Below are 49,806 nucleotides of genomic sequence, written 5' to 3'. Positions count from 1 at the left end.
AAGGATGCCGATGAGTTGGCGTCCGAGGCCGGTATCGCGATGCCGGCTCTGCCGCCGGTGCCGTTGCAGTTGGAGACCTCTGATGGTCGTGAACGTCGTGGTCAGCGGGCGCCGGGCGCGTGGTGCCGCGAGAACGGCGTCACCCCACCACCAGGATCCTTCGCGCCGACTGACGTGGCGCTCGCCGCAGCTGGTGTGACGGCGTGATCGAGCGTCAAGGAACCGAGGTAGCGGCGTGAGTGCAAGCGTCATCACCGGCCCCGCGAGGGTTGCCGGCGGGCTGTTCGCGTTCATGCTCGACGTCGTCGTCGCGCTGTTCCGTCGTCCGTTCCAGCTCAAGGAGTTCTTGCTCCAGTCGTGGTTCATCGTCAAGGTCACGATCATCCCGACGGCGTTCGTCGCGATCCCGTTCGGTGCCGTCATCGCGCTCCAGGTCGGCGGGCTGATCAAACAGTTCGGTGCCCAGTCGTTCACGGGCTCGGCCGCAGTGCTCGCGGTGGTCCGTGAGGCGGGCCCGATCGCGTGCGCGCTGCTGATCGCCGGAGCGGCCGGATCGGCCATCGCCGCCGACTTCGGCGCCCGGCGGATCCGTGAGGAGCTCGACGCCATGATGGTGCTGGGCATCGATCCGATCCAGCGACTCGTGGTGCCCAGGGTGCTGGCCTGCATGCTGGTCGCGGTGTTCCTCAACGGCATGGTCACCGTCGTCGGTGTCGCCGGTGGCTACGTGTTCAATGTCGTGTTGCAAGACGGCACGCCAGGTGCCTACCTGGCCTCGTTCACGGCGCTGGCGCAACTACCAGACATGTATCAAGGCATGGTCAAGGCGCTGATCTTCGGCTTCCTCGCCGCGATCGTCGCCTCCTACAAGGGTATGAACGCCAAAGGTGGACCCAAGGGCGTCGGCGATGCGGTCAATGAAGCCGTCGTGATCACCTTCACGCTGCTGTTCATCGTCAACTTCTTCATCTCGGCGATCTACATCCAACTTGTTCCGCCCAAGGGGATGTGACGATGTCAGACACAAGAGCTCTGTCCGCGATCACCCGATTCCCCGGCAAGATCGGGGCCTTCCTCGATGGCCTCGGCCACCAGATGTTGTTCTACTTCCGGGTCATCCGGTCGATCCCGCGCACGATTGCCAATTACGGCAAAGAGATCGTGCGGCTACTCGCCGAGGTGACACTCGGCTCGGGCTCGCTCGCGGTCATCGGCGGGACGGTCGGTGTCATCACCGCGATGTGCTTCTTCACCGGCACCGAAGTCGGCATCCAGGGCTATGCGGCCCTCGACCAGCTCGGCACCGCAGCACTGACCGGCTTCGTCTCGGCCTACTTCAACACCCGTGAGATCGCCCCTATCGTCGCCGGCATCGCACTGGCCGCGACCGTGGGTTGCGGATTCACCGCCCAGCTCGGTGCGATGCGTATCAGCGAAGAGGTCGACGCGCTGGAGACCATGGCGATCCCGTCACTGCCGTTCCTCGTCACGACCCGCGTCATCGCCGGCCTGATTGCCGTGGTCCCGCTCTACATCGTGGGTCTGCTGTCGTCGTACTTCGCGACCCGATTAACCATCACCAAGATCAACGGGCAGAGTGCGGGTACGTACGATCACTACTTCACGACGTTCTTACCACCGCAAGACGTGCTGTGGTCCTTCGCCAAAGTGCTGATCTTCGCCGTCGTGGTGATTTTGATCCACTGCTACTACGGCTACTACGCCAGCGGTGGTCCGGCAGGTGTGGGCGTCGCGGTGGGACTGGCCGTCCGTACCTCGATCGTGGCCATCAACGTTGTCGACCTACTCGCCTCCATGGCGATCTGGGGCACCAACGTGACCGTCAGATTGGCGGGTTGACCCCATGGCTCGTATACCTGTTCTCGAACGTCCCGCATCGCTCAAGCTGTTGGGCACCGCCTTTCTTGCCCTGCTCCTGTTCTTCCTGTGGATCACCTATGCCTTCTTCACCAAGGCATTCGTCGACTACGACACCGTGACGCTCAAGACGACCACGACCGGCGTCAACCTCCCGCAGAATGCCGACATCAAGCTGCGCGGCATGATCGTCGGCGAGGTGCGCAAGGTCGAACCTGACGGAGACGGCGTCAAGCTGGAACTGGGCATGAACCCCAAGCTCATCAAGGACGTCCCCAAGGGCGTCACGGCTCAACTCATACCCAAGACACTGTTCGGCGAGAAGTACGTCGCCCTGATCCCGCCGGCCGATGCGGTCGCCGGGGGGCCGTCGCTGCAGGCCGGTGACACGATCACCAAGGCCGATGTGCCGATCGAGGTCGAGACGCTGCTCAACGATCTGTATCCCTTGCTCGATGCGGTCGACCCGGCCAATCTCTCCTACACTCTGAGCGCGGTGTCCACGGCCCTGGAAGGTCGCGGAACCCAGCTGGGCGAGACCCTGGTGACGCTGAATGAGTATCTGGTCAAGACCAATCCCGACGTCCCGCAGCTCGTCACCGACCTGACGAAGCTAGGAACCGTCGCTGACGGCTATTCCGAAGCCATGCCCGATCTCGGCCGCCTGCTTCGCAATGCCGTGGTGACCGGCAACACCGTCGTGGCCAAGAAGGCGCAGCTCGCCGCATTCTTCGACGAGGGAACCCAACTGGCCGACACCCTCAACGCATTCGTCACCGAGAGCGGTGAGGACATCGTGCAGCTCGCCAAGGACAGTCGCCCGATCCTGGAGATGGTCGACGACTATTCGGTGACATTCCCGTGCTTCCTCAAGTCGATGGCGGGCATCATCCCGCGACTCGACAGCGCGTTCCGCGATGGCATGCTGCACATCAACGTCGAGCTGATCGAGCAGACCAACGCCTACAGCGCCAACGAGAACGTCGAAGCGTCCAAAGACAAGTTCGATGCCGCCTCACGTGACCCCGGGGCCAAGAACGGTAAATCGATCACTGCCCGCAATGCGGCTTCGCCGTCGTGTATCGACCTCAATGAGATCAACAAGGGCCGGGCCCAGCAGGAGGCGATCTCCTCGCAGGACAATCCGTTCACAGTTCCGGCCGAGGTCTACAAGCTCGTCGGCGTCAAGCGCGCACACAGCAAGTTCGGAACCGTCGGACCTGATGGTGATTTCGCCCAGAACCGTACCGCCGCGGCAAACTCCGACCTGGAAGGACTCGTGCAGCCCAGCATTAACGGCGCCGACACGGCACGTGAACGAGGAGAACTCAACGTCTTCCTCGGGGCGATGCTCGGTACCAAGGCAACAGAGGTTCCCGACATCGGATCGCTGCTGGTCAGCCCCCTGCTGCGCGGAACGGCGGTGAGCCCACGATGAAGCAGATCGACTCGGAGTCCATCTCCGCTGCCATCAAGCTCGGCTTCTTCTTCGCCTTCACGGGCATCTCCACGCTGATCCTGGCGATCACCTTGAGCAATGGATCATTCGGTGACCGTGATCAGTACAAGGCGGTCTTCACCGACGTCACGGGGATGGCCAAGGGAGATGACATCCGGATCGCCGGCGTCGCGGTCGGCTCGGTCAGCAAAGTCGAGATCATCGACCGCGACAAGGCACTTGTCACCTTCGGCGTCGACTCGGACGTCCCGCTGACGGCCAACACGAATGCGACGATCAAGTTCCGCAATCTCGTCGGGCAGCGTTACATCGCCTTGACCCAGGGGGCGGACGGCGCCAAGACTGCGCTCAAGCCCGGCAGCACGATCCCGGAGGACAGGACCAAGGAGGCACTGGACCTCAACGTCCTGCTCAATGGTTTCAAGCCGGTGTTCCAGGCGCTGTCGCCGGCGGACACCAATAAGTTCGCCTACGAGATCGTGCAGACGCTGCAGGGGGAGAGCGGCAATGTCGAGAACCTCCTGGCGCGAACCTCCTCGCTGACCAACACCCTTGCCGGTCGCGATCAGCTGATCGGTGATGTCATCACGAACCTCAGCGATGTGCTCGATATGGTCGGTGACCGCGACAAGGAGCTGACCGACACGATCGACACGCTCCAGCAGTTCGTCACGGGGCTCAAGGACGACCGCAATGCGATTTTGGACTCGGTCGATTCGATCTCCGATCTGACTGACGAGACCTCGGACCTCCTGGTCCAGGGACGTCCGGCGCTGACCGAGGACATCAGCCAGTTGCGTGCTTTGACCAAGAATCTGTCGTCGAAGCGCAATCTGAAGACCGTTTCGGACGCCTTGCAGATCCTGCCGATCAAGTTGACCAAGCTGGGCAATGTGGCCTCTTCGGGCAGCGAGTTCAACTTCTACCTGTGCCAGGTCAAGGGAGCCATCACGATTCCGGAGATCAAGGTGGGCAACGTCGTTCTGGTGCCTGAGACGACGCTCGACCTGACCGGTGACCAGGGACTCAAGGTCGGCGGCCAACGATGCGAGCAGCCGGGGTATGAGAAATGAAGCCGTTCCGCGAGCGTAATCCCGTCATCATCGGGCTCATCGGTATCGCCCTCATCGCGTTGATGATGGTGGGGGCCTTCCGTGCCGATCGTCTTCCGATCATCGGTGGCGGCGACACATATCACGCAGAGTTCGCCGAGATCGGCGCGCTGAAGGCCGGTAACGAGGTCCGCATCGCGGGTGTCTCGGTGGGCAAGGTCAGGGGTATCGAGCTGGCCGGTAACAAGGTCAAAGTGACGTTCAAGATCGACAAAGGCACCAAGTTCGGCACCAAGACGGGCGCTGACATCCGTCTTCGTACCCTGCTCGGTGCGGAGTTCTTGGCGTTGACGCCCGACGGTCCCGGCCAATTGGAGAAGGGCGGCACGATTCCGTTGGAGCGGACCGTCGCTCCGTACGACGTCGTCCAGGCGTTCTCCGACCTCAGCCGCACCACCGACCAGATCAAGATCCCCGAACTTGCCGAGGCGCTTGACACCTTGTCGGAGATCTCGAACCAGACGCCCGAGGAGTTCCGCGGAGCGATCCGCGGCGTCTCAGACCTGTCACGCAATCTGGCCGCCCGCGACAACGAGATCAACACGCTCCTGATCAATCTCAAGCGGGTTTCGGGTGTGCTCAACTCGCGCAATGACGAACTCGTGACCTTGTTCAAGGACTCCGACACCTTGTTCTCGGCGATCAGCGCGCGCCGGGAGTCGATCCACCGCCTGCTCGTGTCGACCCAGACGATCTCAGGCGAGCTGCGCGGCCTCGTCAAGGACACCCGTGCAGATCTGAAACCTGCCCTGGATCAGCTCGACGTCGTCACGACGATGCTGCGCAAGAACGAGGCGAGCCTCGATGAGGCATTGCGGGTCTACCCGGCGTTCACGCGGGTCTTCTCCAATGCGCTGGGAACCGGCCCGTGGTTCGACACCTACTTGGGCGGCCTGACCTCGGCAGCCGGACTCGGCGAGCAGCTCTCCGACGTCTTGAAGGGGCTCACCCCCAAGAAGGAGGTGGCACCATGACCGAGCGCCAGCGAGGGAACGATGTGGCAGTCATTGTGCTGCCTCCGTACTGTGCCTTTCCCACGGAGGTGGCACCATGACCGAGCGCCAGCGAGGGAACGATGTGGCAGTCATTGTGCTGCCTCCGTACTGTGCCTTTCCCACGGAGGTGGCACCATGACCGGGATTGCCCAGCGGTTCGCAGGATTCTCCAAGGTGCTGGTGGCCGTCGTCGTTCTGCTTCTCGTGGCCGCGGCGTTGCTGTTCCTCAACAACGGTGACGACAAGAGGTATCTGACCGTCGACTTCGAGCAGACCAATTCGGTCTACAAGGGGTCCGACGTCAAGATCCTCGGGGTTCCGGTCGGCACGGTCGAGAGCCTGCGTCCGCGCGGGAATGTCGTGCGGGTCAAGATCGCGTATGACGGCAAGCAGAAACTGCCCGCAGACGTCAAGGCTGTCGTGGTCTCGCCGTCGATCGTCGGCGATCGCTTCGTCCAGTTGAGTCCTGCCTACAACGGCGGACCGACGCTGGCGGACAACGCCGTGCTCTCGGTCGAACGCACGGCGGTTCCGATCGAGCTCGACGCGGTGTATCAGTCGCTCGACGATCTGTCGGTCGCGCTCGGTCCCAAGGGTGCCAACAAGGAAGGCTCGCTGAGCGAACTCCTCGACGGCACGGCCAAACAGCTCGACGGCCAAGGTGCCCAGCTCAATGAGACGATCAAGAACTTCGGAAAGCTCAGTACGACATTGTCGAACAACAAAGAGGAACTGTTCGGCGGGCTCCGCGAGGTCGAACAGTTCGTGTCGCTGCTGAAGACCAACGACTCGGCTGTCCGGTCGTTCAACGACAGTACGGCCAAGGTCTCGACAGTGCTCGAAGGTGAACGCGATGACCTCAAAGCGACGCTCGAGGCGCTCAGCGTCGCCTTGGTCGACGTCAATACGCTCGTCAAGGAGAATCGTGGCGCGCTGCGCGGAAACGTCGACAACATCGCCTCTTTGGCCAAGGTCCTGGCCAAGCACAAGGATGATCTGGCCGACATCACGACCAACGCTCCGACGGCGCTGACCAATATCTCATTGGCCTACAACAGCCGCTCTGGCACGCTCGATACTCGTGCCGACATTCCCGAGTTGGTGTTCGGCGTGCTCGACAATCCGGCCTCGCTCGTGTGCAATCTCTTGGGGGAGACGCTCAACGACGACGGCCTGTGTTCGACACTTTCGGGTCTGCTGCCTTCCTTGCTGCCGCGGGCATCGGTCGCATCACAAGGAGTCGCCGAACCCGCACCGTCCAATCGCACGCTCGCAGAGATGTTGGCGGTGAACTGATGAGAGCCAAGAACATGAAGTGGGTTGCCGGTGCGGCGAGCCTCGCGATGTTGGGCGGGTGCGGCTTCTCGCCCTATGACCTGCCATTGCCTGGCGGCGCCGATCTCGGCAGTGAGCCGTATTCGGTCAAGATCCAGTTCCGTGACGTCCTCGACCTGGTGCCGCAAAGCGCCGTCAGGGTCAACGACATCGCGGTCGGCAAGGTCACCGATATCGAGCTGCGGGGCTGGACGGCGCAAGTGACCGTCAAGGTCAACAATGACGTCAAGCTCCCGGACAACGCTGTGGCCACGATCCGCCAGACCAGTCTGCTCGGCGAGAAGTTCGTGTCGCTGGCGCCGCCGGCGAACGGAGCGGACGGACAGTTGGGCAATGGCGACACGATCCCGATCGAGCGAGCCGGTCGAAACCCCGAGATCGAAGAGGTTCTCGGCGCGGCGTCGTTGCTGTTCAACGGTGGCGGTCTGGAGAAGACCAACACGATCGTCAAGGAGCTCAACAACGCTCTGGGCGGCAATGAGCCCGAGGTGCGCGAGCTCATCCAGTCGACCTCGACGTTCATCTCTCAGCTCGACCAGAACAAGGAAGCCCTCCTGACCTCGTTGGAGAAGGTCAACCGCCTCGCGGTGGCGACCAACGATCAGGAGGACGCCATCACCGGAGCGCTCGACGATCTGCCGGCGGCTCTCAAGGTCGTCAATCAGCAGCGCGATGATCTGGTTGGTCTCCTGCAGTCGCTCGACCGGCTCAGTGATGTCGCGACCGGAGTGATCAGGAAGTCGAAGGACGACACGATCGCCGATCTCAAGGCACTCGCACCGACGTTGAAGAATCTTGCCGCGGCCGGGGACGATCTGGCCACTGCGACCCAAGGACTGTTGACGTACCCGTTCACGGACGGATTCGTCGGCGGTTCGGTCGCCGCAGCGACGGCCCGTTGCCAGGACGCGCCCGAGATCAAGGAAGGCGCGTGCTTCGGTGACTTCGCCAACTTGTCATTGCGTCTCGACATCAGCGCGACCCAGTTGACCAATCTGCTCGGTGGATTCGACCTGACCAAGGGGTTGTCGGGCGACCCCGCAGGCACCCCCAAAGCACCGGCGGCACCGGCCGGTGGAGCGGGTCAGGCGACCGACCCGGCGCTGTCGGGCGGCGACCTCGCCGACCTGATCGCGGGACTTCTCCCCGGCGGTAAGAAGAGTTCGCCTGACCCGGCCGCGACGACCGCGCCACCGGCCTCCGGCGGAGGCAGCGGCGCCACCCCCGGTGCTGCGACACCCTCACCCAAACCACCGTCTGGCGGCCTGCTCTGCGGCCTGTTCGGTACGTGCCGAACAGCAGTGGCCAATTCGCCGGCGGCTGACGCCGGCATGATCCTTCTCGAACCGGCGGTGGCTCCGTGATCACCAGACTGACCAAGATCCAACTCGTCATCTTCGCGATCGTCACGTTGTTGGGCGGAGCGTTCGTCGGGGGCCGCTACGCGCAGATCGACCGCCTGGTTGTCGATCGCAGTTTCCCCGTCACAGCGCAGTTCGCCGACTCCGGAGGTATTTTCGCCGGGGCACAGGTGACCTATCGGGGTATCCCAGTCGGCAAAGTCGGCAAGTTGACGTTCAAGGACGCCGGAGTGTTGGCGACCCTCGACATCGAGAACAGTGCGCCGAACATCCCGGCTGACACCTTGGCCGTCGTGGCCAACAAGTCGGCGATCGGAGAGCAGTACGTCGACCTGCAGCCGCGGACCAACACGGGTCCCTACCTCACCAAGGGTGCCAAGATCTCCCTGCGTGACACCAAGATCCCGATCGACACCACGACGCTGCTGGTCGATGTCAACGACCTGGTCACATCGGTCAACACCGACAGCCTGCGTACCGTCGTCAGCGAACTGGGTCAAGCCTTCGAAGGCACCGGCGAAGATCTGTCGACGATCCTCGACACTTCGTCGGAGTTCATCAGGACCGCCGACGACAATATCGACGTCACGCGTGCGCTGATCCGCAATTCCGATTCAGTCCTGCAGACTCAGATCGACAAACAAGGCGAACTCGGGACTTTCTCGAAGAACCTGGCGCTCCTCTCGGACACCCTCGTGGATGCGGACCCCGATCTGCGCCGTCTGATCGACAAGGGCAGCGACAGCGCCCGCACGGTGCGCAAGGTTGTCGATGAGAATGCGACCGATCTCAGCAGCGCGATCCGCGATCTCGTGACGGCCAACAAGCCGTTGTCGGAGAATGTGCTGGGCCTGCAGGCGATATTCATTTTGTACCCGTACCTGTTGCAGGGCTCGTTCTCGGTCACGGACCCCGAGGTCATCAACGGCAAGGAGACCGGCGAGTACAACGCCACATTCGGTCTCGTTCTGACTGATCTGACCCCGACCTGCTCGTATGCTCAAAACGGCGGATCCGGCTCCGGCTACCGTGAGCGGCGGCCCGAGGGTTCCATCGGCGACGACCTGGCCTTCGATACGAATGTCGACTGTAAGGTCAAGGACAACCACATCTCACGGCAGGCATCCAAGACGGTGCTCAAGCGATCTGCTGCCGGAACCGTCACGCACGACGGTCCGACGGCAACTGGAAAGGACTCCTGGAAGTGGCTGTTGAGCGACCCAGTGAATCAGTGACCACCCGGTCCGCTCGCCCCCTCGTCCTCGTCCTCGCCGGCCTCATCGTGCTTGGTGTGGTGCTGGGTGCGACGGGGTTGTTCGTCAAGGCGTCCGCCGACGGTGACGGCAACACCGCTGACCGTAATCAGGTCATCGCCCGGGCCAACGACTTCGCAATTGCCTACAACACCTACGATGTCGCGGACCTCGCCGATTACCAGAAAAGGCTGAAGGGTCTCCTCACGCCCAAATACGATGCCCAGTTCGTCGAAGTGACCGACGCGATCTTCGGTGCGCTCAAGGACAAGAAGCAGATCAGCGGCGAAGCGAAGGTCCTCGGTGCCGCGGTCGAGAGCATCGACGATGACTCGGCGGTGGCGATCGTGGCCGTGGACGCGGCGATCAGCAACACCGACAACACTGCTGCTGTGCCACGGCACTTCCGTTGGAAGGTCTCGTTCACCAAGTCCAAGGGTGAATGGCTGGTGTCCGACTTCGAGAGCGTCGCGTCCGTCGAGGCGAGCGTCGGCACTCCGACACCGTCGCCCGGCACGCAGGAAGGTGGCGACAAATGAGCGATGACAACAAGCCCGTGAGGCGCCGACGTATCGCGGGGGAGAAGCCCGTGGCTGCACCCGTGCCGAAGCCGGTCGTGCGCAAGACCCCGATCAAGCGCGGCACCCCCAAGGCGCCGGCCGCGACCCCCACACCGGCGACTCCCAAGGTCAGCACGGCGGTCCGGCCGACGCCCGTCACCGTCGAGACTCCCGTGCCGAGTCAGCCCACTCCGCGCCGCAGCAGGCGAGACCTGTTGCCGGTCGTGGTGCTCGCCCTGTTCGCCGCGGCGTCGATCGCGGTGGGAGCCTTCCTGTTGATCGACGGGCTGAAGGAATCGGGCGGCAAGGGTGACGTCGAGACGGCGCACACCCGCGCGGCATCGGCCGCCGGATCGGCAGCCGAGACGATCTTCTCCTTTCGATACGACAAGCTCGACGATCACCTGACCACGTCGAAAGCGCTCATGACACCGAAGTTCGCGAAGGACTTCGACAAGATCGCGCCCGCACTGACCGAACTGGCTCCACAACGCAAGATCGTCGTGGAGGCAGTCGCCCGTGAGGCTGCGGCTCTGCCCTGCGGCAGCGGCTGTTCTGCCGACAAAGCCGACGTCTTGGTGTTCCTCGATCAGGGTCGGCTCGTCGGCGAATCCAAGACGCCCACGGTGTTCGCCAACCGGGTCAAGGTCTCGATGGTCCGCAGCGGGGACGACTGGCTCGTCGCCGACATCCGCGCCCTCTGAACCCGTCCCCAACCCCCGTCCCCGCCCCTCATGGGCGGTGCGCTGGCGTCCACTTCGAGCGTCAAGCTGGACGCCAACGCACCGGCCCAGGTGGAGGTCGGGGGTCGAGAAAGCCATCTAGAATCCCTGACCGGGAGCAGAATGTCAAGACCCGCCCTTGCTTCGGCGTGGCCCGCGGGTTACACTAAACTTTCGCGCTCGTTCTGACCTGCCCTCACTCCCTTCTCGGGCTACAGGGTGCCCCTTGACCGGGGTCGTTTGGCGTGCGCGCAGCACGAACCCAATGCAACCGCCAGCGAGCCCTTGGAAGGACCCCTCTTGGCCGCCTCGCGCACCTCCGCAACTGTTCAGCCCCGCCGCGTCTCCTTCGCCAAAATTGCAGAACCACTCGAGGTCCCGGAGCTTCTCGCTCTGCAGACCGACAGCTTTGCTTGGCTGATCGGAGACGAGAAATGGCAGGAGTCAGTCAATACTGCACTGGCCTCCGGTCGGACCGACGTCTCGACCAAGTCCGGACTCGAAGAGATCTTCGAAGAGATCTCCCCGATCGAGGACTTCTCCGAGACGATGAGCCTGTCGTTCCGCGATCACCGGTTCGAGCCGGCGAAGTACTCCGTCGACGACTGCAAGGACCGCGACGTCACGTACGCCGCGCCGTTGTTCGTCACAGCTGAGTTCATGAACAACGAGACTGGCGAGATCAAGAGCCAGACCGTCTTCATGGGCGACTTCCCGCTGATGACCGACAAGGGCACGTTCATCATCAACGGCACCGAGCGTGTCGTCGTCTCGCAGCTCGTCCGTTCGCCGGGCGTCTACTTCGAGCGCACCGCCGACAAGACGTCCGACAAGGACATCTACACCGCCAAGGTCATCCCTTCGCGCGGCGCGTGGCTCGAGTTCGAGATCGACAAGCGCGACATGGTCGGCGTCCGCCTCGATCGCAAGCGCAAGCAGAGCGTCACGGTTCTGCTCAAGGCGCTCGGCTGGACCGAGGCGCAGATCCTCGAAGAGTTCGGCCAGTACGAGTCGATCCGCCTGACGCTGGAGAAGGACAACACCACGGGTCAGGACGAGGCGCTCCTCGACATCTACCGCAAGCTGCGTCCCGGCGAACCGCCGAGCCGCGAAGCCGCGCAGACGCTGTTGGACAACTACTACTTCAACGCCAAGCGCTACGACACGGCCAAGGTCGGTCGCTACAAGATCAACAAGAAGCTCGGCGTCGACGAGGCGTTCGATCAGCAGACCCTCACGATTGACGACATCGTCTCGACGATCAAGTACATCGTGGCTCTGCATGCCGGCGAGACCGAACTGACGACCGCTGCTGGTCAGACGATCGTCGAAGCCGACGACATCGATCACTTCGGCAACCGCCGTATGCGTTCGGTCGGCGAGCTCATCCAGAACCAGCTCCGCACGGGCCTGGCCCGCATGGAGCGCGTGGTTCGTGAGCGGATGACAACTCAGGACGTCGAGGCCATCACGCCGCAGACCCTGATCAACATCCGCCCGGTCGTCGCGGCGCTGAAGGAGTTCTTCGGAACATCCCAGCTGTCGCAGTTCATGGATCAGAACAACCCGCTCGCGGGCCTGACGCACAAGCGTCGTCTGTCGGCCCTCGGACCGGGCGGTCTGTCCCGTGAGCGCGCCGGCTACGAGGTCCGTGACGTCCACCCGTCGCACTACGGCCGTATGTGCCCGATCGAGACCCCCGAAGGCCCGAACATCGGCCTGATCGGTTCGCTCGCGTCCTATGGTCGGATCAACTCGTTCGGTTTCGTCGAGACGCCTTACCGCAAGGTCATCGACAACAAGGTCAGCGAGCAGATCGATTACCTGACGGCAACCGATGAAGACCGTTACATCGTTGCGCAGGCCAACTCCGGCCTGAACGAAGATGGCTCGTTCTCTGAAGACATGGTTCTGGTGCGTCAGCGTGGAGGCGAGGCCGAGCTTCGTCCCGCCGCCGATGTCGACTACATGGACGTTTCGCCGCGCCAGATGGTGTCGGTGGCCACGGCCCTGATCCCGTTCCTCGAGCACGACGATGCCAACCGCGCCCTCATGGGCTCGAACATGCAGCGTCAGGCCGTTCCGTTGATCCGCAACGACGCCCCGCTCGTCGGCACCGGCATGGAGTTCCGTGCCGCCGTCGACGCCGGTGACGTCACAGTTGCCAAGGTCGCCGGTGTGGTCAACGAGGTGTCGGCCGACGCAGTCGAGATCATGCAGGACGACGGCTCGTACTTCACGTACCGCCTCGCCAAGTTCAAGCGCTCCAACCAGGGCACTTGCACCAACCAGCGTCCGCTCGTGACGCAGGGACAGCGAGTCGAGGTCGGCACTCCGCTGGCTGATGGTCCGTGCACCGACGAGGGTGAGATGGCGCTGGGCACCAACCTGCTCGTCGCCTTCATGCCCTGGCAGGGTCACAACTACGAGGACGCGATCATCCTGTCCCAGCGCGTCGTCCAAGACGATGTGCTGACCTCGATCCACATCGAGGAGCACGAGGTCGACGCTCGCGACACCAAGCTCGGCCCCGAGGAGATCACGCGGGACATCCCCAACGTCTCCGAGGAGATGCTGGCCGACCTCGACGAGCGCGGAATCATCCGCATCGGCGCCGAGGTCTCCAACGGTGACGTCCTGGTCGGAAAGGTCACGCCGAAGGGCGAGACCGAACTGACTCCCGAAGAGCGTCTGCTCCGGGCGATCTTCGGTGAGAAGGCGCGCGAAGTGCGCGACACCTCGCTGAAGGTTCCGCACGGCGAGAGCGGCACCGTCATCGGCGTCCGGGTCTTCGACTCGGCCGAAGGCGATGAACTCTCCCCGGGCGTCAACCAGCTGGTTCGCGTCTACGTGGCCCAGAAGCGCAAGATCTCCAACGGTGACAAACTTGCCGGCCGTCACGGCAACAAGGGCGTCATCTCCAAGATCCTGCCCGTCGAGGACATGCCGTTCCTCGAAGACGGCACTCCGGTCGACATCGTGCTCAACCCGCTCGGTATCCCCGGTCGAATGAACGTCGGTCAGGTCCTGGAGACGCACCTCGGTTGGGTCGCCAAGACTGGCTGGGACATTGCGGACCTCAAGGACGAATGGGCCGAGCGCCTGCGCGGTATCGGTGCGGATCGCGCGCCTGCCGACAGCAATGTCGCGACGCCGGTCTTCGACGGTGCCCGCGAGGACGAGATCCAGGGACTCCTGGCCTCGACCCTGCCCAACCGCGACGGTCAGCGCATGGTCAAGCGTGACGGTAAGGCGATGCTGTTCGACGGTCGTACCGGCGAGCAGTTCCCCGATCCGGTCTCGGTCGGCTACATGTACCTGCTGAAGCTGCACCACTTGGTCGACGACAAGATCCACGCACGTTCCACGGGTCCGTACTCGATGATCACGCAGCAGCCGCTGGGCGGTAAGGCGCAGTTCGGTGGACAGCGATTCGGTGAGATGGAGGTCTGGGCACTTGAGGCCTACGGAGCGGCGTACGCGCTGCAGGAACTCCTGACCATCAAGTCCGATGACATCCTCGGCCGCGTCAAGGTCTACGAAGCCATCGTCAAGGGCGAGAACGTGCCCGAACCCGGTATCCCCGAGTCGTTCAAGGTTCTCGTCAAGGAGATGCAGTCCCTGTGTCTCAACGTCGAGGTGCTCTCGAGCGACGGAACCGCTGTCGAGATGCGCGATGCGGAAGAGGATCTCTTCCGTGCCGCCGAAGAACTCGGCATCGATCTGTCCAGGCGCGAGCCCTCCAGCGTGGAGGAGGTCTGAGCGCTAGCGCTCAGACCCTCTCTCCGCCCGCAAGAACTTTCGAAAGGGAAAGAAGACAAACGTGCTTGACGTGAACTTCTTCGATCAAATCCGGATCGGTCTCGCGACCGCCGACGACATCCGCGGATGGTCGTTCGGCGAGGTCAAGAAGCCCGAGACGATCAACTACCGCACGCTCAAGCCCGAGCGTGACGGACTCTTCTGCGAGAAGATTTTCGGTCCCACCCGGGACTGGGAATGCTATTGCGGCAAGTACAAGCGCGTGCGCTTCAAGGGCATCATCTGCGAGCGTTGTGGCGTTGAAGTCACCCGCTCCAAGGTGCGCCGTGAGCGTATGGGCCACATCGAGCTCGCTGCTCCGGTCACCCACATCTGGTACTTCAAGGGCGTCCCCTCGCGCTTGGGCTACCTGCTCGATCTGGCCCCGAAGGACCTCGAGAAGGTCATCTACTTCGCGGCCTACATGATCACCAAGGTTGACGAGGATGCTCGCCACCAGGATCTGTCGAGCCTCGAAGCCAAGATTCAGATGGAGCGCGAGCAGCTCGAGAACCGTCGTGACAACGAGGTCAACGAGCGCATGCAGAAGCTCGAAGAGGACCTCGCGGCCCTCGAGGCCGAAGGTGCCAAGGCCGACGCCAAGCGCAAGGTCAAGGATTCGGCCGAGCGTGAGGCCAAGCAGCGTCGTGACCGCGCCCAGCGCGAGATCGATCGTCTCGACGAGGTGTGGAGCCGGTTCAAGAACCTCAAGGTCCAGGACCTCGAAGGCGACGAGCTGCTCTACCGCGAGATGACCTACCGCTTCGGTAAGTACTTCGAGGGCTACATGGGCGCCATGGCGATCCAGAAGCGTCTCCAGGACTTCGATCTCGACGCCGAGCAGGAGCTCCTCAAGGAGATCATCGCTACCGGCAAGGGCCAGAAGAAGACCCGGGCGCTCAAGCGCCTCAAGGTCGTCGAGGCATTCCGTGGCAGCAGCAACCACCCGGCCGGCATGGTCCTCGACGCTGTTCCGGTGATCCCGCCGGAACTGCGTCCCATGGTCCAGCTCGACGGTGGACGCTTCGCGACGTCGGATCTCAACGATCTGTACCGACGTGTGATCAACCGCAACAACCGCCTCAAGCGTCTGCTTGATCTCGGCGCGCCGGAGATCATCGTCAACAACGAGAAGCGCATGCTTCAGGAGGCCGTTGACTCGCTGTTCGACAACGGCCGTCGTGGACGTCCGGTCACCGGACCGGGCAACCGTCCGCTGAAGTCGATCTCCGACATGCTCAAGGGCAAGCAGGGTCGCTTCCGTCAGAACCTGCTCGGTAAGCGCGTCGACTACTCGGGCCGTTCGGTCATCGTCGTCGGCCCGCAGCTCAAGCTGCACCAGTGTGGCCTGCCCAAGCAGATGGCACTCGAGCTGTTCAAGCCGTTCGTCATGAAGCGTCTGGTCGATCTCAACCACGCGCAGAACATCAAGAGCGCCAAGCGCATGGTCGAGCGTGCTCGTCCGGTCGTGTGGGACGTCCTCGAAGAGGTCATCACCGAGCACCCCGTGCTGCTCAACCGCGCACCAACGCTGCACCGCCTGGGCATCCAGGCATTCGAACCGCAGCTCATCGAGGGCAAGGCCATCCAGATTCACCCGCTCGTCTGCTCGGCGTTCAACGCCGACTTCGACGGTGACCAGATGGCCGTGCACCTGCCGCTGAGCGCGGAGGCGCAGGCTGAGGCCCGCGTCCTGATGCTGTCGACGAACAACATCTTGAAGCCGTCCGATGGTCGCCCCGTGACCATGCCGACACAGGACATGATCATCGGTCTGTACTTCCTGACCCTTGAGCGTTCCGGACATGTGGGCGAGGGCAAGGCCTTCAGCTCGGTCTCCGAGGCGATGATGGCCTTCGAGCAGAAGTCGATCTCGCTGCAGAGCCACGTCAAGATCCGCATCGGTGGCAAGACCCTGGAAACCACCCTCGGTCGCGCGATCTTCAATGAGGCGCTGCCGGACGACTACCCGTTCGTCAACCATCAGGTCGGCAAGAACCAGCTGGGCGTCATCGTCAACGATCTCGCCGAGCGTTACTCCAAGGTCGACGTCGCCAACGCGCTCGACAACCTCAAGGACACCGGCTTCCACTGGGGCACCCGCTCCGGTGTGACCGTGTCGATCGAGGATGTCGTCACGCCGCCGCGCAAGCAGGAGATCCTGGGTGGTTACGAGACGCAGGCCGCCAAGGTCCAGACGCAGTTCGACCGCGGTCTGATCACCGAGGACGAGCGTCGTCAGGAACTCATCGAGATCTGGACCCAGGCAACTGCCGAGGTCACCGAGGAGATGCTCAAGGGCTTCACCGAGGACAACCCGATCTGGATGATGGTCGACTCGGGTGCTCGAGGCAACATGATGCAGGTCCGTCAGATCGCCGGTATGCGTGGACTCGTGGCCAACCCGAAGGGCGAGATCATTCCTCGCCCCATCAAGGCCAACTTCCGCGAGGGCCTGTCGGTCGTCGAGTACTTCATCGCGACGCACGGCGCTCGTAAGGGTCTGGCCGACACGGCTCTTCGTACGGCTGACTCCGGCTACCTGACTCGTCGACTCGTCGACGTCAGCCAGGACGTCATCATCCGTGAAGAGGACTGCGGTACTGAGCGTGGTCTCAAGCAGGTCATCGCCACCAAGCTCGACGACGGCCGTCTGGTCGCCGCTGAGAACGTGGAGACAGCTGCTTACTCGCGCACCGCGGCCACCGATGTCGTCAACGACAAGGGTGAGATCCTGATCGCTGCGGGTGGTGAACTCGGCGACGTCGAGATCGCCAACCTCATCGAAGAAGGCGTCGAGGAGATCAAGGTCCGCACCGTCTTGACCTGTGAGGCCAAGGCCGGTACGTGCGCCCGTTGCTACGGACGTTCGCTGGCCACCGGCAAGCTCGTCGACATCGGTGAGGCCGTCGGTACCATCGCGGCCCAGTCGATCGGTGAGCCCGGAACGCAGCTCACGATGCGTACCTTCCACACCGGTGGTGTGGCCGGTGACGACATCACGCACGGCCTGCCGCGCGTCGTGGAGCTTTTCGAAGCACGTCAGCCCAAGGGCAAGGCGCCGATCACCGAATCGGCCGGCCGCGTCGTCATCGACGACTCGGACAAGACCCGCAAGCTCGTCGTGACTCCCGATGACGGTTCCGAGCCGCTGGAGTACCCCGTCACCAAGCGCGCGCGCCTGCTGATCTCCGACGGCGATCACGTCGAGGTCGGTCAGATGCTGACGCACGGTACGCCCGATCCGCAGGAAGTTCTGCGTATCCTCGGTGTCCGTCGTGCGCAGGAACACCTCGTGGACCAGGTCCAGGAGGTCTACCGCTCGCAGGGTGTGGCCATCCACGACAAGCACATCGAGATCATCGTGCGACAGATGTTGCGCCGGGTCACGGTCATCGAGCAGGGCGATGCCCAGCTGATCCCCGGTGACCTGGTCGACCGTGCGATCTTCGAAGAGGAGAACCGTCGCGTCGTGGCCGAGGGTGGCACGCCCGCCTCCGGCCGTCCGGTGCTGATGGGTATCACGAAGGCCTCGCTGGCCGTCGAGTCGTGGCTGTCGGCCGCCTCCTTCCAGGAGACGACCCGCGTCCTGACCGACGCAGCCATCCACGGCAAGTCGGACTCGCTGCGCGGTCTGAAGGAGAACATCATCATCGGCAAGCTCATCCCGGCGGGTACCGGTCTCGACCGTTACCGCAACATCCGGGTCGAGCCGACCGAAGAGGCCCGTCAGGCCGCCTATGCCGTCACCGGCTACGGCGACTACGACTATGGCTTCGGTGGCGTCGAGAGCACCTCGGTGCAGATCGACGACTTCGACTTCACGTCGTACGACAGCTGAGTTGAACTGAGAAAGCCCCCGGTCGCTTGCGGCCGGGGGCTTTCCCATCCCCCGCTCGCGAGTCACCTAATTACTGCCGACGAGTCACTTGGTTACGGTCGGCGAGTCAGTCGATGACAAGGACGAACGACTCGGTGACTCGCGGGACGTAATTAAGTGACTCGCGGGGTCTAACTCAGTGACTCGCGAGGATGAGGGCGATCTGCTTGGCGGTCTGGCGGGCGTTCGAGGGTTGCTCGTAGAACTCTTTGTGGGTCTTGGAGGGGGTCTGACCAGGGCTCCCTGCGCCATTGCAGATCTCGTCGTCAGCGACACAGAAACTGATCGCGATGTCGCGAAGGTTCTCGCCGATGGGGGTCCCCGCTCCGAGGCGTCCAGGAAGGGGAGCGGCTGATCCGTACGTCCACTGAGCGATGCGGTCGTCGGGATTGCGTCGCGGATCGGCGATCATCGCGACCGCGGCAACGGAGGCGGCCAAGGAGTCCGGAAGGTCGAGCGCCGCTGCATGAGCGACTTGAGCGCCCTGGCTGAATCCGATCAGGACGAACCGGGCATCCGGGCAGGTGGCTTGCAGCTTCTTCAGCCGCGACGCCATCAAGCGGGCCCCGTCAGAGACGTGCTCGACGTAGAGCGCCTGGGTGGCCGACGCAGCCGCGTCGTAGCGGACGCCCACGATCCTGGTGGTCCAACCGTTGCTTCGGTGCAGTTGTTTCGCGAGTTGCACCGCGGTGGCCCGTGCCTCGCCGCCGACCCCGTAGTTCTTGTCGGGGTCCTGGGTCGATCCCCGTGCCCCCAGCACGATCAGGTCTGCGCAGCCGGTGCTGACGATCGTCTCTGACGGCCTGGTGTCCTTCGGATCGGGTGATCCTTTGCTCGGGCCGCCGCAAGCGCTCAGGCAGAGGATGGCCGCGGCTGAGACGAGGAGCGAGGTGCGGCTCATGGGCTGTGCGCCGCCGGTTTGTCCAGCTTCTCGAGTTCGCTGACCGGCACCCGAACCGACGGTGGCTCGGCCTCCCGGAAGAGCCAGGTCAGCTTGGGCTCGAAGATCGGCCGGAAGATCGTGGCGACGGGCTTGGTCATCAGCAGGTTGGCCAGCACCACAGCGCCGAGAATGAATCCGAGCACCGCCCAGGCGCCGTATTGCTCCATGTTCTTCCACAGGTCCAGCTCGCGGTCGAGCAGGATGATGATGAAGCCGTGCAGCAGGTAGCAGTAGAACGTGCGTCCGCCCAGCACCGTCGTGATGGACCGTGAGCGGGGGATCAGCGAGAGGGTCGCGAACGTCAGGACCGCCCCCACCAAGAGCAAACCTCCGCGGGTGGCCATGCCGTCCCACGCTCCGGCGTCCAATGGCGGTTCGGAGTAGCGGTCCTTCCACAGCAGCCAGCGGGTGATCCACTCACCGGAATACAACTGGCAGATGACGAATGCCGTCACCAACGTGATGGCCGACAGGATGCGAATACGCCAGTCGCCCAGCCGCATGAACAGATCGCGGTTCATGTGCAGACCGATGACCCAGAAGGGCAACAGCGCGAGCACCTTGGGCAGTGCGAGCACGTTCGGGATCTCGATCAGACCGGCCAGCAAGGAAATCACGATCGACGTCGTGATGGGGTATTTGAGTGCCCGCCAGATCGGGGTCGTGATGCGCCACAAGAACAGAGCCGCCAGGAACCAGCCGATCCACTGCGGCGACAAGATCATGAGGGTCTCGGGTTCCCCGTCGTAGTGCCGGGTGATGAGCTGCAGGCTCGTCTCGACCAGCAGGTACGGGACGATCAAGGTGCTGACGATCCGGCGGATCTGCCGGAAGTCTCCGACGTAGTGCCGCGCGGTGTAGCCCGAGATCAGGATGAAAAACGGCATGTGGAACGAGTAGATCCACGTGTAGACGCCGTGCGCCGAGCTCATCACGACGTATTCGGTCAGGCAGTGTCCGATGACAACGAGGAGCATGACCCAGTAGCGGGCGTTGTCGAGATAGGCCACACGCTCCTTTGGCGGAGCGGTCGCAACCGGCAGCGGGTCGAGGGTACTCATTGCTCCTGACTCTAATAGCCTTGATCCACCTCGACCTCGGGGGAGATCGATTCATGGAGACCCATTCTTGGAGCATGATGTGAACGAGCCGTCACGAACCCAACGTCTGGGCGCCTACGCCGTGGTGCTGCGTGACGAGTCGATCCTGCTGACACGTATCTCACCACAGGGCTATCCGGCCGGCACGTGGACCCTGCCGGGTGGGGGAGTCGACCACGGCGAATCGCCGTATGACGCGGTGCTGCGTGAGTTGTACGAGGAGGCCGGCCTGCGGGCTCGCACCGCGCGGTTGGTCGACGTGCACGACATCCATCTCGTCGAGCTCGGTCGCGGCGACCGCTACGAGGACTACCACGGAGTCCACCTGCTGTATGTCGTCGATGTCGAGCCCGGCACCGAACCCCATGTCGTCGAGGTCGGCGGTACGACCGATCTGGCTCAGTGGGTGCCGATCAGCGACGTCGGCTCGGCGGTGTGGCCCGTCCTACCGATGGTCGAGCACGTGTTGGCGAGCCCGGATCACTTCGTGGTGGGCGTGTAGAGGAACGCGGTGTAGTTGCCACGGGCCGAAAGGATGTAGACGGCCCGAGCCGTGGCCCCGTCCTTGGTCCGCACCGAGTAGCTCGTACCGACCGAGTTGAGGTCCTCGACGACATCCTTGCTGACGGTGCCCTTGGGATTATTGGCTGCCACGAACTGCTCGGCGAGCTGATCCGCGTCGGCCGCACTGGCATTGGTCGTGACGGCGAACGGAACCTTGAATCCGCTCAGCAGGAGCGTCGACGCCGGCGGCACGGTCCACCCGTTGACGAGTTTGGTCGTCAACGGCGCGTCCTCGTCCATCTTGGGCCAGATCAGTCCGGAGGTGTCTTCGGTCGAATTGACGTCGGCGATATCGGACAGCGAGCCGGTGTCGGAGCTGAGTTGGACGGTACGTGGATCGCCGACCGCCTCGACCGTCAGCTCCATGACCGGACGGGTCAGCGAGGCCGGGGGAGAGGTGCGGGTCGAGAGCTTGCCCGGATCGACCGACAATCGAACGTCGATCTCCCGGTCGTCCTCGGTCATGCCGCGGACAGATGCCTGGCAGCCGGTGATCCGGCGATCGGTGGACTGGCAGTGCTTCGAGAGATCGTTGAGGTCGAGGTTCGCCGTCGGGATGGCAGCGTTGATCTGCGCCAACATCCGTCGGAGTACCTCAGTCGGATCTCCGTCTATCCGCATGAGCGACACCGATGTGTCGGGACGGGGGGCGTCTTCGAGCAGTTTGAACGTGTCGGGGCTGGGCCGTGTCGTGGGCGTGGGGGTCGGCGTGGGTATCGGTGTGCCGTCGGCCTCTTCCTCAGCGGCCTTCTGGGCCTCTTCGGCGGCTTTCTGGGCGACGGCGGCGTTCAGCTCCGGCGTGTAGTCGGCGATGAGCCTTGCGCTGCGGTAGCGGAACAGCGGGCCGAGCTGCGTCGCGCCGCGCGGCACGAAAAGTCCGTAGGCGATGGGGCTCTCGGGGCCCGACTCGTGCTCCGACAGATCCGGTGCCTTGGTCGACGTCGGGGTCGCGGTCGTGGTGGGACGTGTGGAGGGATCGCCGTCGGGGGACTCTTGGCTCGTGCATGCTGCCGTGGCGGCGAGGAGCGCGGCGACAACCGCCACCGACATAGCCCGAGACTTCATATGTTCCCCTTGCGTGACGTGTTGTGCTGCCCGTATTCGAGCCACGTCGAGATGACGGCCTCTCGTGCACCAGCTCCACACGATATCGTTTCGCCCCAAGTCACCCCAAGCAGACGGGACAATCAGCCCGATGGCACGCATCTCCACGACGGATCGGGTTTTCGTCAGCCTGCGCGAGTCGATCGTGACAGGTGAGTTTCCGGCTGGATCGCTGCACTCGATCTACCGACTCGCCGACATCCTCGAAGTATCGCGGACGCCGGTCAGGGACGCGGTGTTGCGGCTTGCCGATCTGGGTCTCGTGACGATCGAACGCAACCGGGGTGTGCGTATCCGCGGTGTCTCAGTGGCCGACGTGAGGGCCGCCTTCGAGTTGCGTCTGATGCTCGAAGTCCCGGCCGCTGCCCTCGCGGCCTCGCACGCCGACGCCGGTACCGTCGCGGCGATCGAAACCGAACTCGCCGCGATGCGCGAGTGCGCCGAGAAGGCCGACGAATCCGGACTGATGGCACATGACCGTCAACTGCACCAGGCCATTTCGGCGGTCATGAACAATCCGCGCCTGCAGACCGAACTCATGACATTGAGCGATTCGATCCAGGCGCGGGGTGCTCTCACGATCGATCGCTCACGCGGTATGACGGATGTGGCCAACGAGCATGTCCCGATCGTCGACGCGATCGTGTCGCGGGATCCGCAGGCTGCTGCGGCACGCATGGAGGAGCACCTGGTGCACACTGCGACATTGCTGATGCACCAGGTGGCTGTGCCGGGGGAGCAGGAGGTCGATCCGGGCTGGGCCCGTGATCTGGTGCGCTATCTGCAGATCCCTCGAGGTGACGATTTGCCAGACGCCGACGCGCAGTAGCATGCTAGTGGAATCATCATCGGGGAACGAGGAGTCGAGATGCCGGGATTCGAACCGCAGCAGCCAGAAACCGTCTTCACGTATGGCGCACCGGGCTTGAAGTTCGGTGCCGGTGCGCGGCACGAACTCGCGCATGATCTGGCCCAGTTCGATGCGCGTCGAGTGCTCGTCGTGACCGATCCAGGGGTCGAGGCCACGGGCGCTCCTGCGTCGATTGCCGATTCCCTTCGATCGGCCTCGATCGAGACTGTCGTCTTCGCGCGCAGTCGCGTCGAGCCGACCGATGCAAGCCTGCAGGAGGCCATCGCCTTCGCCCGGGCCGAGGGGCCATTCGACGTCATCGTGGCGGTCGGCGGCGGCAGCGCGATCGACACCGCGAAGGCGGTCAACCTGCTGACGACCAATGACGGTGAGCTGTTCGACTACATCAACGCGCCCGTGGGTCGAGCTCGGGCACCGAAGAAGCCGCTCCTCCCGATGATCGCGATTCCGACGACAACCGGTACCGGGAGTGAGAGCACGACGATCTGCGTCCTCGACGTCGTCAGCCAGCACGTCAAGACCGGCATCTCGCACGCCCGGCTGAGGCCGACCCTCGCGGTGGTCGACCCGGAGCTGACTTTGACCCAACCAGCGGGCGTCACCGCCGCCTCGGGGCTCGACATCTTGTGCCACGCCCTCGAGAGTTACACCGCCCGTCCGTTCGAGTCCTATGAGCGCAAGCAGGCCGATGAGCGGGTGCCCTACTGCGGCTCCAATCCGATCGCGGACATGTGGTCGGAAAAGGCACTGAGCCTAATGGCGAGCTCGTTTCGGACCGCGGTGCATGACGGTGGCAATATGGCGGCACGCACCGAGGTCGCGATGGCGGCGACGTTCGCGGGGCTCGGCTTCGGCAACGCCGGGGTCCATATCCCGCATGCCAATGCCTATCCGATCGCCGGCCAGGTGCGCGATTTCCGGCCCGCGGACTATGACGTCGACCATGCCATGGTGCCCCACGGCATGGCCGTCTCTCTGACGGCACCGGCAGCCTTCCGGTTCACGTTCTCGGCCTCACCCGAACGCCACGTCCGGGCCGCAGAGCTGCTCGCTCCCGACGCCGTGAGACCCGACGACCCGGCGGATTTCCTGCCCCAGGTGCTCGCGGGCATCATGCGCGATGTCGGCATCCCATCGGGCATCGCGGAGGTCGGATTCGGCACGAGCGACATCGATTCGCTCGTCGAAGGCACCATGAAGCAGCAGCGTCTGCTGGCGACTGCGCCACTAGTGGTGACCGAGGACGACGTCGCCACGATCCTGAACAACTCCATCGAGAATTGGTAATAGCCATGACACGCTCCTCCGTCGCGCTCGGTCGCGGCTTCGCCGCTGCATGGCTGTCGGCCTGCGGCCGACCTATGGTGACATCGGTGGCCGCTGCATGACCGTACTGACGTCAGATGTGGTCGCCGAGCTGCGGCGGCTCGGAGTCGCCGACGTCGACGACTCGACCATCACGAGGGCTCTCTACAGCAGCGATGCGTCCTTGTACCGGGTCATTCCCCAGGTCGTGGTGCGGCCGCGTAGCACCGAAGAGGTTCTCGCGACGATCGCTGCCTGTCGTGCGACCGGTGTTCCCCTGACATCACGTGGTGCCGGCACGTCGATCGCCGGCAATGCGATCGGTCCCGGCGTCGTGATGGACTTCACGAGACACCTCAATCGGGTCCTCGACATAGATGTCGAAGCTCGGACCGCACGCGTCGAACCCGGCACGGTCCATGCTGTGCTGCAGAAAGCTGCCACGCCGTCGGGGTTGCGATTCGGTCCGGACCCGTCGACCCACACCCGCTGCACGGTCGGCGGGATGATCGGGAACAACGCCTGCGGTTCGCGCGCGTTGGCCTACGGCCGCACAGCCGACAACATCATCGGTCTGGATGTCGTCACGATGGCCGGTGAGCAGCTCACCCTGGGCCGGGGATCGGCGCCGCAGTCATCGGCCACATTGGATGCTTTGCGCGATCTGATCGGTGCGAACCTGGCCACGGTCCGAACCGAGTTCGGCCGATTCGGACGGCAGGTTTCGGGATACAGCCTGGAGCATCTGCTGCCGGAGAACGGTTTCGACCTCGCGACGTTCATGGCCGGCACCGAGGGCACGCTGACCACGATGACGTCTGCGACCGTGCGGCTGGTGCAGGATCCGCCGGTCCGACAGGTGCTCGTGCTGGGCTACGGCTCGATGGCGGAGGCCGCCGACGATGTGCCGTCGCTGCTGCCGTTCGAGCCGACCGCGTGTGAGGGGCTCGACTCGCGGATCGTCGACGTCTACCGGACGCACCGGGGCTCAGTGCCCGACCTGCCCCGGGGGCAGGGCTGGCTCTTCATGGAGATCTCGGGGGAGACGGTCGGCGAGGTGGCCGATCGGGCACAGAAGGCGGCCCGTGCGGCCTCGGCGATAGATCACCGGATCGTCACCGCTGCCGGAGAGCAGGCCGTACTCTGGCGCATCCGCGAGGAAGGTGCGGGTCTGGCGACCCGCACCTTGCCGGGCAAAGCCTTGTCGGGCTGGGAGGATGCTGCGGTCCCACCTGAAAAGCTCGGCACCTATCTGCGCGAACTCGACGCCCTGTTGCAGTCCAATGGTCTCGACGGAGTGCCCTACGGACACTTCGGCGATGGTTGCGTGCACATCCGGATCGACTTTCCGCTCGACGCCGACGGCGGTCATCAGGTGTTCAGGCGGTTCCTGACCCAGGCGGCCACCCAGGTCGCGGCACATGGCGGTTCGCTGTCCGGCGAGCACGGTGACGGCCGGGCTCGCTCCGAGCTGCTGCCCTTGATGTACTCCGGTGAGGCGATCTCGCTGTTCGAGCAGGTCAAGGCCGTGCTCGACCCCGACGATCTGCTGAATCCTGGTGTGTTGGTGCGTCCTGCCGACGTGGACGCGGACCTGCGCGGTCCCGAATCGGTCCACTCTCCCGGACGCGAGAAGATGTCGGCCCGACTCGGGCTGCGGCTCGTGCACGACGACGGCGACTTCGGCAAAGCCGTGCACCGGTGCACGGGCGTCGGCAAGTGCATTGCCGACAACCGGGGCTCGAACGGTGTCATGTGCCCGTCGTTCCAAGCCACACGGAACGAGAAGGACAGCACCCGCGGACGTGCCCGGGTCCTGCAGGAAATGATGGACGGACGTCTCGTGACCGGTGGGTACCGGGCACCTGAGGTCCACGAGGCCCTCGACCTGTGCCTGTCGTGCAAGGGATGCGCCAGCGATTGCCCGACCGGCACCGATATGGCGACGTACAAGTCCGAGGTGCTCCATCAGTCGTACAAGGGACGGCTCCGACCGCGCAGCCACTACATCTTGGGCCGACTGCCGTTCTGGGCACGGATCACGTCTCCGATCGCCAGGTTGGCCAATCTGGGCCTGCGGACCCCGGGAGTGCGCTCGGTCGCCCGCTGGTTCGCCGGCGTCGACCAACGTCGCAGCCTGCCGATGTTCGCGATCCGGCGATTCACTCGCACGGCGCGTCCGGTCGTGAGCGGCGACCGTCCGAAAGTCGTGATCTGGGCCGATTCGTTCACCGAGTTCTTCTCGACCGACGGCGGCAGCGCCGCGCTGCGGGTTCTCGACGGTGCCGGCTACGACGTGGAGGTGCTCAGCCGTCCACAGTGCTGCGGTCTCACCTGGATCACGACGGGCCAGCTCGACACCGCCCGGGAGATGATCGGCCGGGCGATCGAGCAGTTGCACCCGTTCGTCGCTGCCGGAGTGCCTGTCGTAGGACTCGAGCCCTCGTGCCTGGCGGTCCTGCGCTCGGACGCGGTCGAATTGGTCGATGATCCGCGAGCGCTCGACGTGGCTGCTGGGGTGTTCACGTTGTCGGAGTTGCTCCAACGCACCGAGGGGTGGACCGCGCCCGACCTCACCGGCACGACGCTGGTCGTCCAGCCGCATTGCCACCAGTCGGCCGTCTTGGGCTTCGAGGCCGACATCGAGATCATGAAGTCGACGGGTGCGACGATTGACCGATTGAGCGGATGTTGCGGCCTGGCCGGCAACTTCGGCGTCGAGAAGGGACACTATGAGGTGTCGGTCGCAGTCGCCGAGCAACAGCTCATGCCTGCGGTCCGTAACGCCCCTGCGGGTGCGATCGTTGTCGCAGATGGTTTTTCCTGTCGCACCCAGCTCGACGATCTGGCAGACGTGTCTGCCCTGCATCTGGCTCAACTCCTCGATCGTTCTCTGAAAGAATCCCCCTGATGGACTTCCCGCTCGAGCTCGACACCGCGACCACCCGGTTCGCCGAGCTCGTGGGGCGTGGCGTCGGCGATGAGCCGGTGCCGGCCTGTGGGGGCTGGACGATGCATGATCTGACCGAGCATCTTGGGACCATCCATCGCTGGGCCGCCGCGATAGTCCTGAGCGGTCAGCGCATCGCGATCCCCGAACCGCTCAGCACCGAACCACTGGCTGATTGGTACGCCGGAACAGCCGCGGCACTGCTTTCGGCGGTGCGATGTGTGAGCCCCGAAGAACCGGTGCCCAATTTCACGCGCATGAATGAGACCGCCGCCTTCTGGCCGCGGCGCCAAATGCACGAGACGATCGTGCACAGTGTGGACGCCGCGCAGGCGCTCGGACTCGACGAGTCGGAGTGGACGGTCGAGCCGTCGATCGCAGCCGACGGCGTCGACGAAGTGCTCCAAGTGTTCTTCCCGCGTATGACCGTGCGGGGCAAGCGCCCGGACATCCAGACCACGATCCGGCTGCGAGCCACGGATCTCGATCAGTCATGGGTCATCGCCCCGGGCAGTGACGACACCGCCACACCCGTTCAGCGTCACCCGTCCCTGGAGGCCCACGCGAGCGTCTCCGGCACGGCATCGGATCTGTATCTCGGCCTGTGGCACCGGGTCGGACAGGAGCGGCTCGAATTCTCCGGTGCCGAGGCGATCGCGATGTTCAAGGGCCCCACAACCCCCTGAGATGAGATTGCCGTCCCATCAGGCGGGTGGCTTTGCCGGAGCAATTTGTATAGGGACGGGGCTGGCCGGTAGTATCTGTCGCTGTGCCTGAACTCATCAGGCCGATGCGCGCATCCTGCTGGATTGCACAGTGGCGAGTGCATCACGACTCATGGCTCACACCAGTCAGAAGAAGGAAGTTTGTAGTGCCCACCATTAACCAGCTGGTCCGCAAGGGCCGCCAGCGCAAGGTCGTCAAGACGACGACTCCCGCGCTCAAGGGTTCGCCTCAGCGCCGCGGCGTCTGCACGCGCGTCTACACCACCACTCCGAAGAAGCCGAACTCCGCGCTCCGTAAGGTCGCACGTGTCAAGCTCTCGAGCGGTACCGAGGTCACTGCATACATCCCAGGTGAGGGTCACAACCTTCAGGAGCACTCGATCGTGCTCGTCCGCGGTGGTCGAGTCAAGGACCTCCCCGGTGTGCGTTACAAGATCATCCGTGGCGCCCTCGACACGCAAGCCGTCAAGGGACGCAAGCAGGCTCGCAGCCTGTACGGCGCCAAGAAGGAGAAGAAGTAATGCCTCGTAAGGGTCCCGCGCCCAAGCGCGTAGTCGAGACTGATCCCGTTTACGGCAGCCAGCTCGTCACTTCTCTCATCAACAAGGTCCTGGTCGACGGCAAGAAGCAGGTCGCCCAGCGGATCGTCTACACCGCGCTCGAAGGCACTCGCGAGAAGTCCGGCACCGATCCGGTCATCACGCTCAAGCGTGCGCTCGACAACGTCAAGCCCGCGATCGAGGTCAAGAGCCGTCGCGTCGGTGGCGCGACGTACCAGGTCCCGATCGAGGTCCGCGCCGTGCGTCAGAACACTCTGGCTCTGCGCTGGCTCGTCAGCTACGCCGGTGCGCGTCGTGAGAAGACCATGGCCGAGCGCCTCATGAACGAGCTGCTCGACGCCTCGAACGGCCTCGGCGGTGCAGTCAAGAAGCGTGAAGACACGCACAAGATGGCCGAAGCCAACAAGGCCTTCGCTCACTACCGCTGGTAATCACCTCGATCATCGAGGGGGTCTTCCTCCTCCAACACCGGGCCTATCGGCTCACCATCTAGAACGGAAGCGATCACACTCGTGGCAACCGACATCACCACTGACCTCAAGAGGGTCCGCAACATCGGCATCATGGCGCACATCGATGCCGGTAAGACCACGACGACCGAACGCATCCTCTTCTACACCGGTATCACGTACAAGATCGGTGAAGTCCACGATGGCGGCGCCACGATGGACTGGATGGAGCAGGAGCAGGAGCGTGGCATCACGATCACGTCCGCTGCTACCACTTGCTGGTGGAAAGACAACCAGATCAACATCATCGACACCCCCGGGCACGTCGACTTCACCGTTGAGGTCGAGCGCAACCTGCGCGTCCTCGACGGTGCGGTCGCCGTGTTCGACGGTGTGGCCGGAGTCGAGCCGCAGTCCGAGACTGTGTGGCGTCAGGCCGACAAGTACGGCGTTCCGCGCATGTGCTTCGTCAACAAGCTCGACCGCACCGGTGCAAGCTTCGATTTCTGTGTCAAGACGATCCGTGAGCGCCTCGGCGCCACGGCCCTCGTTCTGCAGGTGCCGATCGGCGCCGAGAGCGACTTCATCGGCGTCGTCGACCTGGTCGGCAACCGCGCCCTCGTGTGGCGCGGCGAGACCGCGATCGGCGAGGACTACGCGATCGAGGAGATCCCGGCCGATCTGGTCGATATCGCCGCTGCCGCCCGCTCCGAAATGATCGAGACTCTGGCAGATCAGGACGACGAGTTCGCCGAGGCCTACCTCGACGGCGCGGAGATCACCCCTGAACTCCTCAAGCCGGCCATCCGTCGCGCGACGCTGGCCGCCAAGCTCAACCCGGTCCTGTGCGGTACCGCGTTCAAGAACAAGGGCATCCAGCCCCTGCTCGACGCCGTCATCGACTTCCTGCCCAACCCGCTCGACGTGGGCGAGGTCACGGGCCTGGATCCTCGCGACGAGACCAAGACCGACACCCGCGCACCCAACGAGAGCGAGCCGTTCGCGGCCCTCGCGTTCAAGATCGCTTCTGACCCGCACCTGGGCAAGCTGACCTACCTGCGCGTCTACTCCGGTCGCCTCGAGTCCGGCTCCACGGTCATCAACGTGACCAAGGGCCGCAAGGAGCGCATCGGCAAGATCTACCAGATGCATGCCAACAAGCGCGCCGAGATCGCTTCGGTGGGCGCAGGCCAGATCGTCGCCGTCATGGGTCTGAAGGACACGACGACCGGCGAGACGCTGTCCGATCCGCAGAAGCAGATCGTGCTGGAGTCGATGACGTTCCCCGCGCCGGTCATCCAGGTCGCGATCGAACCCAAGACCAAGAGCGACCAGGAGAAGCTCGGCACGGCCATCCAGCGCCTCGCCGAAGAGGATCCGACGTTCCAGGTCCACACCGACGAAGAGACCGGCCAGACCATCATCGCCGGCATGGGCGAGCTGCACCTCGACATCCTCGTGGATCGCATGAAGCGCGAGTTCAACGTCGAGGCCAACGTCGGCAAGCCGCAGGTCGCGTACCGCGAGACCATCAAGCGCAAGGTCGAGAACGTCAGCTACACCCACAAGAAGCAGACCGGTGGTTCGGGCCAGTTCGCCAAGGTCATCATCAGCATCGAGCCCACGGGCCCGCTGGCAGGTGGCGAGGGCGGCTACGAGTTCGACAACGCCGTCTCCGGTGGCCGTGTGCCCCGTGAGTACATTCCTTCGGTCGACCAGGGTGCACAGGACGCCATGCAGTTCGGCGTGCTCGCCGGCTACCAGATGGTCGACGTCAAGGTCACCCTGGAGGACGGCGCGTACCACGACGTCGACTCCTCGGAGCTCGCCTTCAAGCTCGCCGGTTCCATGGCGTTCAAGGAAGCAGCACGCAAGGCTGATCCGGTGATCCTCGAACCCGTCTTCGCGGTCGAGGTCACCACGCCCGAGGATTACATGGGCGATGTGATCGGCGACCTCAACTCCCGCCGTGGCCAAGTTCAGGCCATGGAGGAGGGCATGGGCGGCGTCAAGATCATCAAGGCGATCGTTCCCCTGTCCGAGATGTTCGGGTATGTGGGCGACCTGAGGTCCAAGACCTCGGGCCGTGCGTCATACTCGATGCAGTTCGACTCCTACGCGGAGGTTCCCAAGAACGTCGCGGAAGAGATCATCAAAAAGGCCCGCGGCGAGTAACAGCGGACCATCTCATAAGATGGCCTGAGGTACTCGTGCCGCGAGTATCCGACGGCGTTCAACAGCAACCAATTCGAAGAAGGAGCCCCAAGTGGCTAAGGCGAAGTTCGAGCGGACCAAGCCGCACATGAACATCGGCACCATCGGTCATATCGACCACGGTAAGACGACTCTTACCGCGGCGATCACCAAGGTGCTGCACGACAAGTACCCCGATCTGAACGAGGCCTCGGCCTTCGATCAGATCGACAAGGCACCCGAAGAGCGCCAGCGCGGCATCACGATCTCCATCTCGCACGTCGAGTACCAGACCGAGAACCGCCACTACGCGCACGTCGATTGCCCGGGTCACGCTGACTATGTCAAGAACATGATCACCGGTGCAGCTCAGATGGACGGCGCGATCCTCGTGGTCGCCGCCACCGATGGCCCCATGCCCCAGACGCGTGAGCACGTCCTGCTCGCTCGCCAGGTCGGCGTGCCCGCGATGGTCGTTGCGCTCAACAAGTGCGACATGGTCGACGACGAAGAAATCCTCGAGCTTGTCGAAATGGAAGTCCGGGAGCTGCTCAGCGACCAGGAATTCGATGGCGACAACGTTCCGGTCGTCAAGGTTGCAGCCGTTCCGGCTCTGGCCGGCGACGCCAAGTGGGGCGAGGCTGTCCTCGAGCTCATGCAGGCTGTCGACGACTACATCCCGATGCCCCCGCGTGAGACGGACAAGCCGTTCCTCATGCCGGTCGAGGACGTCTTCACGATCACCGGTCGTGGAACCGTCATCACGGGTCGTATCGAGCGCGGCATCATCAAGGTGACCGACACCGTCGACATCATCGGCATCCGCGACACCAAGCAGACCACGACGGTCACGGGCATCGAGATGTTCCGCAAGCTGCTCGACACGGGTGAGGCTGGCGAGAACGTCGGACTGCTCCTGCGTGGCACGAAGCGTGAAGACGTCGAGCGCGGCATGGTCATCATCGCGCCCGGTTCCACGACTCCTCACACGGAGTTCGAGGGCCAGGTCTACATCCTGTCGAAGGAAGAAGGCGGCCGTCACACGCCGTTCTTCAACAACTACCGTCCGCAGTTCTACTTCCGCACCACGGACGTCACCGGCGTCGTCACGCTGCCTGAGGGCACCGAGATGGTCATGCCGGGCGACAACACCGAAATGAGCGTTGAGCTGATCCAGCCCATCGCCATGGAAGAGGGCCTGCGCTTCGCCATCCGTGAGGGTGGACGTACGGTTGGCGCCGGTCGCGTCACGAAGATCAACAAGTAAGTCTCAGACTTTACTGGCCTAAGGCCCCGCACCAGCTTCGGCTGGGGCGGGGCCTTTCGCTATCCTCGGCCAGTCTTGGGCGGTGCGCTGGCGTCCAAGAATCGGTGCGAAGTGGACGCTAGTGCACCGGCCGCTACGGGACGGATCGCAGACGGGTGGCGAATGCTGCAGCGGCAGCACCCGGGTCTTCGGCCTCGGTGATCGCCCGCACGACGACGGCGCGTCGGGCACCGTGGGCGATCACGACCTCGAGGCGTGACAGGTCTTCGATCCCACCGATCGCGAACCAGGGCTTCGTGCCATGCTCGGCGGCGACATCGAGAAGCGACGGCCCAGAAGCCGGGCGTCCTGGCTTCGTCGGGGTGGCCCACACCGGACCGGTGCAGTAGTAGGCGAGTTCGTCCTCCTCTCGCGCCGCAACTACCTGACTGGGCTCGTGGGTCGAACGTCCGATCAACACATCCGGTCCGACGATGTCCCGGGCCACGGTCAACGGCAGATCACGCTGTCCCAGGTGAAGGACGGGTGCACGAGCGGCACGGGCGATATCGGCTCGGTCGTTGACCGCGAACAAGGCACCGTGGCGCTGCGCGGCGGCCGCGAAGACTTCCAGAAGGCGCAACTCCTCGCGTGCCTCCAGGCCCTTCTCGCGCAGTTGCACGATGTCTACTCCGGCGCGAAGCACCGTGTCGAGGAAATCTTCCAGATCGCCGGTACGGGAACGAGAGTCGGTGCACAGGTAGAGCCGGGCGTCGTCGAGGGGCGGCATGGGAGCAATCTACTGACTGGGTATCGTCGGGGGTGCACGGGAGCCTGGTGATGACCAGGCTGAGAGGGCATCAGCCGACCGTAGAACCTGATCCGGATCATGCCGGCGCGAGGGAGCAATGACAAAACAGTCTGAAGTCAGTGACGTGATCGTCCTCGGCGCAGGAGCGATCGGCGCGGCAATAGCCTGGCGCTGCGCCCAGCGAGGCCTCAAGGTCGTGGTTGTCGATCCACAAGCGGACACGGGAGCCTGGCGGGCCGCGGCCGGAATGCTGGCACCGCTGAGTGAGCTCTACTACGGCGAGACAGCTCTGCTGCGACTGGGACGTGAGTCCTTGGCCCGGTTCCCGGCATTCGTCGACGAGCTGAGTGAATTGACGGGTCTGGCCACAGGTTTCCGGCAGTGCGGGACGATCACGGTGGCCTGGGATCACGCGGATCTCGCGAACCTGGTGGCACTTGGCGGATTCGCCGAACAGCTGGGTCTGACCGCAGACATGGTTTCGGGACGCGCGTTGCGCATGCTCGAACCCGCATTGGCCTCGGGCCTTGCCGGCGGAATCGTGTCGGATCAGGATCATCAGGTCGATCCTCGACTCTTGCATCGTGCACTCACCGACGCAGGGGAGCGGGTTGGGGTCGCACGCGTGACCGGCACAGCGAGCGTCGTGGTGCGAGGCGACCGCGCGACGGGCGTCCTGCTCGATGACGGACGCCAGTTCAGCGCGGACTCGGTCGTTCTGGCGACAGGTGCGTGGGCGGGTCGGATCGATGGATTGCCCCGCGACGTCCTGCCGGCGGTTCGCCCCGTCAAGGGACACACCTTGCGGCTCTGCTTGCCGGGCGAGCCGCGGTTGCAGCACGTCGTGCGGGGCGTGGTCAGAGGCTCTGCTGTCTATATCGTGCCGCGAACTGACGGACGCCTAGTTGTCGGAGCGTCGAGCGACGAGGCGGGCTTTGACATGTCGGTCCGCGTGGGTGCGGTCTACGAGACGTTGCGCGATGCGCAGACTCTGTTCCCGGAGTTGGCCGAGGCAGTTCTCGAAGAGACCGTCGTGGGTCTGCGACCCGGAACGCCGGACAATATGCCGCTGATCGGCCCGTCGCGGATACAAGGACTACTGCTTGCCACCGGCCACTTCCGCAATGGGATCTTGTTGAGCCCGCTCACCGCCGACGCGATCGCCGATGTGCTGGTGGCAGGGAGCATGCCGGACGTCGTAGCTCCGTGTGCGCCGAGTCGATTCGAAAAGGTGGCCGCCGGATGATGATCACCCTCAACGGTGTCGAACAAGAGCTCGCCGAGGGCATGACGGTGATCGCGTTGATTCACCAACATGTGGGTTCGGCGCGCGGTTCGGCTGTTGCCATCGACGGTGTGGTCGTACCCAGAAGCCAATGGTCACACCGCATGCTGTCGGCGGGACAGTCCGTCGAACTCATCACAGCAGTACAAGGAGGCTGACATGGACGATCCATTCGTGATCGCAGGGGCGGAGCTGGGTTCGAGGCTCATCCTGGGCACCGGCGGCGCGCCGAGTATGCAGGTCATCGAGGAGACCATCGGTGCTTCCGGCACCCAGATGGTGACCGTCGCGTTGCGCAGGGTTGATCCGTCCAGCCAAGGATCGGTCATCGATGTGATCGACTCTGCCGGGGTCCGGGTGCTTCCGAACACTGCCGGGTGCCGTACGGCGCGTGAGGCGGTCCGAACCGCGCAACTCGGCCGCGAGGCGCTCGAGACGGACTGGGTCAAGCTCGAGGTCGTGGCCGATGAGCGCACGTTGTTGCCCGACGCCGCCGAGCTGCTAGACGCGGCCGAGGAACTCGTGGCGCTCGGCTTCACGGTGCTGCCTTACACCAACGACGATCCGGTACTGGCACGCCGGCTCCAACAAGTGGGATGCGCCGCTGTGATGCCCTTGGGTTCACCGATCGGCAGTGGGCTGGGGATTTGCAATCCGCACAACATCGCGCTGATCGTCGACGAAGCGACGGTGCCGGTGCTCCTCGACGCCGGGATCGGCACCGCCTCGGACGCGGCCCTGGCGATGGAGCTCGGCTGCGACGGGGTGTTGCTCGCGTCGGCCGTGACCCGGGCGCAGAATCCGACCATGATGGCCGCAGCGATGGGTGCGGCGGTCATTGCAGGACGCTTGGCCCACCTCGCCGGGCGCATTCCGCGCCGCGATCACGCCCGTGCGTCTTCGCCGCTTCTGGGTATGGCGGTCTTGTAGCTCGACGCGCGCAGGCGGACTACTGCTGGCCGGTGACCACCATCACCGAAGCAGCCGCAGACCTCGATTTGTGTTTGTTGCCGGGGTTCTGTCAGAATAGTTCGGTTGCCCCGGCTCGATCGCGGTGGCGCTGGAGTCCGGCATCTCACGCCGAGTACGACAAGAGCGCCGAATCTGAGATCGAGCCTGTCCTGCTGCGGCAGGTCCAACCACCTAACTCGAGAAGTGTGTGCCGTACCAGCCGTCAAAGGCCGCGACACGCCCGACCTCGGGGGTCGGCGGATGGGGGAGCCTTCTCCCTCAAACCCGAGGTGAGACTGCGAAGCGAACGAACGTAAAGGACAAGCGAGAGCATGGCGGGACAAAAAATCCGTATCCGGCTCAAGGCCTACGACCACGAGGTCATTGACTCGTCGGCGCGCAAGATCGTCGACACGGTGACGCGCACGGGCGCCAAGGTCGCAGGACCGGTGCCGTTGCCCACCGAAAAGAACGTTTTCTGCGTGATCCGTTCGCCGCACAAGTACAAGGACAGCCGCGAGCACTTCGAGATGCGCACACACAAGCGTCTCATCGACATCATTGACCCGACACCCAAGACAGTCGATTCGCTCATGCGTCTCGACCTGCCTGCCGGTGTCGACATCGAGATCAAGCTCTGAGGGGAAGCGACCAATGAGCGAAAGCAGCACTGCCACGACGCGCGGCCTCCTGGGCCGCAAGCTCGGCATGACCCAGGTCTGGGATGCCGACAACAAGATCATTCCCGTCACCGTGATCGCCGCCGACACCAATGTCGTCACGCAGATCCGTACGCGTGAGACCGACGGCTACTCCGCCGTTCAGCTCGGCTTCGGCGAGATCGACGGACGCAAGATCAACAAGCCGGTCGCCGGTCACCTTGCGAAGGCAGGCGTCACGCCTCGCCGTCACATGGTCGAGATCCGCACCGAGGCAATCTCGGAGTTCGAGCTGGGTCAGGAGATCTCCCCAGAGATCTTCGCCGCCGGAGACGTCATCGACGTCACCGCGACCAGCAAGGGCAAGGGCTTCGCCGGTGTCATGAAGCGTCACGGCTTCCACGGTGTGGGTGCATCTCACGGTGCGCACCGCAACCACCGTAAGCCTGGCTCGATTGGCGCCTGCGCCACTCCGGGTCGCGTCTTCAAGGGTCTGCGCATGGCCGGTCACATGGGTGCCGAGCAAGTCACCACCCAGAACCTCAAGGTCCACGCGGTCGACGCCGACAAGGGCGTCATCCTGGTCAAGGGCGCTGTGCCCGGCCCCAAGGGTGCGCTCGTCGTCATCCGCTCTGCAGTGAAGGGAGCCTGAAACCATGGCACTGACACTTCCCAAGGGCAGCATTGATGCCCAGCTGCCCGTCGACATCTTCGACGTTCAGACCAACATCCCGCTGATCCACCAGGTCGTCGTGGCCCAGCTGGCTGCGGCCCGCCAGGGTACGCACAGCACCAAGACACGTGGCGAGGTCGCCGGCGGTGGCAAGAAGCCCTACCGCCAGAAGGGCACCGGCCGCGCTCGCCAGGGCTCGATCCGCGCACCCCAGTACAACGGTGGTGGCATCGTGCACGGCCCCAAGCCGCGCGACTACGACCAGCGCACGCCCAAGAAGATGAAGGCTGCTGCTCTGCGCGGCGCCCTGTCCGACCGGGCCCGCACGGGTCGCCTGCACGTCATCGAGAGCTTCGTTTCCGGCGACAAGCCGTCCACGAAGCAGGCCATTGCGACGTTGGCCGGGCTCACCCCTCGTCCCCGCGTGCTCATCGTGGTGGATCGTGAAGACACGATCACCGCACTGAGCCTGCGCAATGTCGACCTCGCCGTGATCCTGACGTTCGATCAGCTCAACACGTACGACGTGCTGAAGGCTGACGACCTGGTCTTCACCCAGTCCGCATTCGACGCCTTCGTGGCGGCGCGTTCGGCCGAGGGTGCAGAGACGATCGCGCTGAGCGCCGCGGCTACCGAGGTGTCCGGTAAGGACAAGGCCCCGGCAGCCAAGAAGGCACCCGCCAAGAAGGCTGCGGCCAAGAAGGTCGAGCCCAAGAAGGCCGAGCCGAAGAAGGAAGAGGCCGCCAAGGTCGTCGAGGCTCCGGCCGCTGACGCCAAGGCTGGCGCTACCGCGACGCAGCCTTACGGCCCCGGATCGAAGGCGCCCCTCAAGAGCGGCAACGCTCCCAAGGGTCACGAGATCAAGGGCAACGAAGACTCGATGAAGTACCACGAGCCCGACGGCCAGTGGTACGAAGCCACTGTCGCCGAGGTCTGGTTCGACTCGGCCGAGACCGCTGAGGCTGCCGGCTTCACCAAGGCAGGAGACGACAAGTGAGCACGATCTACAAGGACCACCGCGACATCTTGATCGCACCGGTCGTCAGCGAGAAGAGCTACGGCTTGCTCGATGACAACAAGTACACGTTCGTGGTGCACCCCGACGCCAACAAGACGGAGATCAAGATCGCCGTCGAGAAGATCTTCGGCGTCAAGGTCACTTCGGTCAACACGCTCAACCGCAAGGGCAAGACGCGTCGCACCAAGACGGGTCTGGGCAAGCGCAAGGACACCAAGCGAGCAATCGTGAGTGTCGCGCCCGGTCAGAGCATCGACATCTTCTCGACGCCGAGCGCCTGAGGACTGAGGACATATGGCTATTCGCAAATACAAGCCGACAACGCCGGGCCGTCGTGGTTCGAGCGTCGCTGACTTCGCCGAGATCACCCGCACGACGCCGGAGAAGTCCCTGGTCGAGCCGCTGCCCAAGAAGGGTGGCCGCAACAACCAGGGCCGGATCACGACTCGTCACCAGGGTGGTGGACACAAGCGCGCCTACCGCATCATCGATTTCCGTCGCTACGACAAGGACGGAATCCCCGCGAAGGTCGCTCACATCGAATACGACCCCAACCGCACGGCGCGCATCGCGCTCCTGCACTACGCGGACGGCGAGAAGCGCTACATCATCGCGCCCGAGGGTCTGAAGCAGGGAATGCCCGTAGAGGCCGGACCGGCTTCCGACATCAAGGTCGGCAACAACCTGCCGCTTCGCAACATCCCGGTCGGCACGCTGCTGCACTGCATCGAGCTCCGTCCCGGTGGCGGCGCGAAGATGGGCCGTTCGGCCGGCGTCAAGGTTCAGCTCGTCGCCAAGGAAGGCGCCAAGGCTCAGCTGCGCCTGCCGTCCGGCGAGATGCGCTACGTCGACGTCCGCTGCCGTGCCACGATCGGCGAGGTCGGCAATGCCGAGCAGTCGAACATCAACTGGGGCAAGGCCGGCCGTAAGCGCTGGAAGGGCGTTCGCCCGACAGTCCGCGGTGTCGCGATGAACCCGGTCGACCACCCGCACGGTGGTGGCGAGGGCAAGACGTCCGGTGGACGTCACCCGGTCAGCCCGTGGGGCAAGGCCGAAGGCCGTACGCGTAAGCGCAAGGCCAGCGACTCCCAGATCGTCCGCCGCCGCAAGTCCGGCCGCTGAGAAGGATTGGTTAACAGATGCCACGCAGTTTGAAGAAGGGCCCGTTCGTTGACGGGCACCTTGAAAAGAAGGTCGACGTGCAGAACGCCGCCGACACTCACCATGTGATCAAGACCTGGTCGCGTCGCTCGATGATCCTGCCGTCCTTCATCGGACACACGATCGCCGTGCACGACGGCCGCAAGCACGTGCCCGTGTTCATCACGGACTCGATGGTCGGACACAAGCTGGGCGAGTTCGCTCCCACCCGCACGTTCCGTGGTCACGAGAAGGACGATCGGAAGGCGAAGAGGCGATGAGTGCAGCTACCCGTGAGAGCGTGAGCGCTCGCCGCGAGCGTCTGCTGGGCGACGAGCCCGGCGCGTTCGCAGTGACCCGCTTCGTGCGCGTCACCGCGCAGAAGTCACGTCGTATCGGCGATCTGATCCGTGGTGAATCGGTCGAGAACGCCCTGGCCATCCTGCAGTTCGCACCGCAGGCCGTTGCCGAGGTGTTCTACAAGCTGGTCGACAGCGCCGCAGCCAACGCCGAGACCACCGAAGGCCTTGACCGGTCCTCGCTGATCATCACGACGGTCCACGTTGACGAGGGCCCGACGATGAAGCGCTGGCGTCCCCGCGCCAAGGGTGCGGCCAACCGCATCCTCAAGCGCAGCAGCCACCTGACCGTGGTTGTCCAGCCGGCCGAGTTCGTCGAGGCCAAGCGCCTTGCCGCGACCATCAAATCCTCCAAGAAGAAGGGCGGGGCCCGATAGTGGGACAGAAAATCAACCCGCACGGGTTCCGACTGGGCATCTCGACGGATCACAAGAGCCGTTGGTACGCCGACAAGCTCTACAAGAGCTACGTCGGTGAAGACGTGCAGATCCGCAAGATGCTCACCAAGGGCATGGACCGCGCCGGCATCAGCCGTGTCGAGATCGAGCGCACGCGTGACCGCGTCCGTGTCGACATCCACACCGCTCGTCCCGGCATCGTCATCGGCCGCCGTGGCGCCGAGGCCGACCGCATCCGCGGCGACCTCGAGAAGCTCACGGGCAAGCAGGTGCAGCTGAACATCCTCGAGGTCAAGAACCCCGAGATGGACGCGCAGCTGGTTGCTCAGGGTGTTGCAGAGCAGCTCTCGGGCCGCGTGCAGTTCCGTCGGGCGATGCGCAAGGCGATGCAGTCGACGATGCGTTCGGGCGCCAAGGGTATTCGTATCCAGTGCTCGGGCCGTCTCGGTGGCGCTGAGATGTCGCGTTCGGAGTTCTACCGCGAGGGCCGCGTGCCCCTGCACACGCTCCGTGCCGACGTCGACTACGGCTTCTACGAGGCCAAGACGACCTTCGGACGCATCGGCGTCAAGGTCTGGATCTACAAGGGCGAAGTTGCCGGTACCCGCGCTGAGCGCGAGGCCGAAGCCGCCAAGCGCGCAGCTGCGCCTGGCAGCAACCGCCGTCCCGCACGTGGTGGAGCAGCTGGTGGCGCACGTCGCCCCGAGCGCCCCGCGCGCGAGGATTCCGCAGCAGCGGCAGAGACCGCTGCACCCGCCGCAACCGAGGCTCCCGCCGAGGCAGTGGCTGCAACACCGGCAGGGGAGGCTTCCTGATGTTGATGCCCCGTAGGGTCAAGTACCGCAAGCAGCACCACCCGGCTCGCCGCGGTGCTGCCAAGGGTGGCACCGAGCTCGCCTTCGGCGACTATGGCATCCAGTGTGTGACCGCAGCTTACGTGACGAACCGTCAGATCGAGTCCGCTCGTATCGCCATGACGCGTCACATCAAGCGTGGCGGAAAGGTCTGGATCAACATCTACCCGGACCGCCCGCTGACCAAGAAGCCTGCCGAGACCCGCATGGGTTCCGGTAAGGGTTCGCCCGAGTGGTGGGTCGCCAACGTCAAGCCCGGACGCGTCATGTTCGAGCTGTCGGGTGTCGACGAGAAGACCGCTCGCGAGGCCATGCGCCGCGCAATCCACAAGCTGCCCATGAAGGCACGCTTCATCACGCGAGAGACAGGTGAGCTGTGATGATCACCAACGCTGCAGAGTTGCGCGCCCTCCAGGCGGACGCTCTCGAAGAAAAGTTGCGTGAATCCAAGGAAGAGCTGTTCAACCTGCGCTTCCAGAACGCCACTGGTCAGCTCGACAACACGGCCCGACTGCGGGCAGTGCGCAAGGACATCGCGCGGATCTACACCGTCATGCGTGAGCGCGAGCTCGGCATCGTCGAGGCTCTGTCCGACGAGGGGGCCAAGGCATGACCAAGAACAATAAGGACGAGGCAGTGACCACCGAACGCACCACGCGCAAGACCCGTGAGGGTCTCGTCGTCAGCGACAAGATGGACAAGACCGTTGTGGTCAACGTCGAGGATCGCGTCAAGCACGCGCTCTACGGCAAGGTCCTGCGTCGCAACATCAAGCTCAAGGCTCACGACGAGTCCAACGCTGCCGGAATCGGCGACCGGGTCCTGATCATGGAGACCCGTCCGCTCTCGGCGACCAAGCGTTGGCGCATCGTCGAGATCCTCGAGAAGGCCAAGTAGGAGACGACAGATGATTCAGCAGGAGTCTCGACTCAAGGTCGCCGACAACACCGGTGCAAAGGAAATCCTCTGCATCCGTGTCCTCGGTGGCTCGGGCCGTCGTTACGCGGGCATCGGTGACACCATCGTCGCCACCGTGAAGGACGCCATCCCCGGCGGAAACGTCAAGAAGGGTGATGTCGTCAAGGCTGTCATCGTGCGCACCGTCAAGGAGCGCCGTCGTCCCGATGGTTCTTACATCAAGTTCGACGAGAATGCAGCCGTCATCCTCAAGGCGGACGGAGATCCGCGCGGAACGCGCATCTTCGGGCCCGTCGGCCGTGAACTTCGCGACAAGAAGTTCATGCGCATCATCTCTCTCGCACCGGAGGTGCTCTGACATGGCCCGCAAAGGCACCGTCAGTATTCGCAAGGGTGACCAGGTCAAGGTCATCGCTGGCAAGGACAAGGGCGTGACCGGTTCGGTCATCGAGGTGCTCGCCGAGCACAACCGGGTCATTGTCGAAGGCGTCAACCGCGTCAAGCGTCACACCAAGCCGACTCAGGCTGGCGGCGCGGGCTCGGGCGGCATCATCACCAGCGAAGCCCCCATCCACATCTCGAACGTCATGCTGCTCGCCGACAAGGAGCCGACTCGCGTCGGTTACCGTCGCGACGATGTCGTCAAGACACGCCCCGATGGCTCGACGTACGCCGCTCAGCGCAGCGTCCGTATCGCCAAGAAGACCGGAAAGGAGATCTGAGAATGAGCACAACTGAAGCTACGACCATGCCTCGTCTGAAGACGCGCTACCGCGAAGAGATCCTTCCGGCTCTGCGCGAGCAGTTCGAGTACTCGAACGTCATGCAGGTTCCTGGCCTGACCAAGATCGTCGTCAACATGGGTGTCGGCGAGGCTGCCCGCGACGGCAAGCTGATCGAGGGGGCCATCAAGGACCTCACCGCGATCACCGGCCAGAAGCCGCAGGTCACCAAGGCACGCAAGTCGATCGCCCAGTTCAAGCTGCGTGAGGGCATGCCGATCGGCACGCACGTCACGCTGCGCGGCGACCGCATGTGGGAGTTCCTCGACCGTCTTCTGACGCTCGCGCTGCCCCGGATCCGCGACTTCCGTGGCCTGAGCCCCAAGCAGTTCGACGGTCGCGGCAACTACACGTTCGGTCTGACCGAGCAGGTCATGTTCCACGAGATCGATCAGGACAAGATCGACCGCTCGCGTGGTATGGACATCACGATCGTGACGACGGCGACCAACGACGACGAGGGGCGCGCGCTGCTCAAGCTGCTCGGCTTCCCCTACAAGGAGAACTGACATGGCGAAGACTGGACTCAAGGTCAAGGCCGCTCGCAAGCCCAAGTTTGCGGTTCGCGGTTATACCCGTTGCCAGCGTTGTGGCCGACCCCGCTCGGTCTACAAGAAGTTCGGCCTCTGCCGCATCTGCCTTCGTGAGATGGCACACCGCGGCGAGCTGCCGGGCATCACCAAGAGCTCCTGGTAATTTCACACCTCTGAATGGCGTAGGTCCCTCGACAACGAGGGAAACCGCGGCAGGAATGGAAACACACACTCATGACAATGACCGATCCGATCGCAGACATGCTGACGCGTGTCCGCAACGGCAATCAGGCGTACCACGACAGCGTGAGCATGCCCTACTCGAAGCTGAAGGCCGGCGTCGCCGAGATCCTGAAGCAGGAGGGCTACATCACGTCGATCGACGTCGCCGAGCCCGCCGAGGGTGAGGTCGGCAAGACGCTGACCATCACACTCAAGTACGGCCAGCACCGCGAGCGTTCCATCGCCGGCATCCGCCGCATCAGCAAGCCGGGACTGCGCGTCTACGCGAAGTCGACGGCTCTGCCCAAGGTCCTCGGTGGCCTTGGTGTGGCGATCATCTCGACCAGCCAGGGTCTGCTCACGGACCGCCAGGCCAACCAGAAGGGCGTAGGCGGAGAAGTCCTCGCCTACGTCTGGTGAGAGGGGCCTGAACCATGTCACGCATTGGCAAGATTCCAGTCACGATCCCGTCGGGCGTCGAGGTCACCATCGAAGGTCAGGACATTCGTGTCAAGGGCCCCAAGGGTGAACTCAGCCATACGGTTTCCGAGCCCATCACCGTCAGCAAGTCCGACGATGGAACGCTCGCGGTCGAGCGTCCCAACGACGAGCGCCGGAGCAAGGCCCTTCACGGCCTGTCCCGCACGCTGATCAGCAATATGGTCGTCGGCGTCACCGAGGGCTACGAGAAGAAGCTCGAGATCGTCGGCGTCGGCTACCGTGTCGCCTCCAAGGGTCCGACCGAGCTCGAGTTCGCACTCGGCTTTAGCCACCCGGTTGTCGTCAAGGCGCCCGAGGGCATCACGTTCGCAGTCGAGAAGCCCACGGCTTTCTCGGTCATCGGCATCGACAAGCAGGCCGTCGGTGAGGTTGCAGCGAACATTCGCAAGATCCGCAAGCCCGAGCCCTACAAGGGCAAGGGTGTCCGTTACTCCGGCGAGCATGTTCGTCGCAAGGTCGGAAAGGCTGGTAAGTAGTCCATGGCTATCTCGATCAGGCACAACAAGAACATCAAGGGTCGTACGGCATCGCGTCTGCGCCGCCAGATCCGTGGTCGCAAGAAGATCCACGGATCCGCCGAGCGTCCGCGCCTTGTCGTCACGCGCTCCAGCAAGCACATGGTTGCCCAGATCGTCGACGACCTCGAGGGACACACCCTCGCTTCGGCGTCGACGATGGAAGCCGATCTGCGCGCTTCGGCCGATGACAAGTCGGCCAAGGCCAAGCGGGTAGGTGAGCTCGTCGCCGAGCGCGCCAAGGCCGCCGGCGTCGGCACCGTGGTCTTCGACCGTGCGGGCAACAAGTACGCCGGTCGCGTCGCAGCACTTGCTGACGGCGCTCGCGAGGGCGGACTGGAGTTCTGATGACGAACAACATCAACAACCAGAGGAGTGCCGCATGAGCGGGCAGCAGCGCCGCGGAGGCGGAGGCGGACGGGGTCGTGGAAGCGACCGCGGAGCCGAGAAGTCGCAGTACATCGAGAAGGTCGTCACGATCAACCGTGTCGCCAAGGTCGTCAAGGGTGGTCGTCGCTTCAGCTTCACCGCTCTCGTGATCGTGGGCGACGGCGACGGTCAGGTCGGCATCGGCTACGGCAAGGCCAAGGAAGTGCCTACCGCGATCTCGAAGGGTGTCGAAGAGGCCAAGAAGTCCTTCTTCCGCGTCCCCCGGATCCAGGGCACGATCCCGCACCCCGTGCAGGGCGAGAAGGCGGCTGGCGTCGTCTTCCTGCGTCCGGCGTCCCCGGGTACCGGCGTTATCGCCGGTGGTCCGGTCCGCGCCGTGCTCGAGGCTGCCGGCGTCCATGACGTCCTGAGCAAGTCGCTGGGCTCGGCCAACGCGATCAACATCGTTCACGCGACCGTGGCGGCTCTCAAGCTGCTCGAATCGCCTGAGCAGGTTGCCGCGCGTCGCGGTCTGACGGTCGAAGAGGTTGCCCCGGCAGCCTTGCTTCGCGCCGGCAAGGAAGGCATCGCCGAGGCCAAGGCCAAGGCTGATGCCGGAGCGGGTGTCTGATGGCCAAGCTTCAGGTAACCCAGACCAAGTCCGGTATCGGACGCAAGCAGAACCAGCGCGACACGCTGCGCTCGCTCGGTCTGAAGAAGATCGGCGACGTGGTTGTCGTTGAGGATCGTCCCGAGCTCCGTGGCATGGCTGAGGCCATCCCGCACCTCGTGGACGTCAAGGAGGTGGACTGACCATGGCGCTCAAACTGCATCACTTGCGCCCGGCCCCAGGAGCCAAGACTGCCAAGACCCGTGTCGGTCGTGGTGAGGGCTCGAAGGGTAAGACGGCTGGTCGCGGAACCAAGGGTACGAAGGCTCGTTACCAGGTTCCCGCCGGCTTCGAGGGTGGACAGGTTCCCATCCACATGCGCCTGCCCAAGCTGAAGGGGTTCAAGAACCCGTTCCGCGTGGAGTTCCAGGTCGTCAACCTCGATCGCATCGAGGAGCTGTACCCCAAGGGCGGTGACGTCAACATCGAGTCGCTCGTCGCCAACGGCGCGGTTCGCAAGAACCAGCCCGTCAAGGTCCTGGGCCAGGGCGAGATCACCGTGAAGGTCAACGTCACGGCGACCAAGTTCTCGGCCTCGGCCAAGACCAAGATCGAAGCAGCAGGCGGCAGCGTCACCATTCTTGGCTGATGCTGTTCGGGGCAGGACACACGTCCTGCCCCGGCTGCTCTCCTTGGCTGTTAGAGTCATCTAGCGGGCGAAAGCCCGCTTTTGTCCGTCATACCGAAGCACACCTAGTGCACGAGGAGGATCGCGGTGCTCAGCGCCTTCGTAAATGCGTTCCGGACGCCCGATCTGCGTAAAAAGATCCTCTTCGTCCTGTTCGTCATCGTCTTGTTCCGGTTGGGATCGACGATGCCGGCGCCTGGCATCGATGTCGGCAACGTGCGAGATTCCGTCGACGCTGCCTCGACCGGTGAGAACAGCAGCCTCTTCGCACTCATCAACGTCTTCTCCGGCGGTGCGCTGCTGCAGTTGACCGTGTTCGCGTTGGGCATCATGCCTTACATCACGGCCAGCATCATCTTGCAGTTGCTCGTCGTAGTGATCCCTCGTCTGGAGGCCCTCAAGAAGGAGGGCCAGGCCGGACAGACCAAGATCACCCAATACACCCGCTATCTGACGCTGGGCCTGGCGATTCTCCAGGCGACCGGCATCGTGGCGTTGGCCCGCAGTCGCAATCTGTTCGGTGCCGACACCGGCGCTCTGCTGTACGACGAAGACAGCATCTGGTCATTCCTGCTCATCGTGCTCACGATGGTCGCCGGCACCGCAGTCATCATGTGGCTCGGCGAGCTCATCACCGACCGCGGAGTCGGCAATGGCATGTCGATCCTGATCTTCACGCAGGTTGTGGCGACGTTCCCCGGCGCGATGTGGCAGATCAAGGAGACCAAGGGCTGGACCACGTTCACGATGGTCGTCCTGATCGGTCTGGTCATCGTGGCCGGCGTCATCTTCATCGAGCAGGCCCAGCGCCGTATCCCGGTGCAGTATGCCAAGCGCATGGTCGGCCGCCGCATGTTCGGCGGCTCGTCGACCTACATCCCGTTGAAGGTCAACCAGGCCGGCATCATCCCGGTCATCTTCGCGTCATCCCTGATGTATCTGCCGGCGCTCATGGCGCAGTTCAACTCCGGTGCTGGTTGGGCGACGTGGATCAATGACAACTTCGTCAAGGGCGATCACCCGCTCTACATGATCACGTTCTTCACCCTGATCGTGTTCTTCACGTACTTCTATGTGTCGATCACCTTCAACCCCGAAGAAGTGGCCGACAACATGAAGAAGTACGGCGGGTTCATCCCGGGGATCCGTGCTGGACGTCCGACCCAGGACTACCTCGCATATGTGCTGAGTCGTATCACCGCTCCCGGAGCGCTGTACCTCGGTCTCATCGCGCTGATCCCGATGATCGCGATCGCGGCGATCGGGGCGAGCCAGAACTTCCCGTTCGGCGGCACGACGCTGTTGATCATCGTGGGCGTCGGCCTCGACACCGTGAAACAAATCGAAAGCCAGTTGCAGCAGCGCAACTACGAAGGGTTCCTCAAGTAAATGCGACTCCTCATCATGGGCCCGCCCGGTGCGGGCAAGGGCACTCAGGCCATTTCGCTGGCCGCGCGTATCGGTGGCGCGCACGTCTCCACTGGTGACATCTTTCGCGCGAACGTGCGGGATCAGACCGAACTCGGTCGGGCCGCGCAGCGTTACATGGACGCCGGGGAGTACGTGCCTGATGAGGTCACGAACGCCATGGTCAAGGATCGGTTGGCCCAAGATGACGCTCGCGAGGCGTTCATCCTCGACGGCTATCCGCGTACCGTCGACCAGGTCGCGACGCTCGATGGGATCCTCGACGACCTGGGTACCAAGCTCGACGGAGTCATCGAGTTGGTCGTCGACTCCGAAGAGCTCATCCAGCGTCTGCTGAAGCGGGCGGAGACGAGCGGTCGCGCCGATGACACCGAAGAGGTCATCCGGCACCGCCAAGAGGTTTACACCGCTGAGACATCGCCTCTGATCGAGGTCTACGGTTCGCGTGGGCTGTTGATCAAGGTCGACGGTATGGGCGATGTCGATGAAGTAACCAAGCGCATCGACGCTTCCCTGCCCTCCTAGACAACATTCACATGTTCGAGCGCGGCATCGAGATCAAGACACCAGCACAGATCGAGGCCATGCGGGCTGCAGGTCTCGTGGTGGGTCGGACTCTAGAAGTGCTGCGTGAGTCCGCGCTGGCGGGCGTCTCGACCCGCGAGCTGGACGTCATCGCGGCCGAAGCGATCCGTTCGATGGGCGCGACGTCCAACTTCTTGGGCTATCACGGCTTCACCGGCGTCATCTGCACTTCGGTCAACGACGAGGTCGTGCATGGGATCCCGGGTGACCGAGTGCTCCGCGACGGCGACATCATCTCGATCGACTGCGGAGCCATCGTCGACGGCTGGCACGGCGACGCCGCCATCACGGTCGCGATCGGCGATGTGCCAGATGAGGTCACAGAGTTGATGCGGGTCACCGAGGAGTCCATGTGGCGCGGTATCGCTGCGGCCAGGCTGGGTGGACGGGTCTCGGATATCAGCCATGCGATCGAGTCGACGGTCGTAGCTGCAGGTGACTACGGCATCGTCGACGGATATACCGGTCATGGCATCGGCTCGGCGATGCATCAACCGCCCGATGTGCCCAACTTCGGCAAGCCACGTCGTGGCCCCAAGCTGGTCAAGGGCTTGGCGCTCGCGGTGGAGCCGATGATCAGTCTCGGCACAGATCAGACGAGGACGCTGGCGGACGACTGGACGGTCGTGACGACCGATGGTTCGTGGGCTGCCCACTTCGAGAACACCTTCACCTTGACTGACCGCGGGGCGTGGGTGCTGACCGCGATCGACGGTGGCAAGGATCGGCTCGCGGAGCTGGGTGTGCCCTATGGGGGAGACTAGAGACATGAAGCTCCTGTTGGCCGCCCTGTCGCTCGTTTTCGTCGCCGCGTGCGGTTCGCAGGACTCATCCGAAGGGGCGCCGTCGCCCTCGCCTTCCGCGACCTCGTCCTCCGGACCGGCGGCTGCCGTCGAACAGCTGATGCGGGCGCTGGATGCCGGCGACTGCAAGGCTGCCAAGGCTTTGGTCGTGACTCCGTCGGCGATGGACTGCGGTGACGTCGAAGCGGCTGCCGGATCATTCGCGGAGGAAGGCAATGATCTCGACGCCGTGACGTACGAGGCCGGGCCGGTGCAAGGCACGAGCGCAACTGTGACGATCGACTGGGGAAATGAGAACCCCGGTGAGTCATATGACGTCGAAAAGGTCGACGGCAAGTGGCGCGTGCTGTTCGACTCTGCTGCCTAACCTCTGAGTGTCAGGGGTTCCAAGGTCCTGTGGAATGCGTGCTTGTGTCGTTGGTGCTGTTCGGATCAAGGTTGTTGCTGGCTGAAATGGTGGCTCCGACGGTTGGCATATAGCCCTCGATGGAAAAACGCAGGACGGGAACCTGCTCTCCAGTCTGGGTGCGCCTACATGTCATCGCGGCCATCGGTTGTTCAAACGTCGCCACGTCGCAGGTCCACCCTTGGCTGAGGCCGCCGCGAAATGTCGTGGGTCTGTTGACCGCAGAGAACGTCAGCGCAACTGTGACGATATTGCCCCGAGGTGATTCGTTAGACGCGGCGACCTCGACACTAAGCTGGCGATATCCGTATTCAGACTGGTCGATGTGGCTCATAGTGACCGAGTAGTCGGTCTCGGTGGGCACCGGTTCTGGAACAGTTGGCCAGGGAGTGGGTGTAGGTGTCGGGCTTGGCTTCGGAGTAGCCGTCGGCTTCGAGGTGGGCTTGGGGACCGGACGGCTTGGCTTGTCTGACTTGGGCGGGTCCGGCGGATCGGCGATTGTCGGGGGCGGCACGAGCGGGATGACATTGCGCGGCGGGACAGAAGACTCGGACGTACCGGAAGGCTTCTGCTTGTCCGGCCGGCTCGAAGGCTGAGGTGCGATCGGCGAGGTCTGTGGTTCGGAGGGGGTGGCGCTGGGAATGGGTTGTGCGGCCGAATGCGAAGGCTCGTCGCCGCCTCCGGCCGCCATGCCGATGCCGACCGCGCCGCCAACGACTGTCAGCGTCACGACGCCGGCGGCCACAGCGGCTGCAGGACTTCCCGTAGCGGCCGACTGCAGACGTTGGGGCAATGCTCCAAGCGCGGCGCCGACCGAGACCAGGCCACCTGTCGTGCCGAGATATCCGGCGGCCGCCGCGCCCAGGAGCGCGGGTGCGAGCAGACCCGACAGATCGCCGTTGACCTCGACGAGTTCGAGATACAGGCCCGAG

The 49,806-nt window shown here is 64.0% G+C and carries 54 protein-coding genes and 1 pseudogene (1 of these 55 cut by a window edge); 50 read left to right on the top strand and 5 right to left on the bottom strand.

Translation table 11 applies throughout. The features are described from left to right. From ACXJKC_RS17610 to ACXJKC_RS17550, 13 genes and pseudogenes are all read left to right on the top strand, one after another. A pseudogene (locus ACXJKC_RS17610) lies at window positions 1–207 on the top strand (ABC transporter ATP-binding protein); the annotation flags it as partial. A gap of 85 nt (window positions 208–292) precedes the next feature. Further along, window positions 293–1,012 carry an MlaE family ABC transporter permease gene (locus tag ACXJKC_RS17605; RefSeq protein WP_456698042.1) on the top strand — a complete coding sequence of 240 codons (720 nt, stop codon included), beginning with the start codon at window positions 293–295 and terminating at the stop codon, window positions 1,010–1,012. A gap of 2 nt (window positions 1,013–1,014) precedes the next feature. After that, complete coding sequence (locus tag ACXJKC_RS17600; protein ID WP_456698040.1) at window positions 1,015–1,860, top strand: MlaE family ABC transporter permease; 846 nt, start codon at window positions 1,015–1,017, stop codon at window positions 1,858–1,860. Between the two features lie 4 nt (window positions 1,861–1,864). Next, window positions 1,865–3,316, top strand: coding sequence for an MCE family protein (locus ACXJKC_RS17595; protein ID WP_456698039.1), 1,452 nt, complete (start codon window positions 1,865–1,867; stop codon window positions 3,314–3,316). Continuing rightward, entirely contained in the window at window positions 3,313–4,410 is a 1,098-nt protein-coding gene (locus ACXJKC_RS17590; protein WP_456698038.1) for an MCE family protein, read from the top strand. The genes ACXJKC_RS17595 and ACXJKC_RS17590 overlap by 4 nt, the downstream gene beginning before the upstream one ends. Next, window positions 4,407–5,423, top strand: coding sequence for an MCE family protein (locus tag ACXJKC_RS17585; protein WP_456698037.1), 1,017 nt, complete (start codon window positions 4,407–4,409; stop codon window positions 5,421–5,423). Before ACXJKC_RS17590 ends, ACXJKC_RS17585 begins: the two co-directional genes overlap by 4 nt. 156 nt (window positions 5,424–5,579) lie before the next feature. After that, window positions 5,580–6,740, top strand: coding sequence for an MCE family protein (locus ACXJKC_RS17580; RefSeq protein WP_456698036.1), 1,161 nt, complete (start codon window positions 5,580–5,582; stop codon window positions 6,738–6,740). Then, complete coding sequence (locus ACXJKC_RS17575) at window positions 6,740–8,143, top strand: MCE family protein (protein WP_456698035.1); 1,404 nt, start codon at window positions 6,740–6,742, stop codon at window positions 8,141–8,143. The genes ACXJKC_RS17580 and ACXJKC_RS17575 overlap by 1 nt, the downstream gene beginning before the upstream one ends. Next, window positions 8,140–9,375 (top strand): MCE family protein, encoded by a 1,236-nt coding sequence (locus tag ACXJKC_RS17570; RefSeq protein WP_456698034.1) that lies wholly within the window; start codon window positions 8,140–8,142, stop codon window positions 9,373–9,375. Before ACXJKC_RS17575 ends, ACXJKC_RS17570 begins: the two co-directional genes overlap by 4 nt. Further along, complete coding sequence (locus ACXJKC_RS17565; RefSeq protein ID WP_456698033.1) at window positions 9,372–9,932, top strand: hypothetical protein; 561 nt, start codon at window positions 9,372–9,374, stop codon at window positions 9,930–9,932. The genes ACXJKC_RS17570 and ACXJKC_RS17565 overlap by 4 nt, the downstream gene beginning before the upstream one ends. Next, a complete protein-coding gene (locus ACXJKC_RS17560; RefSeq protein ID WP_456698032.1) occupies window positions 9,929–10,657 on the top strand; it encodes a hypothetical protein in 729 nt (242 codons plus the stop codon). The genes ACXJKC_RS17565 and ACXJKC_RS17560 overlap by 4 nt, the downstream gene beginning before the upstream one ends. A 318-nt stretch (window positions 10,658–10,975) precedes the next feature. Beyond that, window positions 10,976–14,437, top strand: coding sequence for a DNA-directed RNA polymerase subunit beta (gene rpoB / locus ACXJKC_RS17555; RefSeq protein ID WP_456698031.1), 3,462 nt, complete (start codon window positions 10,976–10,978; stop codon window positions 14,435–14,437). Window positions 14,438–14,498: 61 nt separating this feature from the next. Then, window positions 14,499–18,317 (top strand): DNA-directed RNA polymerase subunit beta', encoded by a 3,819-nt coding sequence (locus ACXJKC_RS17550; RefSeq protein ID WP_456698030.1) that lies wholly within the window; start codon window positions 14,499–14,501, stop codon window positions 18,315–18,317. Window positions 18,318–18,492: 175 nt separating this feature from the next. Here ACXJKC_RS17550 and ACXJKC_RS17545 read toward each other — a convergent pair whose 3' ends face one another. Together ACXJKC_RS17545 and ACXJKC_RS17540 are read right to left on the bottom strand one after the other, a co-directional pair. Beyond that, window positions 18,493–19,257 (bottom strand): cutinase family protein, encoded by a 765-nt coding sequence (locus tag ACXJKC_RS17545; RefSeq protein ID WP_456698029.1) that lies wholly within the window; start codon window positions 19,255–19,257, stop codon window positions 18,493–18,495. Beyond that, the gene (locus tag ACXJKC_RS17540; protein WP_456698028.1) at window positions 19,254–20,360 is read right to left on the bottom strand and encodes an acyltransferase family protein; all 1,107 of its coding nucleotides are present in this window, start codon (window positions 20,358–20,360) and stop codon (window positions 19,254–19,256) included. The genes ACXJKC_RS17545 and ACXJKC_RS17540 overlap by 4 nt, the downstream gene beginning before the upstream one ends. 79 nt (window positions 20,361–20,439) lie before the next feature. Here ACXJKC_RS17540 and ACXJKC_RS17535 point away from each other — a divergent pair, with 79 nt between their 5' ends. After that, window positions 20,440–20,901 (top strand): NUDIX hydrolase, encoded by a 462-nt coding sequence (locus ACXJKC_RS17535; protein ID WP_456698027.1) that lies wholly within the window; start codon window positions 20,440–20,442, stop codon window positions 20,899–20,901. On the opposite strand, the gene ACXJKC_RS17530 is transcribed toward ACXJKC_RS17535, so the two are convergent. Then, window positions 20,880–22,028: a hypothetical protein gene (locus ACXJKC_RS17530; protein WP_456698026.1), complete on the bottom strand. Its 1,149-nt coding sequence runs from the start codon at window positions 22,026–22,028 to the stop codon at window positions 20,880–20,882. The two genes, ACXJKC_RS17535 and ACXJKC_RS17530, sit on opposite strands and share 22 nt — an antisense overlap. A gap of 130 nt (window positions 22,029–22,158) precedes the next feature. Here ACXJKC_RS17530 and ACXJKC_RS17525 point away from each other — a divergent pair, with 130 nt between their 5' ends. From ACXJKC_RS17525 to tuf, 8 genes are all read left to right on the top strand, one after another. Then, on the top strand, window positions 22,159–22,896 hold the full coding sequence (locus tag ACXJKC_RS17525) for a GntR family transcriptional regulator (protein ID WP_456698025.1): 738 nt from the start codon (window positions 22,159–22,161) through the stop codon (window positions 22,894–22,896). 39 nt (window positions 22,897–22,935) lie between these two features. After that, complete coding sequence (locus ACXJKC_RS17520; protein WP_456698024.1) at window positions 22,936–24,225, top strand: hydroxyacid-oxoacid transhydrogenase; 1,290 nt, start codon at window positions 22,936–22,938, stop codon at window positions 24,223–24,225. Window positions 24,226–24,322: 97 nt separating this feature from the next. Next, window positions 24,323–27,154, top strand: a complete 2,832-nt coding sequence (locus ACXJKC_RS17515; RefSeq protein ID WP_456698023.1) for an FAD-binding and (Fe-S)-binding domain-containing protein — start codon at window positions 24,323–24,325, stop codon at window positions 27,152–27,154. Beyond that, window positions 27,154–27,879, top strand: coding sequence for a maleylpyruvate isomerase family mycothiol-dependent enzyme (locus ACXJKC_RS17510; RefSeq protein ID WP_456698022.1), 726 nt, complete (start codon window positions 27,154–27,156; stop codon window positions 27,877–27,879). The genes ACXJKC_RS17515 and ACXJKC_RS17510 overlap by 1 nt, the downstream gene beginning before the upstream one ends. A 185-nt stretch (window positions 27,880–28,064) precedes the next feature. Then, window positions 28,065–28,439, top strand: coding sequence for a 30S ribosomal protein S12 (gene rpsL, locus ACXJKC_RS17505; RefSeq protein ID WP_056606137.1), 375 nt, complete (start codon window positions 28,065–28,067; stop codon window positions 28,437–28,439). Beyond that, window positions 28,439–28,909, top strand: a complete 471-nt coding sequence (gene rpsG, locus ACXJKC_RS17500) for a 30S ribosomal protein S7 (protein ID WP_456698021.1) — start codon at window positions 28,439–28,441, stop codon at window positions 28,907–28,909. The genes rpsL and rpsG overlap by 1 nt, the downstream gene beginning before the upstream one ends. An 81-nt stretch (window positions 28,910–28,990) precedes the next feature. Beyond that, complete coding sequence (fusA, locus tag ACXJKC_RS17495) at window positions 28,991–31,102, top strand: elongation factor G (protein ID WP_456698020.1); 2,112 nt, start codon at window positions 28,991–28,993, stop codon at window positions 31,100–31,102. A gap of 91 nt (window positions 31,103–31,193) precedes the next feature. After that, window positions 31,194–32,387 (top strand): elongation factor Tu, encoded by a 1,194-nt coding sequence (gene tuf / locus ACXJKC_RS17490; protein ID WP_456698019.1) that lies wholly within the window; start codon window positions 31,194–31,196, stop codon window positions 32,385–32,387. A gap of 133 nt (window positions 32,388–32,520) precedes the next feature. Here tuf and thiE read toward each other — a convergent pair whose 3' ends face one another. Next, window positions 32,521–33,156: a thiamine phosphate synthase gene (gene thiE, locus ACXJKC_RS17485; protein WP_456698018.1), complete on the bottom strand. Its 636-nt coding sequence runs from the start codon at window positions 33,154–33,156 to the stop codon at window positions 32,521–32,523. A gap of 118 nt (window positions 33,157–33,274) precedes the next feature. Between thiE and thiO the strand changes: the two genes are divergently transcribed. The 28 genes from thiO (at window position 33,275) to ACXJKC_RS17345 (ending at window position 48,835) form a co-directional block, all read left to right on the top strand. After that, a complete protein-coding gene (gene thiO / locus ACXJKC_RS17480; protein WP_456698017.1) occupies window positions 33,275–34,423 on the top strand; it encodes a glycine oxidase ThiO in 1,149 nt (382 codons plus the stop codon). Next, window positions 34,420–34,620, top strand: coding sequence for a sulfur carrier protein ThiS (thiS, locus tag ACXJKC_RS17475; protein ID WP_456698016.1), 201 nt, complete (start codon window positions 34,420–34,422; stop codon window positions 34,618–34,620). Before thiO ends, thiS begins: the two co-directional genes overlap by 4 nt. A gap of 1 nt (window position 34,621) precedes the next feature. After that, on the top strand, window positions 34,622–35,392 hold the full coding sequence (locus tag ACXJKC_RS17470; RefSeq protein WP_456698015.1) for a thiazole synthase: 771 nt from the start codon (window positions 34,622–34,624) through the stop codon (window positions 35,390–35,392). A gap of 353 nt (window positions 35,393–35,745) precedes the next feature. Further along, complete coding sequence (gene rpsJ, locus ACXJKC_RS17465) at window positions 35,746–36,054, top strand: 30S ribosomal protein S10 (RefSeq protein ID WP_012923688.1); 309 nt, start codon at window positions 35,746–35,748, stop codon at window positions 36,052–36,054. Between the two features lie 13 nt (window positions 36,055–36,067). Then, window positions 36,068–36,724 (top strand): 50S ribosomal protein L3, encoded by a 657-nt coding sequence (gene rplC / locus ACXJKC_RS17460; RefSeq protein WP_456698014.1) that lies wholly within the window; start codon window positions 36,068–36,070, stop codon window positions 36,722–36,724. Between the two features lie 4 nt (window positions 36,725–36,728). Further along, window positions 36,729–37,742, top strand: a complete 1,014-nt coding sequence (gene rplD / locus ACXJKC_RS17455) for a 50S ribosomal protein L4, sunset domain variant (protein WP_456698013.1) — start codon at window positions 36,729–36,731, stop codon at window positions 37,740–37,742. Then, window positions 37,739–38,044, top strand: coding sequence for a 50S ribosomal protein L23 (gene rplW, locus ACXJKC_RS17450; protein WP_396042184.1), 306 nt, complete (start codon window positions 37,739–37,741; stop codon window positions 38,042–38,044). The genes rplD and rplW overlap by 4 nt, the downstream gene beginning before the upstream one ends. A gap of 13 nt (window positions 38,045–38,057) precedes the next feature. Continuing rightward, complete coding sequence (gene rplB / locus ACXJKC_RS17445; protein WP_456698012.1) at window positions 38,058–38,885, top strand: 50S ribosomal protein L2; 828 nt, start codon at window positions 38,058–38,060, stop codon at window positions 38,883–38,885. 17 nt (window positions 38,886–38,902) lie between these two features. Next, window positions 38,903–39,184 carry a 30S ribosomal protein S19 gene (gene rpsS, locus ACXJKC_RS17440; RefSeq protein ID WP_456698011.1) on the top strand — a complete coding sequence of 94 codons (282 nt, stop codon included), beginning with the start codon at window positions 38,903–38,905 and terminating at the stop codon, window positions 39,182–39,184. Next, complete coding sequence (gene rplV / locus ACXJKC_RS17435) at window positions 39,181–39,639, top strand: 50S ribosomal protein L22 (RefSeq protein WP_456698010.1); 459 nt, start codon at window positions 39,181–39,183, stop codon at window positions 39,637–39,639. The genes rpsS and rplV overlap by 4 nt, the downstream gene beginning before the upstream one ends. Next, on the top strand, window positions 39,639–40,475 hold the full coding sequence (gene rpsC, locus ACXJKC_RS17430) for a 30S ribosomal protein S3 (protein WP_456698009.1): 837 nt from the start codon (window positions 39,639–39,641) through the stop codon (window positions 40,473–40,475). Before rplV ends, rpsC begins: the two co-directional genes overlap by 1 nt. Beyond that, window positions 40,475–40,894, top strand: coding sequence for a 50S ribosomal protein L16 (gene rplP, locus ACXJKC_RS17425; RefSeq protein WP_108579714.1), 420 nt, complete (start codon window positions 40,475–40,477; stop codon window positions 40,892–40,894). Before rpsC ends, rplP begins: the two co-directional genes overlap by 1 nt. After that, on the top strand, window positions 40,894–41,127 hold the full coding sequence (gene rpmC / locus ACXJKC_RS17420) for a 50S ribosomal protein L29 (protein ID WP_456698008.1): 234 nt from the start codon (window positions 40,894–40,896) through the stop codon (window positions 41,125–41,127). Before rplP ends, rpmC begins: the two co-directional genes overlap by 1 nt. Next, complete coding sequence (gene rpsQ, locus ACXJKC_RS17415) at window positions 41,124–41,411, top strand: 30S ribosomal protein S17 (RefSeq protein WP_456698007.1); 288 nt, start codon at window positions 41,124–41,126, stop codon at window positions 41,409–41,411. Before rpmC ends, rpsQ begins: the two co-directional genes overlap by 4 nt. A gap of 10 nt (window positions 41,412–41,421) precedes the next feature. Further along, window positions 41,422–41,790 (top strand): 50S ribosomal protein L14, encoded by a 369-nt coding sequence (rplN, locus tag ACXJKC_RS17410; RefSeq protein ID WP_019143636.1) that lies wholly within the window; start codon window positions 41,422–41,424, stop codon window positions 41,788–41,790. 1 nt (window position 41,791) lies between these two features. Continuing rightward, on the top strand, window positions 41,792–42,154 hold the full coding sequence (gene rplX / locus ACXJKC_RS17405) for a 50S ribosomal protein L24 (RefSeq protein WP_456698006.1): 363 nt from the start codon (window positions 41,792–41,794) through the stop codon (window positions 42,152–42,154). Window positions 42,155–42,156: 2 nt separating this feature from the next. Beyond that, on the top strand, window positions 42,157–42,723 hold the full coding sequence (gene rplE / locus ACXJKC_RS17400; protein ID WP_456698005.1) for a 50S ribosomal protein L5: 567 nt from the start codon (window positions 42,157–42,159) through the stop codon (window positions 42,721–42,723). A gap of 1 nt (window position 42,724) precedes the next feature. Beyond that, window positions 42,725–42,910 carry a type Z 30S ribosomal protein S14 gene (locus tag ACXJKC_RS17395; protein WP_056209415.1) on the top strand — a complete coding sequence of 62 codons (186 nt, stop codon included), beginning with the start codon at window positions 42,725–42,727 and terminating at the stop codon, window positions 42,908–42,910. 71 nt (window positions 42,911–42,981) lie between these two features. Then, a complete protein-coding gene (gene rpsH / locus ACXJKC_RS17390; RefSeq protein ID WP_456698004.1) occupies window positions 42,982–43,389 on the top strand; it encodes a 30S ribosomal protein S8 in 408 nt (135 codons plus the stop codon). 14 nt (window positions 43,390–43,403) lie between these two features. Beyond that, complete coding sequence (rplF, locus tag ACXJKC_RS17385) at window positions 43,404–43,946, top strand: 50S ribosomal protein L6 (RefSeq protein ID WP_456698003.1); 543 nt, start codon at window positions 43,404–43,406, stop codon at window positions 43,944–43,946. A 3-nt stretch (window positions 43,947–43,949) separates the two neighbouring features. Then, entirely contained in the window at window positions 43,950–44,333 is a 384-nt protein-coding gene (rplR, locus tag ACXJKC_RS17380; RefSeq protein WP_456698002.1) for a 50S ribosomal protein L18, read from the top strand. Window positions 44,334–44,367: 34 nt separating this feature from the next. Then, complete coding sequence (gene rpsE / locus ACXJKC_RS17375; protein ID WP_456698001.1) at window positions 44,368–44,985, top strand: 30S ribosomal protein S5; 618 nt, start codon at window positions 44,368–44,370, stop codon at window positions 44,983–44,985. Next, window positions 44,985–45,167, top strand: coding sequence for a 50S ribosomal protein L30 (gene rpmD / locus ACXJKC_RS17370; protein ID WP_129185632.1), 183 nt, complete (start codon window positions 44,985–44,987; stop codon window positions 45,165–45,167). The genes rpsE and rpmD overlap by 1 nt, the downstream gene beginning before the upstream one ends. 2 nt (window positions 45,168–45,169) lie before the next feature. Further along, the gene (gene rplO / locus ACXJKC_RS17365) at window positions 45,170–45,613 is read left to right on the top strand and encodes a 50S ribosomal protein L15 (protein WP_456698000.1); all 444 of its coding nucleotides are present in this window, start codon (window positions 45,170–45,172) and stop codon (window positions 45,611–45,613) included. Window positions 45,614–45,739: 126 nt separating this feature from the next. Beyond that, window positions 45,740–47,041 carry a preprotein translocase subunit SecY gene (gene secY / locus ACXJKC_RS17360; RefSeq protein WP_456697999.1) on the top strand — a complete coding sequence of 434 codons (1,302 nt, stop codon included), beginning with the start codon at window positions 45,740–45,742 and terminating at the stop codon, window positions 47,039–47,041. Further along, window positions 47,042–47,605 carry an adenylate kinase gene (locus ACXJKC_RS17355; RefSeq protein WP_456697998.1) on the top strand — a complete coding sequence of 188 codons (564 nt, stop codon included), beginning with the start codon at window positions 47,042–47,044 and terminating at the stop codon, window positions 47,603–47,605. Window positions 47,606–47,616: 11 nt separating this feature from the next. Next, window positions 47,617–48,429: a type I methionyl aminopeptidase gene (gene map, locus ACXJKC_RS17350; protein WP_456697997.1), complete on the top strand. Its 813-nt coding sequence runs from the start codon at window positions 47,617–47,619 to the stop codon at window positions 48,427–48,429. Between the two features lie 4 nt (window positions 48,430–48,433). Then, window positions 48,434–48,835 carry a hypothetical protein gene (locus ACXJKC_RS17345; RefSeq protein WP_456697996.1) on the top strand — a complete coding sequence of 134 codons (402 nt, stop codon included), beginning with the start codon at window positions 48,434–48,436 and terminating at the stop codon, window positions 48,833–48,835. Window positions 48,836–48,845: 10 nt separating this feature from the next. Here the strand turns inward: ACXJKC_RS17345 and ACXJKC_RS17340 are convergent, their stop codons facing one another. After that, window positions 48,846–49,806: the 3' portion of a sigma-70 family RNA polymerase sigma factor gene (locus ACXJKC_RS17340; RefSeq protein ID WP_456698041.1), read on the bottom strand. Its footprint extends 671 nt past the window's final position; 961 of the gene's 1,632 nt are visible here — the last part of the coding sequence; its start codon lies beyond the right edge, outside the window — the gene reads right to left on this strand; its stop codon occupies window positions 48,846–48,848.

The sequence above is a fragment of the Aeromicrobium sp. P5_D10 genome (assembly GCF_054049535.1).
The sequence above is the reverse complement of the archived record's forward strand: the minus strand, read 5'-3'. Positions and strand labels throughout refer to the sequence as shown.

Coding starts and splice junctions, on each gene's coding strand:
- ACXJKC_RS17525 (WP_456698025.1), top strand. CDS start 22,159: ATGGCACGCATCTCCACGACGGATCGGGTTTTCGTCAGCCTGCGCGAG.
- ACXJKC_RS17530 (WP_456698026.1), bottom strand. CDS start 22,028: ATGAAGTCTCGGGCTATGTCGGTGGCGGTTGTCGCCGCGCTCCTCGCC.
- ACXJKC_RS17590 (WP_456698038.1), top strand. CDS start 3,313: ATGAAGCAGATCGACTCGGAGTCCATCTCCGCTGCCATCAAGCTCGGC.
- rpsJ (WP_012923688.1), top strand. CDS start 35,746: ATGGCGGGACAAAAAATCCGTATCCGGCTCAAGGCCTACGACCACGAG.
- map (WP_456697997.1), top strand. CDS start 47,617: ATGTTCGAGCGCGGCATCGAGATCAAGACACCAGCACAGATCGAGGCC.
- ACXJKC_RS17560 (WP_456698032.1), top strand. CDS start 9,929: ATGAGCGATGACAACAAGCCCGTGAGGCGCCGACGTATCGCGGGGGAG.
- thiO (WP_456698017.1), top strand. CDS start 33,275: ATGACAAAACAGTCTGAAGTCAGTGACGTGATCGTCCTCGGCGCAGGA.
- ACXJKC_RS17540 (WP_456698028.1), bottom strand. CDS start 20,360: ATGAGTACCCTCGACCCGCTGCCGGTTGCGACCGCTCCGCCAAAGGAG.
- ACXJKC_RS17355 (WP_456697998.1), top strand. CDS start 47,042: ATGCGACTCCTCATCATGGGCCCGCCCGGTGCGGGCAAGGGCACTCAG.
- rplP (WP_108579714.1), top strand. CDS start 40,475: ATGTTGATGCCCCGTAGGGTCAAGTACCGCAAGCAGCACCACCCGGCT.
- rpsQ (WP_456698007.1), top strand. CDS start 41,124: ATGACCAAGAACAATAAGGACGAGGCAGTGACCACCGAACGCACCACG.
- ACXJKC_RS17545 (WP_456698029.1), bottom strand. CDS start 19,257: ATGAGCCGCACCTCGCTCCTCGTCTCAGCCGCGGCCATCCTCTGCCTG.
- ACXJKC_RS17585 (WP_456698037.1), top strand. CDS start 4,407: ATGAAGCCGTTCCGCGAGCGTAATCCCGTCATCATCGGGCTCATCGGT.
- thiS (WP_456698016.1), top strand. CDS start 34,420: ATGATGATCACCCTCAACGGTGTCGAACAAGAGCTCGCCGAGGGCATG.
- thiE (WP_456698018.1), bottom strand. CDS start 33,156: ATGCCGCCCCTCGACGACGCCCGGCTCTACCTGTGCACCGACTCTCGT.
- ACXJKC_RS17520 (WP_456698024.1), top strand. CDS start 22,936: ATGCCGGGATTCGAACCGCAGCAGCCAGAAACCGTCTTCACGTATGGC.
- rplR (WP_456698002.1), top strand. CDS start 43,950: ATGGCTATCTCGATCAGGCACAACAAGAACATCAAGGGTCGTACGGCA.
- ACXJKC_RS17605 (WP_456698042.1), top strand. CDS start 293: ATGCTCGACGTCGTCGTCGCGCTGTTCCGTCGTCCGTTCCAGCTCAAG.
- rplX (WP_456698006.1), top strand. CDS start 41,792: ATGGCCCGCAAAGGCACCGTCAGTATTCGCAAGGGTGACCAGGTCAAG.
- rplB (WP_456698012.1), top strand. CDS start 38,058: ATGGCTATTCGCAAATACAAGCCGACAACGCCGGGCCGTCGTGGTTCG.
- rpsS (WP_456698011.1), top strand. CDS start 38,903: ATGCCACGCAGTTTGAAGAAGGGCCCGTTCGTTGACGGGCACCTTGAA.
- ACXJKC_RS17595 (WP_456698039.1), top strand. CDS start 1,865: ATGGCTCGTATACCTGTTCTCGAACGTCCCGCATCGCTCAAGCTGTTG.
- ACXJKC_RS17575 (WP_456698035.1), top strand. CDS start 6,740: ATGAGAGCCAAGAACATGAAGTGGGTTGCCGGTGCGGCGAGCCTCGCG.
- ACXJKC_RS17470 (WP_456698015.1), top strand. CDS start 34,622: ATGGACGATCCATTCGTGATCGCAGGGGCGGAGCTGGGTTCGAGGCTC.
- ACXJKC_RS17345 (WP_456697996.1), top strand. CDS start 48,434: ATGAAGCTCCTGTTGGCCGCCCTGTCGCTCGTTTTCGTCGCCGCGTGC.
- rpsH (WP_456698004.1), top strand. CDS start 42,982: ATGACAATGACCGATCCGATCGCAGACATGCTGACGCGTGTCCGCAAC.
- ACXJKC_RS17515 (WP_456698023.1), top strand. CDS start 24,323: ATGACCGTACTGACGTCAGATGTGGTCGCCGAGCTGCGGCGGCTCGGA.
- rplD (WP_456698013.1), top strand. CDS start 36,729: ATGGCACTGACACTTCCCAAGGGCAGCATTGATGCCCAGCTGCCCGTC.
- rplV (WP_456698010.1), top strand. CDS start 39,181: ATGAGTGCAGCTACCCGTGAGAGCGTGAGCGCTCGCCGCGAGCGTCTG.
- ACXJKC_RS17600 (WP_456698040.1), top strand. CDS start 1,015: ATGTCAGACACAAGAGCTCTGTCCGCGATCACCCGATTCCCCGGCAAG.
- ACXJKC_RS17580 (WP_456698036.1), top strand. CDS start 5,580: ATGACCGGGATTGCCCAGCGGTTCGCAGGATTCTCCAAGGTGCTGGTG.
- rplE (WP_456698005.1), top strand. CDS start 42,157: ATGAGCACAACTGAAGCTACGACCATGCCTCGTCTGAAGACGCGCTAC.
- rpmC (WP_456698008.1), top strand. CDS start 40,894: ATGATCACCAACGCTGCAGAGTTGCGCGCCCTCCAGGCGGACGCTCTC.
- rplN (WP_019143636.1), top strand. CDS start 41,422: ATGATTCAGCAGGAGTCTCGACTCAAGGTCGCCGACAACACCGGTGCA.
- rplO (WP_456698000.1), top strand. CDS start 45,170: ATGGCGCTCAAACTGCATCACTTGCGCCCGGCCCCAGGAGCCAAGACT.
- rplC (WP_456698014.1), top strand. CDS start 36,068: ATGAGCGAAAGCAGCACTGCCACGACGCGCGGCCTCCTGGGCCGCAAG.
- rpsE (WP_456698001.1), top strand. CDS start 44,368: ATGAGCGGGCAGCAGCGCCGCGGAGGCGGAGGCGGACGGGGTCGTGGA.
- rpmD (WP_129185632.1), top strand. CDS start 44,985: ATGGCCAAGCTTCAGGTAACCCAGACCAAGTCCGGTATCGGACGCAAG.
- ACXJKC_RS17510 (WP_456698022.1), top strand. CDS start 27,154: ATGGACTTCCCGCTCGAGCTCGACACCGCGACCACCCGGTTCGCCGAG.
- rplF (WP_456698003.1), top strand. CDS start 43,404: ATGTCACGCATTGGCAAGATTCCAGTCACGATCCCGTCGGGCGTCGAG.
- ACXJKC_RS17395 (WP_056209415.1), top strand. CDS start 42,725: ATGGCGAAGACTGGACTCAAGGTCAAGGCCGCTCGCAAGCCCAAGTTT.
- rpsG (WP_456698021.1), top strand. CDS start 28,439: ATGCCTCGTAAGGGTCCCGCGCCCAAGCGCGTAGTCGAGACTGATCCC.